At 33.3% G+C, this 57671-nt stretch carries 48 protein-coding genes (1 of these 48 running past the window's edge); 26 read left to right on the forward strand and 22 right to left on the reverse strand.

Annotation, left to right across the window (positions count from 1 at the left end):
- Nucleotides 1-1138: 1138 nt before the first annotated feature.
- The 12 genes from Q0845_RS24820 to Q0845_RS24875 form a co-directional block, all read right to left on the reverse strand.
- Nucleotides 1139-1969 (reverse strand): carcinine hydrolase/isopenicillin-N N-acyltransferase family protein, encoded by an 831-nt coding sequence (locus Q0845_RS24820; RefSeq protein WP_298519742.1) that lies wholly within the window; start codon nucleotides 1967-1969, stop codon nucleotides 1139-1141.
- 88 nt (nucleotides 1970-2057) lie between these two features.
- Nucleotides 2058-2792, reverse strand: a complete 735-nt coding sequence (locus tag Q0845_RS24825; RefSeq protein ID WP_298519745.1) for a nitroreductase family protein — start codon at nucleotides 2790-2792, stop codon at nucleotides 2058-2060.
- Nucleotides 2793-2902: 110 nt separating this feature from the next.
- Nucleotides 2903-3175 carry a hypothetical protein gene (locus Q0845_RS24830; protein ID WP_298519748.1) on the reverse strand — a complete coding sequence of 91 codons (273 nt, stop codon included), beginning with the start codon at nucleotides 3173-3175 and terminating at the stop codon, nucleotides 2903-2905.
- 506 nt (nucleotides 3176-3681) lie between these two features.
- Nucleotides 3682-3864, reverse strand: coding sequence for a hypothetical protein (locus Q0845_RS24835; protein ID WP_298519750.1), 183 nt, complete (start codon nucleotides 3862-3864; stop codon nucleotides 3682-3684).
- Nucleotides 3865-3981: 117 nt separating this feature from the next.
- Nucleotides 3982-5748, reverse strand: coding sequence for an AraC family transcriptional regulator (locus Q0845_RS24840; RefSeq protein WP_298519753.1), 1767 nt, complete (start codon nucleotides 5746-5748; stop codon nucleotides 3982-3984).
- A gap of 204 nt (nucleotides 5749-5952) precedes the next feature.
- On the reverse strand, nucleotides 5953-6255 hold the full coding sequence (locus Q0845_RS24845) for a hypothetical protein (RefSeq protein ID WP_298519755.1): 303 nt from the start codon (nucleotides 6253-6255) through the stop codon (nucleotides 5953-5955).
- Between the two features lie 134 nt (nucleotides 6256-6389).
- Nucleotides 6390-6572 carry a hypothetical protein gene (locus Q0845_RS24850; protein WP_298519760.1) on the reverse strand — a complete coding sequence of 61 codons (183 nt, stop codon included), beginning with the start codon at nucleotides 6570-6572 and terminating at the stop codon, nucleotides 6390-6392.
- Between the two features lie 132 nt (nucleotides 6573-6704).
- Entirely contained in the window at nucleotides 6705-8375 is a 1671-nt protein-coding gene (locus Q0845_RS24855; protein ID WP_298519763.1) for a tetratricopeptide repeat protein, read from the reverse strand.
- 43 nt (nucleotides 8376-8418) lie between these two features.
- Nucleotides 8419-9798 (reverse strand): aldehyde dehydrogenase, encoded by a 1380-nt coding sequence (locus Q0845_RS24860; RefSeq protein WP_298519766.1) that lies wholly within the window; start codon nucleotides 9796-9798, stop codon nucleotides 8419-8421.
- A 65-nt stretch (nucleotides 9799-9863) separates the two neighbouring features.
- Nucleotides 9864-12197 carry a penicillin acylase family protein gene (locus Q0845_RS24865; protein ID WP_298519769.1) on the reverse strand — a complete coding sequence of 778 codons (2334 nt, stop codon included), beginning with the start codon at nucleotides 12195-12197 and terminating at the stop codon, nucleotides 9864-9866.
- A gap of 275 nt (nucleotides 12198-12472) precedes the next feature.
- The gene (locus Q0845_RS24870; RefSeq protein ID WP_298519772.1) at nucleotides 12473-12994 is read right to left on the reverse strand and encodes a hypothetical protein; all 522 of its coding nucleotides are present in this window, start codon (nucleotides 12992-12994) and stop codon (nucleotides 12473-12475) included.
- Nucleotides 12995-13376: 382 nt separating this feature from the next.
- Complete coding sequence (locus Q0845_RS24875; protein WP_298519775.1) at nucleotides 13377-13616, reverse strand: hypothetical protein; 240 nt, start codon at nucleotides 13614-13616, stop codon at nucleotides 13377-13379.
- Nucleotides 13617-13811: 195 nt separating this feature from the next.
- On the opposite strand from Q0845_RS24875, the gene Q0845_RS24880 reads away from it, so the two are divergent.
- The 5 genes from Q0845_RS24880 (at nucleotide 13812) to Q0845_RS24900 (ending at nucleotide 17556) form a co-directional block, all read left to right on the forward strand.
- Nucleotides 13812-14471 carry a hypothetical protein gene (locus Q0845_RS24880; protein ID WP_298519777.1) on the forward strand — a complete coding sequence of 220 codons (660 nt, stop codon included), beginning with the start codon at nucleotides 13812-13814 and terminating at the stop codon, nucleotides 14469-14471.
- A gap of 18 nt (nucleotides 14472-14489) precedes the next feature.
- Nucleotides 14490-15137, forward strand: coding sequence for a hypothetical protein (locus tag Q0845_RS24885; protein WP_298519780.1), 648 nt, complete (start codon nucleotides 14490-14492; stop codon nucleotides 15135-15137).
- Complete coding sequence (locus Q0845_RS24890) at nucleotides 15116-15904, forward strand: ATP-binding protein (RefSeq protein ID WP_298519783.1); 789 nt, start codon at nucleotides 15116-15118, stop codon at nucleotides 15902-15904. The genes Q0845_RS24885 and Q0845_RS24890 overlap by 22 nt, the downstream gene beginning before the upstream one ends.
- Before the next feature lie 19 nt (nucleotides 15905-15923).
- Nucleotides 15924-16595 carry a response regulator transcription factor gene (locus tag Q0845_RS24895; protein WP_298519786.1) on the forward strand — a complete coding sequence of 224 codons (672 nt, stop codon included), beginning with the start codon at nucleotides 15924-15926 and terminating at the stop codon, nucleotides 16593-16595.
- 268 nt (nucleotides 16596-16863) lie between these two features.
- The gene (locus Q0845_RS24900) at nucleotides 16864-17556 is read left to right on the forward strand and encodes a hypothetical protein (RefSeq protein WP_298519789.1); all 693 of its coding nucleotides are present in this window, start codon (nucleotides 16864-16866) and stop codon (nucleotides 17554-17556) included.
- Nucleotides 17557-17631: 75 nt separating this feature from the next.
- Here Q0845_RS24900 and Q0845_RS24905 read toward each other — a convergent pair whose 3' ends face one another.
- Together Q0845_RS24905 and Q0845_RS24910 are read right to left on the reverse strand one after the other, a co-directional pair.
- Nucleotides 17632-18021, reverse strand: a complete 390-nt coding sequence (locus tag Q0845_RS24905; protein ID WP_298519792.1) for a RidA family protein — start codon at nucleotides 18019-18021, stop codon at nucleotides 17632-17634.
- 197 nt (nucleotides 18022-18218) lie between these two features.
- Entirely contained in the window at nucleotides 18219-20894 is a 2676-nt protein-coding gene (locus tag Q0845_RS24910) for a putative LPS assembly protein LptD (protein ID WP_298519795.1), read from the reverse strand.
- A 333-nt stretch (nucleotides 20895-21227) separates the two neighbouring features.
- On the opposite strand from Q0845_RS24910, the gene Q0845_RS24915 reads away from it, so the two are divergent.
- The 6 genes from Q0845_RS24915 (at nucleotide 21228) to Q0845_RS24940 (ending at nucleotide 28206) form a co-directional block, all read left to right on the forward strand.
- On the forward strand, nucleotides 21228-22313 hold the full coding sequence (locus Q0845_RS24915) for an N-acetylmuramoyl-L-alanine amidase (RefSeq protein ID WP_298519798.1): 1086 nt from the start codon (nucleotides 21228-21230) through the stop codon (nucleotides 22311-22313).
- Nucleotides 22314-22379: 66 nt separating this feature from the next.
- Complete coding sequence (locus Q0845_RS24920; RefSeq protein WP_298519801.1) at nucleotides 22380-23342, forward strand: MlaD family protein; 963 nt, start codon at nucleotides 22380-22382, stop codon at nucleotides 23340-23342.
- 27 nt (nucleotides 23343-23369) lie between these two features.
- On the forward strand, nucleotides 23370-24683 hold the full coding sequence (locus Q0845_RS24925; protein ID WP_298519804.1) for a 4Fe-4S dicluster domain-containing protein: 1314 nt from the start codon (nucleotides 23370-23372) through the stop codon (nucleotides 24681-24683).
- Between the two features lie 32 nt (nucleotides 24684-24715).
- Nucleotides 24716-25495 carry a (Fe-S)-binding protein gene (locus Q0845_RS24930; RefSeq protein ID WP_298519807.1) on the forward strand — a complete coding sequence of 260 codons (780 nt, stop codon included), beginning with the start codon at nucleotides 24716-24718 and terminating at the stop codon, nucleotides 25493-25495.
- Between the two features lie 86 nt (nucleotides 25496-25581).
- Nucleotides 25582-26067, forward strand: a complete 486-nt coding sequence (locus Q0845_RS24935) for an ABC transporter ATPase (RefSeq protein WP_298519810.1) — start codon at nucleotides 25582-25584, stop codon at nucleotides 26065-26067.
- Nucleotides 26068-26604: 537 nt separating this feature from the next.
- Nucleotides 26605-28206 carry a sensor histidine kinase gene (locus Q0845_RS24940; protein ID WP_298519813.1) on the forward strand — a complete coding sequence of 534 codons (1602 nt, stop codon included), beginning with the start codon at nucleotides 26605-26607 and terminating at the stop codon, nucleotides 28204-28206.
- A 13-nt stretch (nucleotides 28207-28219) separates the two neighbouring features.
- Here Q0845_RS24940 and Q0845_RS24945 read toward each other — a convergent pair whose 3' ends face one another.
- From Q0845_RS24945 to Q0845_RS24955, 3 genes are all read right to left on the reverse strand, one after another.
- Entirely contained in the window at nucleotides 28220-29392 is a 1173-nt protein-coding gene (locus Q0845_RS24945) for a lanthionine synthetase LanC family protein (RefSeq protein ID WP_298519816.1), read from the reverse strand.
- Nucleotides 29393-29464: 72 nt separating this feature from the next.
- Nucleotides 29465-30229: a nucleotidyltransferase domain-containing protein gene (locus tag Q0845_RS24950; protein ID WP_298519819.1), complete on the reverse strand. Its 765-nt coding sequence runs from the start codon at nucleotides 30227-30229 to the stop codon at nucleotides 29465-29467.
- A gap of 66 nt (nucleotides 30230-30295) precedes the next feature.
- A complete protein-coding gene (locus Q0845_RS24955) occupies nucleotides 30296-30550 on the reverse strand; it encodes a hypothetical protein (RefSeq protein ID WP_298519823.1) in 255 nt (84 codons plus the stop codon).
- A gap of 338 nt (nucleotides 30551-30888) precedes the next feature.
- Here Q0845_RS24955 and Q0845_RS24960 point away from each other — a divergent pair, with 338 nt between their 5' ends.
- Together Q0845_RS24960 and bshA are read left to right on the forward strand one after the other, a co-directional pair.
- Nucleotides 30889-33804, forward strand: coding sequence for a glycoside hydrolase family 3 N-terminal domain-containing protein (locus tag Q0845_RS24960; RefSeq protein ID WP_298519826.1), 2916 nt, complete (start codon nucleotides 30889-30891; stop codon nucleotides 33802-33804).
- Between the two features lie 11 nt (nucleotides 33805-33815).
- Nucleotides 33816-34943 carry an N-acetyl-alpha-D-glucosaminyl L-malate synthase BshA gene (gene bshA, locus Q0845_RS24965; RefSeq protein ID WP_298519829.1) on the forward strand — a complete coding sequence of 376 codons (1128 nt, stop codon included), beginning with the start codon at nucleotides 33816-33818 and terminating at the stop codon, nucleotides 34941-34943.
- Nucleotides 34944-35012: 69 nt separating this feature from the next.
- Here the strand turns inward: bshA and Q0845_RS24970 are convergent, their stop codons facing one another.
- Together Q0845_RS24970 and Q0845_RS24975 are read right to left on the reverse strand one after the other, a co-directional pair.
- Nucleotides 35013-35315, reverse strand: coding sequence for a hypothetical protein (locus tag Q0845_RS24970; protein ID WP_298519832.1), 303 nt, complete (start codon nucleotides 35313-35315; stop codon nucleotides 35013-35015).
- 169 nt (nucleotides 35316-35484) lie between these two features.
- On the reverse strand, nucleotides 35485-36564 hold the full coding sequence (locus Q0845_RS24975) for a caspase family protein (protein WP_298519835.1): 1080 nt from the start codon (nucleotides 36562-36564) through the stop codon (nucleotides 35485-35487).
- 121 nt (nucleotides 36565-36685) lie between these two features.
- Here Q0845_RS24975 and Q0845_RS24980 point away from each other — a divergent pair, with 121 nt between their 5' ends.
- Complete coding sequence (locus Q0845_RS24980) at nucleotides 36686-37378, forward strand: hypothetical protein (protein WP_298519838.1); 693 nt, start codon at nucleotides 36686-36688, stop codon at nucleotides 37376-37378.
- The gene (locus tag Q0845_RS24985) at nucleotides 37378-39249 is read left to right on the forward strand and encodes a sensor histidine kinase (RefSeq protein WP_298519842.1); all 1872 of its coding nucleotides are present in this window, start codon (nucleotides 37378-37380) and stop codon (nucleotides 39247-39249) included. The genes Q0845_RS24980 and Q0845_RS24985 overlap by 1 nt, the downstream gene beginning before the upstream one ends.
- A 217-nt stretch (nucleotides 39250-39466) precedes the next feature.
- Here the strand turns inward: Q0845_RS24985 and msrB are convergent, their stop codons facing one another.
- A complete protein-coding gene (gene msrB, locus Q0845_RS24990; RefSeq protein ID WP_298519845.1) occupies nucleotides 39467-39910 on the reverse strand; it encodes a peptide-methionine (R)-S-oxide reductase MsrB in 444 nt (147 codons plus the stop codon).
- A 488-nt stretch (nucleotides 39911-40398) separates the two neighbouring features.
- Here msrB and Q0845_RS24995 point away from each other — a divergent pair, with 488 nt between their 5' ends.
- Nucleotides 40399-41103 carry a Bax inhibitor-1 family protein gene (locus Q0845_RS24995; RefSeq protein WP_298519847.1) on the forward strand — a complete coding sequence of 235 codons (705 nt, stop codon included), beginning with the start codon at nucleotides 40399-40401 and terminating at the stop codon, nucleotides 41101-41103.
- A 161-nt stretch (nucleotides 41104-41264) separates the two neighbouring features.
- On the opposite strand, the gene Q0845_RS25000 is transcribed toward Q0845_RS24995, so the two are convergent.
- Complete coding sequence (locus Q0845_RS25000; protein WP_298519850.1) at nucleotides 41265-42650, reverse strand: hypothetical protein; 1386 nt, start codon at nucleotides 42648-42650, stop codon at nucleotides 41265-41267.
- 1076 nt (nucleotides 42651-43726) lie between these two features.
- On the opposite strand from Q0845_RS25000, the gene Q0845_RS25005 reads away from it, so the two are divergent.
- The 10 genes from Q0845_RS25005 to Q0845_RS25050 all read left to right on the forward strand — a co-directional run bounded on the left by Q0845_RS25005 (nucleotide 43727) and on the right by Q0845_RS25050 (nucleotide 56903).
- Nucleotides 43727-44113 carry an HU family DNA-binding protein gene (locus Q0845_RS25005; protein ID WP_298519853.1) on the forward strand — a complete coding sequence of 129 codons (387 nt, stop codon included), beginning with the start codon at nucleotides 43727-43729 and terminating at the stop codon, nucleotides 44111-44113.
- A gap of 331 nt (nucleotides 44114-44444) precedes the next feature.
- On the forward strand, nucleotides 44445-47678 hold the full coding sequence (gene hsdR, locus Q0845_RS25010) for a type I restriction-modification system endonuclease (protein ID WP_298519856.1): 3234 nt from the start codon (nucleotides 44445-44447) through the stop codon (nucleotides 47676-47678).
- A gap of 5 nt (nucleotides 47679-47683) precedes the next feature.
- Nucleotides 47684-48307: a hypothetical protein gene (locus Q0845_RS25015; RefSeq protein ID WP_298519859.1), complete on the forward strand. Its 624-nt coding sequence runs from the start codon at nucleotides 47684-47686 to the stop codon at nucleotides 48305-48307.
- A 5-nt stretch (nucleotides 48308-48312) separates the two neighbouring features.
- Nucleotides 48313-49770 (forward strand): N-6 DNA methylase, encoded by a 1458-nt coding sequence (locus Q0845_RS25020; protein WP_298519861.1) that lies wholly within the window; start codon nucleotides 48313-48315, stop codon nucleotides 49768-49770.
- The gene (locus tag Q0845_RS25025) at nucleotides 49770-51017 is read left to right on the forward strand and encodes a restriction endonuclease subunit S (RefSeq protein ID WP_298519864.1); all 1248 of its coding nucleotides are present in this window, start codon (nucleotides 49770-49772) and stop codon (nucleotides 51015-51017) included. Before Q0845_RS25020 ends, Q0845_RS25025 begins: the two co-directional genes overlap by 1 nt.
- Before the next feature lie 17 nt (nucleotides 51018-51034).
- Nucleotides 51035-53770: an N-6 DNA methylase gene (locus tag Q0845_RS25030; RefSeq protein WP_298519867.1), complete on the forward strand. Its 2736-nt coding sequence runs from the start codon at nucleotides 51035-51037 to the stop codon at nucleotides 53768-53770.
- On the forward strand, nucleotides 53763-54698 hold the full coding sequence (locus Q0845_RS25035) for an RNA-binding domain-containing protein (RefSeq protein ID WP_298519870.1): 936 nt from the start codon (nucleotides 53763-53765) through the stop codon (nucleotides 54696-54698). Before Q0845_RS25030 ends, Q0845_RS25035 begins: the two co-directional genes overlap by 8 nt.
- Nucleotides 54699-54760: 62 nt before the next feature.
- Nucleotides 54761-55897 (forward strand): phospholipase D family protein, encoded by a 1137-nt coding sequence (locus Q0845_RS25040; protein WP_298519873.1) that lies wholly within the window; start codon nucleotides 54761-54763, stop codon nucleotides 55895-55897.
- Nucleotides 55894-56739 (forward strand): GIY-YIG nuclease family protein, encoded by an 846-nt coding sequence (locus tag Q0845_RS25045; RefSeq protein ID WP_298519876.1) that lies wholly within the window; start codon nucleotides 55894-55896, stop codon nucleotides 56737-56739. The genes Q0845_RS25040 and Q0845_RS25045 overlap by 4 nt, the downstream gene beginning before the upstream one ends.
- A gap of 2 nt (nucleotides 56740-56741) precedes the next feature.
- The gene (locus tag Q0845_RS25050; RefSeq protein ID WP_298519879.1) at nucleotides 56742-56903 is read left to right on the forward strand and encodes a hypothetical protein; all 162 of its coding nucleotides are present in this window, start codon (nucleotides 56742-56744) and stop codon (nucleotides 56901-56903) included.
- Nucleotides 56904-57012: 109 nt separating this feature from the next.
- On the opposite strand, the gene Q0845_RS25055 is transcribed toward Q0845_RS25050, so the two are convergent.
- A protein-coding gene (locus Q0845_RS25055) for a T9SS type A sorting domain-containing protein (RefSeq protein WP_298519882.1) crosses the window boundary here: on the reverse strand, nucleotides 57013-57671 show its 3' end. 2896 nt of this gene lie beyond the right edge of the window; the window shows 659 of its 3555 coding nt (coding positions 2897-3555); the start codon falls outside the window, past its right edge; its stop codon occupies nucleotides 57013-57015.

Genomic DNA, 57671 nt, shown 5'->3' on the forward strand with positions numbered 1-57671 from the left:
TTTTATTAGTAATGACAATTGAATTTTAATCCTGAATCCTGAATTTACTGTGAAAGGAACTAATTCGTGATAATTATTAAGACAAAGTAAAACAACAGAAAAACCATTCGTGTATTCGTGACAATTTTTTATTAGTAATGACAATTGAATTTTAATCCTGAATCCTGAATTTACTGTGAAAGGAACTAATTCGTGATAATTATCAAGACAAAGTAAAACAACAGAAAAACCATTCGTGTATTCGTGACAATTTTTTATTAGTAATAAGAATTGAATTTTAATCCTGAATCCTGAATTTACTATGAAACGAACCAATTCATGATAACTAATAAGACAAAGTAAAATAACAGAAAAACGATTCGTGTATTCGTGACAATTTTTTATTCAGTAATGACAATTGAATTTTAATGCTGAATATTGAATTTACTATAAAACGAACTAATTCGTGAAAATCATTAAGACAAAGTAAAACAACAGAAAAACCATTCGTGTATTCGTGACAATTTTTTATTCAGTAATGACAATCGAATTTTAATCCTGAATATTGAATTTACTATGAAACGAACTAATTCGTGACAATCATTAAGACAAAGAAAAATAACAGAAAAACCATTTGTGTATTCGTGACAATTTTTTATTAGTAATAAGAATTGAATTTTAATCCTGAATATTGAATTTACTGTGAAAGGAACTAATTCGTGATAATTATCAAGACAAAGTAAAACAACAGAAAAACCATTCGTGTATTCGTGACAATTTTTATTAGTAATGACAATCGAATTTTAATCCTGAATCCTGAATCCTGAATTTACTATGAAACGAACTAATTCGTGAAAATCATTAAGACAAAGTAAAATAACAGAAAAACCATTCGTGTATTCGTGACAATTTTTATTAGTAATGACAATTGAATTTTAAATGCTGAATTGCTTTGTTCTTAGAAACTATCTTACTTTATCGAGAAGTACTATTGAGTTGTTAGACTCGCTGACGCTTTTAGATTGTTAGACATGCTCACTGTTAGCAGTTTAAGTGCAGAAAAGTTTCAAATGTCAATTCGAGCGCAGTCGAGAATACTTTGATTTCAGAATGGATTCTAATCGTACAATCCATATTCACACAAAACAACTAACGAAGTTTACTTTTTATCTTTTAACTTGATTTTCTGTCGTTTAGACTTTGCGAATTCTTTCGTTAAATCTAATTTGATGATGTTCTCATTACTTAATTTATAAGACAATACAAACTCGTTGTCAGTGATGTTGATAAACGTTGCATACAGTGTACCAACCATTTTTCCATTAGAAGCTTTCGCTGCAGGCTGAACCGCACGACCTATAGTGTTTCCAACTTTTAAAAGATTGATGTTTTCGCTGCTTTTTTCCATTTCAACAATACTGTTTTCAATGCTTTTATGACGACGACACGGATAATTTCCAGCTTCAGGTTTTGCCAGTAAATAATTGGTCATGATGAGTTTATTATCTTGAATCCAATTGAGTTTCTTTTCTCCATTAATCCACTCTACAACAACCGCTTTTCCAGTTTTATCACCAAACATGATATGACTTCTATCCAAAGCGATCTTCTCTTTTTCTAAAAAAGCAATGGCTTCTTCAACGGTTGCACATTTGGCCAAAATTTTATCTCCTAAATTGTTTTTAGGATTGGTATATCCTTTTATTTTTTGCTGTTCAGGCGTTACTGCGCCATCAAAGAACAATCCTTTTTCATTAATACCGCCTTGTGCAAAGTTGTCCCAACCATACCACAAACGAGCAAATTTTTTCTTCGTTTTGGGTTCAATCTGAATGTATGCTTTTACATCCAAAAAGTAATCTTCGCTATTTATAGCATAGACTTTTCCAGTTTTAACGTCCACATAATACAATACAGAACAGGCGAGAGTTGTATTGGGAATGATCAAACCTAACAAGAAGGTAAGTATAAGAAGTTTTGCTTTTTTCATTTTTTGATTGATTAATTATGAACGCTGTATTACAATATTTACAAGCTAAAATTCGCCAATCTAAAATGGATTCTGTACTAAATGAATGTTAAACTTTGGTATAAGTAGTTTCAAAAGGAACTCTAAATCGCGGACCATAAATTCCGTTTTCACTGCGAACGCCACAACCAATCACCATATTGATTTCAGTCCCGCGAGGAAGTTTTAGAATTTTTTTGACACGCAAAGTATCACTTCCTTCCATAGGACAAGTATCATAGCCAATTCCTGCCATACTAATCATAAAATTCTGAGCTGCCAAACCTGCACTTTTGTGTGCGACAATGCGTAAATCGCTCAAACGAACTTGTCTGTAAATTGGTCGAAACAATCCGATACAATTAAAAATAGCATATTTCAACCAACCATAAATTCCTAAGAAATCAGGATAAATTGTTGGAATAAGTTTCTTGTAGTAGTTAATAGCAAATTTTTCTCTTCGGGAATATTCTTTTGGAGGTTTATTGCCAAATAGCTTTTCATAAAATCCAACATTAGCCTTAGCTCGTTGCCTCCACAAATCTTTTCGTGTGACTACCACAACCAATTGTTTGGCAGTTTTTGCTGCGTTTTGTCCCAAGCAAGCAGCTGTCAATTGTTTCAAAACCGCCGGATCAGTCACATGATAAAACTCCCATAATTGTAAATTACTGCTTGTAGGCGCTAACACAGCGTTTTTAATGCAGTTTTTTACTTTTTCGGAATCAATTTCAATGTCTTTGTCAAAAACACGGACAGAGCGTCTGTATTCAATAGCTTCGGTTACTGTTTTTTCTGAGGTCATATACAAACTTACGTATCTTATACGAACAAAAAAAAGGGAATACAATGCTGTATTCCCTTTTTCAGTTTAACCTAAATATAATATTCATGAAAAGAATTTAATCTTAAATACTATCTTGGATTGCTGGTTCCACAGTCAGTTGGAATACAACTAAATCCACACGTGATGTTTGTTGGGTTTGGCGGTGGTGGCGGATTTGTTCCTGTCGTTGGATTAGGCGGACAGAAAAAAGTTTCATCTTCTGGTGGTTCCGTAGCGCTCACACATGGTGGTGCAAATGTATAGCAATCATACGTTCCTGTTCCTCCTGATAGGTTTGCAGCTTCTAAGGAAGAAACCGTTCTTTTTCTTAATGTCAATCCTGAGATTTTCTTTTTTTTCATAAGTAATGTTTAAAATGTTAATGTAATGTGCCTGTTTTTTTTTGTGTTAGGCTTTTTCACATAATGCTCGATTTGAGAACAATATTACAAGTGTTTTTTATGGAAAAAAAGGAAGAGAAACCTAAATTAAACGAATTGGGACTTCAATTTTTTAACGTTAAAATTGAAATTCAATATAAAAGGAGAGTTTTCTTGAATCACCTTTAAATAAAAGGATAGAAACGTTTTGTTAGAAAATAAATTACCCTAAATTAAAGAAAAAGGGCTTGTGCATAAAACAGCAAGTTTTTAAAATAGTAGAAGTGATGTCTAATTTCATTTTGGCGCACAAAAAAACCAGAGAAATTAACTTCTCTGGTTCTAAAAGAATTCGAATTTAGCTTAAATGAACTTAACAATTTGTATCTGCACTTCTTTGATCACTAAAATCGACAGTGGTTCTTGAAGATGTACAGGTATCTAAATCGCAAGTTTCTGTTTCTTTTCATAAATTATACTTTTTATGATTAACAAAAATTATCATTGCTATTAAGATCTACAGTTGTTCTTGAAGTTGTACATGTATCTGTTTCTTCTGGACAATCATCGCTATATCCAGGGTTCTTTGTTGGATTACCACCTAAAAGAGAACTTAGTTTTGAAACAGAAATTTTGTTTAATCGTAATTGTTTGCTTGTGATTTTTTTCATAATGTATTTTTTAAAATGATAGTATATTCATGGCAGTCTAGCCAATACCCAAACATACCGTAGATTCTACGTTTTTCATAGGAAATGCGCCCTAATCTAAACAAAATAGGGTAGTAGTTAGGCTTCTTCTTGGTTGAGTTTCTTGATATAATACGAAGGATACAACGAAGTTTGCTTTTTGAAATGTTTTGTAAAAGAATCGGCACTTTTATAGCCAACTTCTTCCGAAATAGACTTGATAGAATATGCTCTAAAAAGGCTATCAGACTTCAACCGTTTTAAAGTATATTGAATGCGAAGATTATTGATATAGTCGGTAAAACTAATTTCTTTTTCCTCGTTGATGATTTTTGATAAATACGTAGCGTTGGTTTTTACTTTTTTGGCAACGAAACGCAAACTGCAATTCGAATCCAAATACAATTCCTGAGCTTCAAACTTTTTCAAACCTTTTAAAATTGCTTGCGCTTTTTCGTCTGTGATGCTTACTGTTTTCTTTGCAGAAGTGCTATCGTCGCTAATTATTTCAGGAGTGCTCTTTGCTTCTAATGCAGAAACTTTTTCAATCAATTTTTTATAAGCAAGCTCTTTTTGTTGATCCTTTTTTCTGTAAAGAATATAAGAAATGAGTCCAATAACACATAAAAGTCCCAAAATATAGTATAAGTATTCAACTTGCGTTTCTGCGGCTACTTTCCGATTACTTTGACGTTCTATAAAAGCGGTTCGTTCTTCTCTGTCTAGCAATTCGTATATAGAAGCATTGATGCGATATATTTTTTTGTTGCTTTCTAGTTCTAATTTGGAATATTCTTCCCAATATAAATCTCTATTTTTTTCATCGCCTAATTTTTCGTAGCAACGCACCAAGAGTTCTTTAAAATACAGGTGTTCGTATGGTGTATAATAGCTTTCTTCACTTTTTTGAGCACGATTAGCTTCTCGTTTGGAATTTTCTTCCCGAATAATTTCGTACGCTTTGTTTATAGTCTGAATCGAAGCTTGGTAATCTTTTAAAGCAAAATGACATTGCGCCATATAATAGAATACTTCAATATTCAATTTTTGTTCGCTCTGTATGACTGAAATTAATTTCCTAGCTTTTTCAAATTTCTCTAATGCTTTTGGAATGTCACCTTTGTAATATTCATAAATACCATCGTAGGTATAAAAATAGCAGGCAGAATCTTTATCGTCAATCTTTTTGCTCTCTTTCAATCCGAGATCGATATACACACGAGCAGAATCTAATGCTTCCATTTTTAAGAAAATATCACTCATGGCAATGATGATACTTACTCTCGAATTTTTACTTACTTGTGTGCTGTCATTCGATATTTTATAATAATTTCGGTAGGCTTTTAAAGCTTCATGATATTGTTTATTGTTGATTTTTAATTTTGCTAAACTCGTCTCGGCAATTAAAATTCCTTTTGTATCCTTGTATTTTTTGGCAATGATCAACATGGTCTCGTAATCTTCTAAAGCAGCTTCGTATTGACCATATGCTTCATAGGTATTTCCGCGGACGGCATATAATTTTCGAAGAATACTGTCTTGATCTGTGTTAGCGAGTGCAATTCCTTTATTGATTTGCGAAATGGTCTGCGTATATTCTCCATTAAGAAAGGCAATATGTCCAAAATAGAAGAAACTTTCTATTACATCGATTTGATTTTGTTGCTCAGTAGCTCTTTTGTATAAGGTTTCAGTATATACAGTTGCATTCGTAAGATTTCGATACCTCGCTATTTTTGCTAGTTTTTTGAGTTCCGGATTTGTTTTGTCTGCTAAACTATCAGGAATTTGAAAATTTTCTTCTTGTGCAAAAAGCGAACAACATGAAAAAAGGATACAATACAAAAATGGCAGGACTTGTTTCATTTACTAGCAATATCAATTTTAATAAAAGCAAAAAATACTAAAAATACCTAAGAAAAAACTGTAGCGCCTTGTTTTTATTTCATGATTTTCATAACGAATTGAAAAATAAGATGTTTTGAACTAAAACTGATGTGACTGTATTCTAATATATAAAAGGGAATGTAAACACATTCCCTTCTCATACAATAATAGTATTGAATTAAATTATCGAGTGGTTACGGTTGTGTCACCACCACAGTTAGTATTTAAACTTCCTGGAGGGCAAGTTGCACATGTATTTCCACAAGTATTGTTGGTTGGACAAGCATTTGACGGAGTTGGTCCAGTGCCTGTACCTGTGCCATTACAACCGAATCTAGAACATTGCTCTATACTATCAGGCGGTTCAGTATTGCTGATGCATGGAGGCGCCCATGTATAATAAGTACCACCTTTTACAGTATTAGAATCAAAAGAAGAAATCGTATTCTTCTTCAGTGCCAATTTGGTTACTTTCTTTTTTTTCATAATTTAAATACATTGATATGATGCCTACTTTTATGGTTGTCGGCTTTCCCATTTCTAGATCGATCTGAGAACAATATTAGCATAGTTTCAATGAGAAAAAAAAGAGATGTACCCTAAATTAGACAAAACTAGACTTACAGTTTGCAGCCACAAGAAGCTTCTGTTGCTAACAGTGTTGGACATCCATCTGTACAACCGTGATTTGCTCCTGTAAGATCGGTCAATGTTCCGCCTTTAATTTGAAAAGTATCGGCCGAATTAATTTTTGCGATATTGATTTTGCACACGGATAATTTCTTTTGAGTTTGTCTTTTCATGATTCGTTATTTAGTAATTATTAATTATTTAAAACCTTATATCATAAGGACTATAAATATATTTAAACAAACACAAGTGTATGCAATTTTATAAAAATGAGTAGCCTAAACTAGACAAATTAGGGTAGTAACTTATGCTTTCTTATTGAGGGTTTTAATATAATAAGAAGGATATAATTTGGTATGTTTTTTAAAATGCTTAGTGAAAGAATCAGTGCTTTTATAACCAACTTCTTCCGAAATGGATTTGATAGAATACGCTCTAAATTTAAGATCGTTGTTTAAGCGTTTTAAAGTATAGGTAATTCGTAAGTAATTGATATAGTCAATAAACTTTTTCTCTTTATGCGTATGTATAATTTTGGTTAAATACGTAGCATTTGTTTTTACTTTCTTTGCCACAAAGCGTAAGTTGCAATTCGGATCTAAATAAAATTCCTGTTCTTCAAACTTTTCCAGACGCGCTAATATCTCAGACGTTTTTTTGTTATTAATGATTACTTCTTTTTTATGACTTGACTTTTCTTCAGTTCTTTTTAATTTGTCACGTTCTAAAGCAAGCATTTTTTCATTGAGAGTATTAAAAATCGCTTTTCTTTTTTTAGCTCTATATAATAAAAAACTACTGCTTATGATGAAAATGATACATAACGCAATGGTAAATTGTTTGAGTCTATAATATTGAAACTTATTGGCATCATTACGGTCTTTTTCTTTCTTTATTTGAGCAGTATAGATAAGATCATTGACACTATTCTTTTCTTTTTGCGATGTAGATTGCCTTTCTTTAAAAGCTTTTCGGTACAATTCATACGATGCATCATCGTCAATTTTATGGTAATTATCTGCCAAAAGTTCTAAAATAGAAGTGTATTCATACGGTATAAAGTCTAGTTTTGATTGCGCTTCATTATCCTTTATAATCTGTAAAGCTTGCTGTAAAATATCTATAGAATCCTCATAACGTTCTAAGAGGTAATAACAATTTCCAATATAAAAATACACTTCAATCAATCTTTTTTCATTGTGAATGAGCTCTTTAGCATCGTTCAGGTTTTTTAAAGATGTATGGTAGTCTTGTTTTAAAAAATAGGCAATTCCAATATCGATATAATAATAACTTGCATGAAATATATTTTTTTCTGCTAATGCTTCTTGAAGTCCTTTATTGCTATATACCAATGCAGAATCAGGTTGATTTAGTTTTAAATAACTTCCACCAATTCCCATATACAGTTTTCTTTCAGGAGAGATCGTATTTGCTTTCTTATAATCGGCTAAAGCTTCTTCAAAACGACCTGTTTTTCGTTTCATCTTCCCTAAATTTCGAGTCGATGTAGCAATTAAATAAGGGTTTTTGGATTGTTCTGCTAAGGAATTTGCAGCTAAAAAATAGGTGGTAGCTTCTGGGTCTTTTCCTATTTCTTCTAAAGCAGTTGCAAGTAATGTAAGTGATTGAAATTCTTGAGCAAAAAAGATTGGATCCTTTTTAAAATAGTTGATGCATAGTTTTGCATATCGTATGGTAGTTTCATAATCGCCGACAACTTTTGCATTCAGTGCAGTATGTAAATATGCATAGTGTTTTACAACTTCATTATCAGTATTGATAGCAAGTTGTAATAATGTTTTAGTATATATAATTGCATGCTCAATATTTTGATTGCGCGTCTCAATACTCCGTGAAATTAATTCCTTAGCAGTTTTTTGTTTCAAGCTATCAGGAATCTCAAAATAATTATCTTGAGCATTCACTAGATTTATAATGCATAGAAAAGAAAGGCAAGAGAATATTTTTTTCATGAAAGTATATTAAAAAAGCTGTCTATGATGAAGACAAAAAATACTAAAAATACTTTAAAAAGATCTTTAATATTTTCAACTTTCCTTTATACGGAGCATATCGTACAGGAATATCCAACCACGTTTTTTTGTTAGTGATCGATTTTTTATGTGAAAAAGTATCAAAACTTCCTTTGCCATGATACGCGCCCATTCCGCTATGGCCAACGCCACCAAAAGGCATTCTGTGGTTTACGAAGTGCGTAACCGTATCATTGATAGCGCCGCCACCAAAGGAATAACGGTTAATGATACGTTTGGCAAATTTTTTATCATTCGAAAAAACATATAAAGCCAATGGTTTTTCATAATGAGAAATGATGGTATTGATGTCTTCTAATGAAGAATAGACTTGAATCGGTAGAATTGGTCCAAAAATTTCATCCAGCATCACGTTGCTATCCAAAGCAGGTTCGTCCAAAATTGTTGGTTCAATGTATAAATCATCTTTATGTACAATTCCGCCATGAAGCACCTTTTGATCTTCCAACATCGCAGTCAAACGCTGAAAGTTCTTTTGATTAATGATACGCGGATAATCTGGAGATTCTTCTGGGTTTTTACCATAAGCAGCTTCAATTTCTGCAATCAATACTTTTACAAAGTCAAACTTTGCTTGTGCTTGTACGATCAAATAATCGGGAGCAATACAGGTTTGTCCTGCATTCAAAAATTTTCCCCAAACAATACGTTTTGCGGTCAATTTAAAGTCAGAATGAATATCTACAATACACGGGTTTTTTCCGCCAAGTTCCAACGTCACAGGTGTTAAATGTGGAGCAGCAGCTTGGGCTACAATTTTTCCAACATTGACACTTCCTGTAAAGAAAATATAATCCCAACGCAATGCTAATAATTCTTGCGAAACAGGAACGCCGCCTTGTACAACCTTCACATGATTTTCATCAAAAACGGCTGAAACAATCTCTTCTAAAATTCGAGAAGTATTTGGTGTTAATTCCGAAGGTTTTAAAACGACCGTATTTCCTGCCGCAACAGCACCAATTAAAGGCGCTAATGCTAGTTGATACGGATAATTCCAAGGTGCAATAATCAAGGTAGTTCCGTAGGGTTCAGAATAAATACGATCTTTGGAAGGAAAATTTAATAAAGCTGGCCAAACACGTTTTGGTCGTGCCCAAGATTTCAGCTTTTTAATCGTTAATTTTAATTCAGAAATTATAATTCCCGTCTCCGAAAGCACAGATTCAAACTTAGGTTTCTTAAAATCAGCATACAAGGCATCACAAATATCATTTTCACGTTTAGTGACTTCTTTTAAAAGCTTTTTTAGGGCTTTCTTACGATAGGCAATATCTTGTGTTTGTCTAGTTTTAAAAAAGTTTTTTTGTGCTTGCACAATTTCGGGACAGTTGTATTCCATAAGCTTTTGGTAATTGATATTGCTAAAATATCAAAAAAATACTCTTCTTCGAATTCTTACCTTTTTTAGTTTAGAATTAAGGTGTTTTCTGAGTTCTTTTTAATCTCTTCGGTATTGAGTAACATCTTTCTGAATTTCCCTTGAATGTACATTTCCGCTTGATCGTCGTAAAATTGACTGAATGGATTTCCAGATTGTCCGGTTGGCAAAATACTCATGCTGTTTTCAATATCTGAAAAATCAATCACGCGTCGGGTAGAAGGACCAAAGTACACTTCATACGTGCCAGCTTCGTTGTAATGAAAGCCTAAATTGTTGATCACTTCTTGTGTTCCGGGAACTTCGTACGGACCTACATTAAAATACGATCGTAGCATTTCTACTTTTCCAATTGGATGTGGATGTTCTACGGTATGTACTTTGTTCCAAGTCCATGTATTGACATCATCGCCAAATTGCGCTTCTAAATGCACAACAGCTTCTTTAAACGATTTTAGCAAAATATCTTTTCGCGTTTCTTTTTCAGTAGTGGAAACATCATCGTACCAAATAGATTCTTTAAAAAGTAATGGAGAAGTAAAACGTTTTGAAATATGCGTCTTCATCAACATTTCAAAGCTTTCTTTCGCTAATTCATCCGCAAAAGTGTTTTTATAATAGTGATAGATGAATCGATGGTACATCGTAGGCGCAATATCTGTCAATTGATTATCGCCATTCCAGTTTTTGAGTACGTTTATCACTTCTTTATCTTTCGAAGAAAATTCAGCATCAGCAATCACTTTTAGTACTTCCTGAATGGTCTCTACATGTACTTTTGACGTGACATCAAGTGTCATTTTCATGACATCTTCTTTTGTCCATTTATCGTTCGCTTCAATCAACTCTACAATACGTTTTCCTCTGTTTTCAGGTAAATAATAGCCTGGATATAAGCTTCCGTTAATACTATCAGGTTGATTGTTGGCAGAATACACATAATTCCACGGCGGATTGGTGGCACTTGGGTTTTCGGAAGCATCCATAAAACGAATAGGTTCGTCATTTCCAGAAATACCATCTAAAATCAATTTCGAATTCACATGTGCAGGGCGTTCAATTAATTGTCCAACTGCATACCAACCAATATTGTCTTCGGCGTCACCATACATTAAATTCAATCCTGGCGCGTGAATTTTGCTAACGGCTTGTTCAAATTCTTTTTGATTTGTAGCATGTGACATCGTATAGCAAGCATCTAACAATTGATTTGGTCGTTGCGTATAGACCCAAGACATGGCAACAGTTTGTTCAAAGTCAATTCCGTCAGCAATTCCATTTAGTACAGGACCATGTTTTGTGCGTTTTACAGTAACCGTCACATCGTCCGCATCTTTTACTTTGATGGTTTTGGTGACTTCATCTAAAATTGCATTTTCATCTTCCCAATAAAAATCAATATCATCATTTTCAAACATGGTCATTCCGTAGGCAATTTTTCGGTTGTGACCTAATAGTGGAAATGCAACTCCAGCCAAATGATATCCATATATTTCATACGTTGGTGTATGTACATGTGCTTCATACCATACTGAAGGCTGTGCAAATCCAATATGCGGATCATTGGCAAAAAGTACTTTTCCTGAAGCCGTTTTTTGTGGTGCTAATACCCAACTATTACTGCCAATAAATTGTGGAATTGGCAACGGTTGTAATGCTTTATCAACTGCGGTAATCATGGTGTTTTTGACTTTTGCAGTGTCTTTCGCAGGATAATTTTGTATGAGTGTTGTATTAGGATCTATATGCAAACCTAAATCGGCTAAATAGTCGTTTCCTAATTTTTGCTGAATGCTCGTCAGTAAAGGATCGGTTTTATGAGCCATGGCAAAACTAAACGCCATATAGCCAAAAATGTTATGAATGTCTTTTACTGTAAATTCTGTTTTGTCAATTCCTGTTAAGTAGAATTCAATCGGTGTAGCGCCTTGTTCTACAAATTGATTGATTCCGTTAATATATGCTTGTGCTAATTGATAACTTTTCGTGTTTTTATCTAAAGCTTGTACCGTTGCTTCAGAAGCTTCATTGATGCCAGTAGCAGCAAAAAAACGATCTGTATCTACAGTAGTTTCTCCAAACACTTCCGATAATCTTGCGGGTGCAATTCTGCGCATCAATTCCATTTGCCACAAACGATCTTGCGCATGTACAAAGCCTAAAGCTGTAAACGCATCTGCTTCATTTTGAGCATAAATGTGTGGAATTCCGTAAGTGTCATAATGAACGGTAACTTCTTCTTTTAGGTTGTCTATATCAAAACTTCCATCATAGGTTGGAAGTAAGGTTCTATAGAAAATGTATCCTACGATAAGAATAACAAGCAATACAATTCCGATGATTTTCGCAGCTTTTTTCACTGGTTAAAGTTTTGTTTAAAACTACGAAAAAATGTTAAGAGTAGGTTTTTTATTCTACGATTGACAGTTTATGAGCTACTAATAACCCAAGAGCAAGATTTTTGTGAAAAACATGATGGTATTCCGTTCTTAATTCCATGTGATTTAGAATTTTCAAGTGTACAATGTTTCGGTTATGATAACTGCAATTACATAAATATAATTTCTAAGAAAATTACTTTTTCACAAGATGAATCCATAGTTCTTTTCTTCAAAATAGATGCGATTTTTTATGTTTAAAATACAATCAATTGCTGTGCATAATCGCCAAATGAATTTCCTTCATACGTTTTTCCATCTTCTGTAGTTGCGGTAAACCAAAGTGCGAAGTCGAATTTTTGCTCGTCCCAAATCCAACTTGGTAAGTCTTTGCAAGAATCCCAAATATTTCCTTCGGCTTCTACTACTGCAAAAAAGCTGGTTGTTCCAGAAACTTCTATTGGCATTTGTGGAAATACCGTTTTAAACGGAATAGATATAGGATCAATTCTAATATCTGGTTCATCTTCATACACATGCCAATCTTCTTGATCAACAGAACATGTAGGTTTTAAATTAATCACTTTTCCGTTTCCTTGTATGGTAACTTTCACGAGTAAGAAAATGTCATCAAGTTGTTCATTGCTAAACGTTTCGTAAGGTTTGATATAGGTTTTAATATCATTGATATCATCGTCGGAAAGAATTCCTTTCAATTGCGTGGTAATCTCTTCAATATCTTTTTGAGTAATAGGAGAGAACTTGGTGCTTACTTTCATGTGGTACTAAATGTTTTGTCTAAAACTACTATTTTTTTATGTTGTTTGTTTTATAAATCAAATAGAACTTCTTTATAAATTGAAGATAGCTTCTCTTTTAAACTTTGAATGTACCTGTTAGTTTTGGATCACTATTAATCTTAAAATTATGTAATCATGAAAAAAAGAAATTTAAACAGTCTAAAATTGAATAAGAATTATGTAGCTAATCTGGAAGACACGAATGCTGTAAAAGGTGGAACAATTAGGTTTACTAAAGGTGGTTGTGTAAGTATAAAGATAAGTTGTATTACACAAACAGAGCATCCTACATGCCGTAATTGTGAGTAGTATATTAATAAAAATCCCAACTGAGAAGTTGGGATTTTCACTGTAATTATATCTAAAATGTTAGGTTTCCATCGGTTTGCATTACTAATTTTGGTTTTTTGAAACCGTATTTCATAGAACACCATACAAAAGCTCCTTGCTTGCCATTTACATATTTGTACACACAAAGATTTCCATCTTCTTTTTGCATTCTCAACATGTATTGATTGTTTACAGATACTAAAATTTCATTCGCTTTTAAAGTCTCACCAGCTTTCAATGTATTTTTTGTTTTTGTAGCAGCGGCTACCATTTTTCCAGTTGGTATACGCTATATTTTAAACTTTTTTAGTCATAAAATAAAATATAGAAACTAGGTCTTTCTGTCTGGTTTTAAAAAATGCATAGTTCTATATATCTGTTTTATAGTGAGTAACGAAATTTAAGTAGGAATTTATTTTATATTCGAATCAGAATTAATCTAAATAACTAACTTTAAAGGACTATCATGAAAAACAATTATTTAAAATCAATCGGACTTATTTTATTCTTAGGGATGCTATCACTTTTTATTTATAGCTTTTCACCAGATGATTCATTAGAAAGTAATACTTGTGAAACTCCAAAATTAATATCAATTGAAAGGGCTGAACAAGAAGTTGCGGCTTATCAAATGTGGTTGCATTTTTTGCCAGATAGTTTTCAAATTGATGAAACCAATAGAAAAATTCGTTATGTTGATAAAACCATAGATAAAGATACTTGGGATCTTGTGATGCCATATTTCAGGATGTATTACGGCTATGATCTTTCTGGTAGTAAACCATTTGTTCCTGGACTATATAAATCCTTTTACATAAGTAGAGATAAAATAAACAAGGCACTCGATAGTACGAATAATGCTAATGGGATTAATGTGTATATGGCAGTAAGAAATTTTCAAGAAGAAAATAAGCGTAATAAGATTGAAGCACATGTAGTTATATTGCCTAGTAAAAAAGAATGTGAATGCATAGATGGAAAGGAGGTTAATTGTACTCTTACAGATCGCTTGATAGAAAAGGAAGGTGTTAAGTGTGCTCTAGATTTAACAGATCCATGCCCAAAACTATGTGATGAAAGTTCAAGATTATTTAACCCAAAATTAAAGCCTTTACATAGAAAATGAAAAAAGATAATTTATTAAATGGATCATCAAATTGTAATTTCCTATATCAATAAAATCCCACTTTTAATAGCACTCTTGCTAGTAGCTAGAAATTACCTTCGGTTTTCTGTAGAATTGAAGGTAATTTCTTGGTATGTGTTTTTATCAGTGATTGTTCAGTTTAGTTCTCAGTATCTGGCTTCTCAAAAAATAAACAATATGTATTTGCTACACATTTTTGTGCCAACAAGTTTTGTGTGTCTTTCTATGTTTTATCAAAAAACATATGCAAGCTTCTTAAATCGTAAGATTATATGGTGGATTGTGAGTTTGTTTGTGGTATATAGTGTATTCAATTCAATGTATTGGGAAGATATTAAAACATTTAATTCGTACGCACTTTCGGTAGAAAGTGTATTGTTAATTATTTATTCTTTATCACTTTTTGCACTGCTACTCAATGAGGAAGTCAGAAACGAAAAAAGAGAACTGCTGTCTAGTTTGCGATGGATTAATTCTGGAATCTTAATCTATTATGCTTCGGGATTGTTGATTTTTTACTTTGGAGATTTTCTAACACGTTTTTCATTTGAAAAATTTCAAATTAGCTGGCTATTTCATTCGTTTATTTACATTGTTCAATTCACCTGTATAAGTATTGGTTTATGGAAATATCAGAAGAAATAGATTTTATAGGGATTCTACTACCGTTAGTGGGCATCGTTTTTTTGATCGCATTAGGCGTGATTTTTATGTATCAACAATTCCAAAAAAATATCATTCGACAACAATTAGAACGCGAAGCATTAAAAAATAAATACCAAAAAGAACTATTGCAAACTGCAATCCGTGTGCAAGAAGAAGAACGCAAACGAATTGCAAGCGATTTACATGACGAGTTGGCTGCGGCATTATCTATTGGATATATGCAACTCACACAAATAGAAGATCAAAAAGAATTTGATGCAAAACGAATTGGACAAATACGAGAACTGTTACAAACCACATTGACAGCTACACGACGCATTAGTCATGAATTAATGCCTTTACATTTAGCTGAATTGGGTTTGGAAAAAGCATTAGTTCACCTTTTAGGAAAAGTAGCAACTACACAGAAAATAGAAACAAATTTAGCTGTAAGCGAGCATTGTAGTGAATTATCTTGGATATTGGAAGTGGCTTTATATCGCATATATTCAGAACTGATTAATAATACGCTAAAACATGCACAAGCAGCAACTATAGATATTAGTATTTTATGCAAATCAGATCAGCTTTTTTGTCAGTTTACAGATGATGGGATAGGACTTCCAGAAAAACTTCTTCACAAAGGAATTGGTTTACAAAGTATAGAAAATAGAGTAAAATCGTTTGAAGGGAAATTTGAATATGGAAATAATAAAGAAGGTGGTTTTTACTGTAAAATCATACTTCCTATAGAAAATAATATATAACACTAAAACATACACTACCATGAATACAACAATAAAACTAGGAATCGTAGAAGATCAAGCACTATTTACACAAGGAATAAAAGCAATAATAAGTGCTTGGGATGAAATGGAATTTGTTTTTGAATCGCCCGACGGTTTTTCAATATTAGAACGCTTAGAGAAAAGTGCTCAAATCCCTGATGTAATGCTTGTAGACTTGACATTGCCTAATAAAGGAAATGAAGAATTCAGTGGTTGGCATGTTGTTCATGTTTTAAAAGAAAAGTATCCAGAAATGAAAATTTTGATACTTTCAGCGCATGATGACAAGTATTTAATAGCGAAACTTATTGAAGCTGGCGCAAATGGGTATTTGGTAAAAGACAGTTCCTCTCAAGAGGTATATGATGCTATTATAGCTGTATATGAAAGAGGATCTTATATCAATGAACGCTCGCTACATGCAATTCAAACAAAACTAAGCGGTAAAATGAAAACGCCGAAAAAACATGAAGCGTTAACACGCCGAGAAATAGAAGTATTGCAACTCATTTGCCAGCAAAAAACCGCAGAAGAAATAGGAAATGAACTCTTTATTAGTACCAAAACGGTCAACGGACATCGCAATAACTTACTTCAAAAAACAGGCGCACGAAATATTAGCGGATTGGTTATGTATGCTATTAAGCACAATATTGTAGAAGCTATATAGTTTTTAGTATTATTATTCACTCAATATGATATGTAAAGCAGGTCTTTTGACCTGCTTTTTTTATGAAATAGTCTTTTTGGACTGAATGTAGAAACCCATCTTTCTGGGCTTAAAATGCTCAGGTGTTCTTCGCAATTTTACACTATCGATAGCTAAAGATAGTGAAGCAGTTCTCACTTAAAAAAACGGTCTTTTTATCAAGACAAATGGTAGAGGCGGAATCTGAAAAGCCTTATGAGTAGGAACAATCAATTTAAAAATAGAAATTATGAGTGATTTTAAAACTACAGTAACATTATCACAAGATAGTGTGAGAATTATGAAAGAACAGGGATACAGTTTATATGGATTTAAAGCAGTTAAAGCTAGTGCAAGTGGCGGAGCACCAACAGTATGGTTCAGACTTCAAAAAATGAACTTAGCAACTAATAATGTAATTAGTTGGGTAGAAAGTTATCAAGGGTATGCTTCAACAAGTCAAATATTACCAAACCTAAAAATTGATTCTAGTAATACAGTTAATACAAGTTTGGGGAATAAAATTGAAATTGAAAAGGGAAGCGGGAACTTAATAGATACAACGGTAGGCATTGAAGGATCAGTAAGTTTTATAAATAATAATTCTATGCAGTATACAGTTGGATTAAACCAAAAGGTTAATGGAGAAAGAAATCCTTTATGTGCTTTTCCAATTCTTGGTACAGGTTCTGCTCGTGTTATTACACCGATTACAAAGATCGCATTGATCTTCTCTACAAGAGAAATCTCGACTAGTACTGTAATTACAAAAGCTATGTCTCAAGGCGCATTTATTGATTTGACGGGGAAAGGTAATAATGAAAGAACTCTTCACTTTGATGTAAATGATGGATGGAGTGCTTTAGGAAATCCAGGATGGTTGAAAACATTTCATGCTTTTTGTGATTTACGTAGTTTGTTAATTACAACTACTGATTCATAAAAAAACATGAAGTAATGACAAAAAGAAGTTGTTCAAAATAAAATTTGATTACTTCTTTTTGTCTAATAATATATTCTAAGCGTCCACTACTGCAATCATAGAAATCTCAACATTGACATATAATGGTAAGTTTCCAACTTCTACCGTTTCACGAGCGGGTGCGGTTTCATCATTAAAATATTGACCGTATACAGGATTAATCTTTGAAAAATCGTTCATATTCTTAATGAAAATAGACGTTTTTACTACATTTTCAAAAGTCATATTTGCCGCAGCCAATACTGCTTTCATATTTTCCATGACCTGCGTAGTTTCTTCTTCAATAGAACCTTTTACAAGTTCGCCCGTTTTTAGATCAATAGCAATTTGACCAGAAGTATATAAAGTACCGTTAATTAATATTGCTTGATTGTACGGACCAATAGGAGCAGGTGCATTTGGTGTTTTTATGATTTGTTTTGCCATTTTTTAGACTATTAGATAAGTTAGATTGTTAGACATCTTAGCATCTGTCTTGAATATTGATATGAATTTTGCTATAAATATAAAATTTAAGTTTCTAAAAGTAAATGTAACAGATAGGTTTTTATTCAAGAATTCAAAATGAGTATAACAACAAGAAAGTCTAAAGGTCTAAGTTAGTCTAAAAATCTAAGAGAAGTCTACAGACGTCTATCCGGTTCACTTCGTTGTTCCCACTTCACATCACGTAAGATGGATGCTTTAATTCCAATAAAGAAATACCAAGAAGCACGCGAACTAAACGGAACCCAGTTAAAGTTGATTCGCCAACTCTTTAAATCACGTTCAAAACGCATTTGTGTAAAGGTAAATCCTTTGTTTTTAAAATCGTAACCCGAAGAAACTCCAACTTTCCATTGCGGCGTCAGTTCTACGTTACCAGAAAACATCAATGAGTTATTGGAAATTTCATCCTGTCGATTGCTGTTGAGATATGTAACTGTGTAGGCGACTCGTAAATCCCAAGGAATCTTGGCTCGATAGGCTTCTACATCTTCTTTTTCTTCGTCATCATCGTCGTCGTCTCCAAAAGTCTGTCGATCACTAAAATCTTGTGCACGTCCAAACAAGTCATCATCACGTCCACCACTACGCGTATTATCCACTCCAGAATCGCCCTTTCCTTCTAAGCTTTTGCTTGAAAACGAATAATTAAAGTTCAAATTGGCACTTGTCAATCGGAATAAGCTTCCGCCATTGTCAATATTGAATTTATCGATACGAGTTCCTTGATTGTCAATTGCATACGGATCTAAATTAGCACCAAAGTTAACATTCAATTTATTGTTGAATAACTGTGTGCTACCAGAAACTCGAACAGGCGACCAAGCTAAGGAATCTGCAGCAATATTATAGCTGGTAGAAAAGTTCAAACTGTTCAATAGCATGACCTTTTTGGCTTCTGTTTGTGTGGAATCTTTTGGTCTAATTTTCGCTTCTACCGTATTGGCAAGGTTGATTCCAATGGCACTAGAAAAAGTTCTACTTGGCGATCCAAAAAGTCCATCTTCAAAACGTGTATATTCTTGCACCGTATTATTATCAGCATCAATAATATATTCGTCGTAATATTGATTGAATGCAGGATTGTAACTATAACTAATAGAAGGTCGTAAGGTATGGCGAATGGCCTGAATTTTTCGATCCTTTCCACGATCAAATGTACCGTAAAGGGTAGTACCAACACTGGCACTAAAATTATACGTTCTAAAAGAATCAAATCCGTTGATAGTATCTTTTACAGAAGCAATTTGTTCGCCTGTAACTTGATCTATAGTAGCATCTGAACGGTCTGAAGTCTGTAAAGTCCATACTTCATCATAATTTCCACCCAAACTCACACTAATATAATTGAATACCTTAAAGTTTGTATTCACAGGAATGCTGTGTCGGACACCAACTTTAGCATCGTTAAACATTTCTTTGGTAAAGAATACGGAATCAGTAGTATTGATTCTGTTTTCTCCACGTAAATTATATTGGAAGTTGATATTTTTTAAAATTCCTTTCTTAGCACCTTCTTTTGGAGCAAACGGATAGATACGTTCTACACTAGCTTGTAATGTTGGTAATGTAAGATTGATACTTTCCGTATTGGTATTTTGAGAATGTGTCGCCGTTAAGGAAACATTCACCGATGGATATGACGGAAATGTCTTTGAATAGGAAACCGATGAATTCAAAGTGTTATTCAAGAAATTTGGTGTGTTTAACTGGTTGATAGAAGCCTGATAAAACGAACTACTACCTAAGTTTACCGACGCAGAGAATCTTGAATTTGGATTGGCTTTTGCATCTTGATTGTGTGACCATCGAATATTATAAATATTTGACTTGCTATAATCTGGAAAACCACGCTGACTGTTAATCACGGCTTCAAATCGCATGCTTAAATTTCCGCGGAAGCGATATCGAAGAGCATAATTTGATTCAACCCGAAAGGCATAACTTCCATTCGTATAATAATCACCCAAGAGTGCCAAATCAAAATAATCACTGACGGCAAAGTAATATCCACCATTTTGGAAGAAATAACCACGACTGCTGTTTTCTCCAAAGGTTGGAAAAATAAATCCAGAAGCTCTATCGTCTGTCAGCGGAAAATAGGCAAAAGGAAATCCAATTGGAGTTGGTACATCGGCGATATACATATTGGTAACACCAGAAACAATCTTTTTATTCGGAACGAGTTTAATTTTTCGCGCCAAGAAATAATATTCAGGATTGTCAATATCTTTCGAAGTAGTAAACTTGGCATTTTTGATAAAAATTACGGAGTCATTCTCCTTCTTAGTCAACTCTCCAAAAATTTGTGTCCCATTTTGTTCTGTTCTCGAATTCCAAATCAATGCTTTTTCGGTATCAAAATTGAAACGAATAGAATCGGGTTCAACAACATTATCTGCTTGCTTAAAATATGGAGATTGTGAATATACGCCGGCAGTATCTTTTAAACGTCCAGCATACACTTCATTCTTTTCATAATTTAAAATGATAATTCCAGATTTTAGCTCTGTATCTTGATAGTAAATTTCTGCTTCATCGTATAAAAGAATTTCTTTTTTACGTTGACTAATTTTTACATAATCCTTTGATTTATACTTAACTTGATCGAGTAGTGCAGGTTGTTTTGCAGGTAAAGAGTCATTCTTAATAGAATCGTTTTTAACGGTATCTCTTACTTTACGCGTCCCAATTTTAAGGGCGTCATTCACATTTACTTTTACGGTATCGGTTTCCTGTTCCTTTCCTTTTTCAGGTTTAAAAGGAAGCTTCTTTCTCTCAGGGAGTTCTTGTGAAAAAGCAAAGAAACTCATCAATAATAATATGAGCTGTATACCTATATAAAATCTCTTTGTCTGCAATGGTCTAATCCAATATTCTTTATAATACACAAAAGAAAGGTTTCTTTTATGAATAATCAACTAACTTTTATATTTTCGTTTATCATACGAAAGCCGTAAAAGTATGGCTCAATATTTGAAGTGCCAAACCTAGTCGTGTATTTTTATCATACATTTATGATATTTTAATTATAATTAACACAATAAGGAAAGCACTTAACGCATTATTATCATAGTAAACGAATATAAATCAAATTTATGCATAGATATTTTTTAATATTCATTCTTTTTTTGTCATCAACTTTTATGGTTGTAGCAAATGAAAATGTAGAAGAGGAACCAACGAAGAAACGAAAAGAGTTTGTAGTAATGATTGATCCAGGACATGGCGGACGCGATACAGGAACGCCAGGAACGAAACGTTACAAAACTACAGAAAAAGATATCGCTTTGGATGTATCACTTGCTTTGGGAAAAAAGTTAGCAAAAATTCCAAATGTAAAAGTGATTTACACACGTACCAAAGATACGTATCCAACATTGAGTCAGCGAGCCGTACTGACCAATAGGAAAAAAGCCGATTTATTTATTTCCATTCACTGTAATGCACAACCTGGAAAAAAAGGAACTGCTTATGGTTCTGAAACCTTTGTACTTGGTTTGAGTAAGAATAAAGCAAATTTAGAAGTCGCCAAACGTGAAAACTCCGTAATCTTTCTGGAAGATAATTATGAAGAAGTATACGAAGGCTTCAATCCAAATTCTCCAGAATCTTTAATTAGTTTAATTATTCTGCAAGAAGAATACTTAGATCAAAGTATTGAAATTGCTTCCTACATTCAAAAAGAATTCAAAGTAACGGCAAAACGTAAAGATAGAGGTGTAAAACAAGCAGGTTTTTGGGTACTTTCAAAAACATATATGCCAAGCGTTTTAGTGGAGTTAGGTTTTTTGACACATAAAAAAGAAGAAGATTTCTTAAACTCTAAAAAGGGAAAGAAAATCATGACGCAATCTTTATATAATGCGGTGAAAAAATATATTGAACTACATTCAAAAACTAGCTTTACGGATGATCCAGTAGTTATTGATGATGAACCAATTGTCGTAGAAGAAGATGCGCCTTCAAGAGTAATTAAAGGTGTAACTTTTAAAGTACAATTGTCTGCGAGTTCAAAAAAAATAGCGACAAAGTCATATAATTTTAAAGGACTCGATGATATTTCTAGAGAAAAATCGGGAGGAATTTACCGTTATTTTTACGGAAAAACATCTGATTATGAGGCAATAAAGCGCATGAAGGCATTTGCCAAAAAGAAAGGATACAAAGATTGTTACGTAGTAGCTTTCAAAAAAGGAAAAAAAGTACCTTTACGTGATGTATTGAACTAATACTAAATTAGACGTATTCTTAGCAAAAAAATAGCTAATTTTGTGAAGTTCACAAATTCCCAAAAATTGAAAATATCTAGAGAAATTAAAACAGCACTACTAGCAATTACCGCGCTAGTACTATTATACTTCGGAATTAGTTACTTAATGTCAAAATCTGTGTTTTCTGACGACAGAATGTTTTATGCAGAATATAGCGATGTTGGCGGTTTAGTTCCAGCAACAAAAGTAATGATCAATGGATATCAAGTCGGTAAAGTACAAGACATTAAATTACAACCTTCAGGAAAATCAATAGTAACCTTAGCGTTAGACAACGATTTCCAGTTTTCAAAGAACAGCACAGTTCAATTACAGGAAAATGGTTTTATCGGTGGAAAATCTTTAGCAATCATGTTAAAGCATGATGGTGCGGCGATGGCAGTTTCGGGTGATACACTCAAAACAGAAATACGTTTAGGAATGGTTGATGCTTTTAAAAACCAACTAACACCATTACAAGCTAAAATGGAGAATATGATGGTGAATGCAGATTCTTTGTTAACGGCAGTCAATAAAATTTTGGATGCAGAATCAAGAAAGAATATCAAAAACACGATCAAAGAATTAAATGCGACTGCGGCAAACTTCAAAAAAGCATCCGGAACGTTTAATAGTATTCTTGAAACCAATAAGCAAAAGTTAGACAGTGCATTAACCAATGTAAATACGATTACCACCAACTTCTCTAAAATATCAGATTCGCTAGCTAAAATTGAATTCAACAAAACGGTGAAAAAGTTAGAAACTACAGTGCAAGGATTTAACGATATCGTTGCTGGTATTGAAAAAGGAGAAGGTTCTGTAGGGAAGCTTTTAAAAGACGATGAATTATATAACAATCTAACTGGCATGTCTTCACAAATGGAGCAATTGCTTGAAGACATGAAGTTGAATCCGAAACGATACGTACATTTCTCATTGTTTGGAAAACGTCCAAAACAATACACGAAACCGAAAGAAGAAGATAACGAAGAAAAGAAAAACTAAGCATAACCCATAAAAGATTTACTACCCATGCAGTACATTCCTAATATTCTATTTGCCATACTCTTAGTGGCGGGTATAGGCTATTTTGTTAAAAATGTTAGAAAACTTACTAGAAATATAAAGCTAGGAAAAGATATTGATCGAACCGATAATAAATCTGAGCGCTGGAAAAATATGGCGATGATTGCGTTAGGGCAATCAAAAATGGTACGCCGACCAATTGCAGGATTCTTACATATTATAGTCTATCTAGGATTTATCATTATAAATATAGAAGTACTCGAAATCGTTATTGACGGACTTACAGGAGAACACCGAATCTTTACAAAAGTATTGCCAGACAGTGTGTATGGTTTCCTTATTGGAAGTTTTGAAATACTAGCCGTAGCTGTTTTAGTAGCTGTAATTGTATTTTGGATTCGTAGAAACATCATCAAGCTAAAACGATTTTTAAGTTCAGAAATGAAAGGTTGGCCAAAAAGTGATGGAAATATCATTCTGTACTTTGAAGTGGTTTTAATGACCTTATTTTTGGTGATGAATGCTTCCGATCTTCACTTTCAACATGCAGGACACGGAAACGTAATCAGTCAATACATAGCACCTTTATTTGAAGGCGCTCCAGAAACAGCACATATTGTAGAAAGAGCTACGTGGTGGATTCACATTACAGGAATTTTAATATTCTTAAACTACCTATACTATTCAAAGCACTTACATATCCTATTGGCTTTCCCAAATACGTGGTATGCAAACTTAAATCCTAAAGGACAATTTACAAACGATCCTAATGTTACCAAAGAAGTAAAACTAATGATGGACCCAAATGCTGATCCGTTTGCCGCTCCAGCGGAAGGAGAAGACGAAGGCGAACCAGAAAAGTTTGGAGCTTCTGATGTAATGGATTTAAACTGGGTTCAATTAATGAACTCATACACCTGTACCGAATGTGGTCGTTGTACGAGTGAATGTCCAGCGAACTTGACAGGAAAAAAATTGTCTCCTCGTAAAATTATGATGGATACAAGAGATCGTTTGGAAGAAGTTGGTAAAAACATAGATGCTAACAAAGGAAAGTTTGTCGATGATGGCAAATCTTTACTAAACGATTATATCACTACAGAAGAATTGTGGGCATGTACTTCTTGTAATGCTTGTGTAGAAGCGTGTCCTGTAAACATTGATCCGTTGTCAATCATCATAGAAATGCGTCGTTACTTAGTTATGGAACAAAGTGCAGCGCCAATGGAATTGAACAATATGATGAGTAATATTGAAAACAATGGAGCGCCGTGGCCATACAATCAAATGGATAGGCTCAACTGGGCAAACGAAGACTAAAACAATACAAAATCTACAAAAAAAATAAAGACATGAAAGTACCAACAATGGAACAACTTATGGCAGAAGGTAAACAACCTGAAATATTATTTTGGGTAGGTTCTGCTGGAAGTTATGATGATAGAGCCAAAAAGATTACCAAAGCTTTTGTAAAGATTTTAAATAAAGCAAATGTAGATTTTGCGGTTTTAGGACCTGAAGAAAGCTGTACTGGAGATGTAGCAAAGCGCGCAGGAAATGAATTCTTATTTCAAATGCAAGCGATGATGAATATTGAAGTGCTTAATGCGTATGAAGTAAAACGCATTGTTACTTGCGATCCACATTCTTATAACTGTCTAAAAAATGAATATCCTTCTTTGGGAGGAAACTACGAAGTAGTACATCATACACAATTCATAAAAGAACTTATAGATAGCGGACGTATCGAAAGTGTAGGAGATGCTTATAAAGGAAAGCGTATTACATTTCATGATCCATGTTACTTAGGAAGAGCGAATAAAGTATACGATGCACCTCGTGAAGTATTAAACATTTTAAATGCAAACTTAGTAGAAATGAAACGCCACAAAGCAACAGCACTTTGTTGTGGAGCAGGAGGCGCACAAATGTTTAAAGAACCTGAAAAAGGAGATAAAGACATCAATGTATTACGTACGGAAGATGCTTTAAAAACAAATCCGGAAATTATTGCTACAGGTTGTCCATATTGTAATACTATGATGACCGATGGAATTAAAAGTAAAGAAAAAGAAGATAGTATTATTGTGCAAGATATAGCTGAGCTTATTGCAAATGCACAAAATTTATAATATCTCTCAAAAATAGTTAGAAGTACAATTAGGACTTTGTATGATCAATTCGTACCTATAATAGAACTCGTTATAAACTAAAAAACATGCTTGTAGAATTTGATAAAATTTCAGATACAGCCAGAGTTTGGATTTACCAAGCCAATCGATCATTTAGTGAAGTAGAGCTAGAGGAAATCAAAGCAAAACTTTCCACCTTTATTACGGAATGGACAGCACACGGAAGCGATTTAGAAGCTTCTTTTGAAATCAAATACAAACGTTTCATTATACTTGCAGTCGATCAAGACAAACAAATGGCAACAGGCTGTTCAATAGATGCGTCGGTACATTTTATTCAACAACTCGAAAAAGAATACAATGTTGATTTAATGGACAAAATGAATGTATCCTACAAACAAGGACAATACGTAGCTTATAAAGACTTAAAAGCGTTTCGTAAAATGGCAAAAGACAAAGCCGTTACAGGAAATACAATCGTGTTTAACAATCTGGTAGCTACCAAAGCTGAATTCTTAGAAAATTGGGAAGTTCCTGCTCGCGAAAGTTGGCATGGACGCTTTTTAAGCTAAAGCAGAACTATCATATAATATACAAAAGGTGCGTTTTTTAACGTGCCTTTCTTTTTTTGTAATAAAAAGATTATCAGTTGTTTGTAAAATATCTTCAAAAATATAACTGTCTATAATTTCTAGGGAAACACATACTTAATTTTAGGATACTCATAGTATGGCTAAACCATAAAATGCTGATTTTCAAATAGTTTATCTTTATGGGGAAAGAAATTTAAACAGAAAGTTAACTTTAGGGGAAATATAGTTTCTAACTTCACTATGGAAAATATAAAAGCCTTGTCCACAAAATTAGTAAAAGGTTTAGATGAATTTTATTTTACTTCAATATGTTTATAAGGAAGAAATTCCGAAGTATTTATTCAGTTAGTTGAATAAAAGTAGAAAGCCTTGTTTATAACGAACAGGGCTTTTTTTATCACCAAAAAGTGGGAATGAGAAAATTAGTATCAATAGTTTGAAAAAAACATAGAACTCTTTGTGAAACTCTTATATTTGTTTTTTATACTTACATTTTCCCTAAATAATTGTTTTTAAGTGTATAAGAATTTAAAATATTACCTAGGAATACTTGTTATTTCAACTATTTGCGGCGTTTTATTGCATGGCTTTTTGCTAAACTATGAAACTTTTGAGCAACAACAACACCATGCAAAGCTTGATAAAGCACATACAAATGCTATTATAAGCGCAAAAGCTGGAATAGAAGTGTATGCCTCGTTAGTTTCTTCATTAAAAAGTTATACCAAAAACAGCAAAGAATTCCCTACGGAGGTAGAATTGCAAAGATATCTGAACGATTTTTTAAAGGAAACTAAATTTAACGATTCTGTATTGGTCAACTTTATTGATACAAGTCATGTATTCAAATATGTAGTAACTCCCAAAAAAATAGATCCGAACAACCTAAAAGGACGTTCTGTAAAATCGATCAAATCTCAAGAAAGAGTAGACGAACTAAATGCGCTTATGAAAAGCAATACCATTCATCTATTCACGCCTATAAATTTACGAGAAGGTTGGGCAGGTTTTCCATTTAACTTTTCTGCGCGAAATCATCAAGATGAAGTAATAGGCTATATCACGCCGATATTGAATGTAAAATACTTATTAGATTATTTTTATGAAGGCAATGACAATGATACCTATGTGCATAAGTTTTTAGTGAATGATTCTTTAGATTTAACTCGCGAAGCCTTTTATAACGGATCAGAAATTTTCAATACCAACCGAGATAACGAATACTATAAAAAATTCAATGTAAAAGAAGAAGCATTCTTATATACGACCATTCAACTATTTGGATTAAAGCTAAAAGTTGGAAGTGCTTATAAAAATCCACCTATAATAAGTAAAAATATACGCTACATAGCCTATGCATGCTTTGCAGCAATGGTGTTTTTGATCTTCATAATACTGAATCAGTTCTTAAAAAATAAATCGTTAAATAACAATCTGCAAGATGCAAATGCAATCGTAGTTTCAAAAAACCAAGAACTAGAAAACAATCTCACCAATATTCAAACCTTAATCAAAGAAATACATCACAGAGTAAAGAACAACATGCAAATGATTTCGGGGATTCTAACCTTGCAAGAAGACGAATATGAAGATGAAAACATTATAAATGCACTTCGCGATAGTCAAAACAGAATCAATTCCATGTCGTTAGTGCATCAAAAACTATATGGAACACATACACTAAAAGATGTATCTACAAAAGAATATGTGACACAACTTATTGATTTTATTGAAGATACGGTAAGTCACCAATCTTTTGATCTTTCCAAAGAAATACACATAGACAATACACTTCTTTTTGACGGTGATACAACAGCAAATTTAGGATTAATTATCAATGAATTAACCACAAATTCATTCAAGTACGCTTTTGGGAAAAACAAGGAAAACAGTCTTTCAATCTCCATTACCAAAGAAGGCAATTACTATAAACTGGTATACAGTGATAGTGGTAGTGGACTGTCTGATGATTTTAATTTTGAAGCTACAACGTCTTTAGGAATGCAATTAATACAAGTGCTTACCGATCAATTGAGTGGTAAATTAAGCTACACAAGAGTTCCTAAAAATGCTTTTGAAATCTATTTTAAGCAGTTGGAAGTAAGTTTTACAACATAACAAACTGATTGCATCATGACATTAGTATCATGCGATCCCAATCCATATCAGCATTCGGCAATTTACTAAGCAAGGAAAGTCCCAAACCTGCATAACCTGTCAAAAAACCTGTCAAATCCTTTCGTGCATAACTTCCTGATCTCGTCAAATTCATTCTAATTTGTGGTGAACCTTTATCTAGTTGTTCCAAGGTTTTACGATACCAATAGTTGGCAGCAAACTTACAATCATCTATCTGTGTGGTAGTGTACAAACGTTGAAAAATATGTGCAGCACCACAAGTTCCATGACACAACCAAATATCGTTCATCATTGTGCTGTTCAAGTCTTTTCTATGTGTTGTATTAATCAGCATTTGTGTGACTTTATGTTGTAACTCATCATCTTTCAGAATTATGCTAGAATTGTATAAAACTGTCAAAATTCCTAAATCGCCATAACACCAAGCCAATCTGCAATTTCTATTTTCTTTGATGCCTCCTCCAATTCGGTCTGGAAAAAAACGACCTTCTGAAACAAAGTCTTTTTCATGTTCAAAGGTAAAATCAATAATGAATTTTAAAATAGTGGTACATTTTTCTGGATGAATTTGTTTGGCTATCAACTGATTTAAAATTGCAGCAAAACCAAACATTCCATGCGAAACTCCCAAATTAATACTGGGAAACTTATGACGAACATCTTTCTGTTTAAAGAATATTATAGGATCTTCTAAAGAGAAAATCTGCTTATATACATCATCAATAAATTGATACAGTAATGCATGGTCTGTACTTTTTTTACTGATTAGATACTGTAAAATTCCACAATAACCTATTAAATATTCATAATTGTAGTATGAGAGTTCTTTTTGAGCCGCTGCCATAAACTGCGAATCAAACTCAGGAGTGTCAAACGGATTTTCAATCTCAATAAATCGTTGAATATAACTAAAAAACCATCCCAAACCTGCCAATCCTGAGGAGTATGTATATCTTTCGGGCATACTTTTCTCTAAGGCATCATACAAAAGTTCTAAATAGAGTACAGCACTTTCATAATGACGTTCTTCTTGGGTTGCTTCGTGTAAATGAAAATAAAAAATAACAATACTAGGTAAGCCGCCATTAATCGTTACAAGTTCATTGCGATGCGATTTTATAAGGAAATCAATACTCTGTAAATGTTGATGAATTTTTTCTTCCATAGGTATAAAAGAGGCGATGTTGAAAATTAAACTTTTGTCGAGATAACTTGGTTTCATATAGAATTAAGAATACTATTCACTAGTAATTTCGAAGGCTTCAAAATCAATCTGCAATTTTTCTTTGATATAGCCAAACAGTTGTTGTACGGTGTTCTTTTGAGCACCTCTAGAAGTTTGGGTTATTCCTTGTTGAAAACTATTTATAAAAGCGGTATCTGGAAACTTAGGAATCATATACTTTTCTCTAAAGTTTGCATCATGCACATAACGTTCCATCTTAAAGAAAGGATACTGAAAAATACATTCTATATGTAACAGTTTTGCATACAAAATCAAAGCTTTTTCCAAAAACACATAAAATTCTTTTTGTGTATAAACTCCCAAACAATCTTGAAGCAAAGCATCTTTATATTTCCATAAAGTATATGCTTCCAATTGTAAGCTAACCAACGACTGCGGTATAAAAGGCAACTGCATTACCAAGTTTGCTTCTGCTTGCAAATGCTTCATTTCTCCTGTAGTATCATATAAAATAATTCCTTGCGAAAGCATACGTGCCTGAAATTTGGAATAGGAGCGTAGCTGTGAATAAAAATAGTCATACGCTTCTATCACTGAATATGCGGAATATGAAATATAAAAACCGTCACAAACTTCAACACCTTTATAATGCTTTTTTGAATGTGCATTCAAAATAATTTTAATGTCAATATCAGAAGTGTCTGAAAACTCTCCTGTAGCGTAACTGCCTACCAAGAATACACCTATAATCTCGGTATTTTCTTTTAGTGTTGACACATAGGATTCTAGGATAGATGTAATATTTGCAGGAATCATATTTTTAAGTATAAAACAAGACGCAATCAGAAATTACGTCTTGAATTTGGTTACAAATCATGCTATTTATGAACAAGGTCCCCACATGTCTCTATCCCCTGTGTGGCAATGTTCATTTCCACTACAATGACATTCAGAATACCAACAAGTTCCATCACAAGATGGTTCTACGGTGTCAGGAATACAATTGATTTCACAGGTTTCACATTGTGTGTTGTTGTCATTACCACCCACAATTTGTCGTCTAACATTTTTTGGTATTGTTAATGACGCAACTGATTTTTTGTTCAACATAAGTGAACGAGAAAACTTTTTTTTCATGGTACTTTTTTTAATGTTAATAATAGAACAAAGCAATTCATTAAAAACGGAATAAAAAACACATGCTTCCCGAAATTGAAGGATTTGGGTTACTCTAAAAAGATGAGTTATCTCAATGTATAATTGCAAAAAAGAAGTAAAAGCGATGATTCATAAAAGATGTTTTATGTTTTCGGAATTAACAGCCATACAAATAATGTTTTGTGAAAGTATTGTTAAATTTTAACATCGCTTTTTTGTGTGCGAGAAAGTCTGTACATTTAATCTATTATGTGAAAGAAGTACAAATGGCATCTTTTTTGTCATAGTTGTACTGTCAATGTTAGTGAATATACCCTATGAATAAATACAGCACGATACTACTAATAATAGTATTCATCTTTATAACTGGCGCACAACAATCGCCTTCCATCAATACAAAACAATTCAAAGCTCAAGAAAAATGGGTAGACAGTGTGTATACCAATATGACGCAAAAAGAACGTTTTGGTCAATTATTAACCATTCCTGTGTATTCCAATAAAAGTCTTGCTGACGATAATAGAGTCAAACTGCTCATGATGAAACATAAAATCGGCGGCGTTTTATTCATGGGCGGAAATCCAACACATCAAGTAGAGTTGACCAATCAGTTTCAAAAACTCTCCAAAGTTCCGCTACTCATTTCTATGGATGCTGAATGGGATTTTGGTAAAAAACTCGATTCCGCACATACAAATCCGTATAACTTATTACTAGGTGCCGTTGAAGATGACAAACTTATAGAACAAATAGGAAAGCGTGTAGGAGCGCATAGCAAACGTTTGGGCGTACATGTTGTTTTTGCACCTGTGCCAGTGGTTCAAACCGAAAACAATCGTACAATTATAGGAAATCGTTCTTATGGAGAAAATATCACACAGGTTAACAACAAAGTAGCAGCTTTTACCAAAGGCATCCAAAGCCAAGGAGTTATTGCTTGTGCAAAATATTTTCCAAGTGTAAGCAACAGTCTCGAAAATTTACAAGATCAATTGCCAGAGTTAATCCTTTCACTAGAAGAATTAGATAGCATACAATTGCCATCATTCAAAACCTTAATCAAAAATAAGATAGGTGCCATACAAACGGGACATATACAAGTGCCAAGTGTAACCTCTGTAGCAAGTTCTCCAGCGTCTTTATCGTATAATGTAGTGACTAAAAAACTCAAAAATGATTTAGGCTTTAAAGGATTAACCTTTTCAGAACCGCTCAATGACAAGCTATTGCGAAAAGGAAAAGAAGTTGGCGAAGTAGAATTGGCAGCTTTTATAGCGGGAAATGATGTATTACTGTTGCCAGAAGATGTGCCTGCTGTCCTCACAAAATTTGAAAAGGCCATGCAACTTGGCATGATCAAAGAAGCACGTGTTTCTCGTGCAGTAAAAAATATACTACGCACCAAATACAAGTTAGGTTTGGCTACGTTTGAACCGCTACAGGAAACGGCTGTAGTAGATGCTGTGCACAATATCAAAGACGATCTTTTGCATCACAAAGCAGTCAAGCAAGGAATTACGGCGGTAAAAGTTGATAATGCTATCCTTCCAATTAGAGATTTAACGCAACAAAAAATTGCCTACATCAAAATGGGCGATGCAGACGAGCGTGTATTTGTCAACACACTTCGTAAATATGCTGCTGTAGATGTGATCAAAGAAGAAAACTTAGCCACCTTAATTGAAAAATTATTAGGGTATTCCACGGTAATTGTCGGATTGCACACATCGGATGCAAGTCCAACGGAAGCGTATAATTTTACCGACAAAGAAATCGTTTGGTTGCAGCAACTAGCACGAACCAACAAAGTAATTCTCAATGTATTTGCAAGTCCGCACAGTCTGTCAAAAATAAAAAGCTTCACCAATATTGAAAACATCATTGTATCGTATCAAAACAGTACAATTTCTCAGGAAGTTTCAGCACAGATCATCTTTGGTGCTCAAAAAGCACAGGGAAAGTTACCTGTAAGCATAGGAGAAGAATTTCCGCTAGGAACAGGATTCGAAACCAAAACATTGGGACGTTTAGGGTACGATCTGCCAGAAACGGTTGGTGTCAACTCTAAAAAACTCCAACGTATCGATTCGCTTGCAGCATTGGTAGTTTCTGAAAAAATGGCGCCAGGTGTGCAATTGCTCATCGCCCGTAAGGGAAAAATCATTTACAACAAAAACTTTGGTTATCACACCTATCAAAAAAAGAAAAAAGTAACCGATCACGATTTATACGATGTGGCTTCCATGACAAAAATCTTAGCAACCTTGCCATTAATCATGCAATTGGAAGAAAACAAACAGCTTTCATTAAGTTCTAGACTAGGAAGTTTATTGCCAAAATTCAAAGGAACGAATAAAGAGAAGCTCAAAGTGGTCGAAATATTATCGCATTACGCACGCTTAAAACCATGGATTCCTTTCTATGTAAATACCTTAGATACGGTAACAAAGAAACCTGATGAAAAGTGGTATAGCGATAAAAAATCAAAAGCATACTCCATCAAAGTGGCAAAAGACTTATACATGAAGCCGGTATATAAAGATTCCATGATGCAGCGAATCATTGATAGCGATTTGCTAAAAAGAAAGCGATACCGATATAGCGATTTGCCATTTTATATCCTAAAAGACTATGTAGAAGCCACCTACAAAGCCAACTTAAACACGTTGACACAACAATACTTTTACAAATCTTTAGGTGCGCACAGAACTACGTACAATCCGTTAGAAAAATTTTCAAAAACGGTGATAGTTCCTTCTGAAAAAGACGACTATTACAGAAATCAAATATTGCAAGGATACGTGCATGACATGGGCGCAGCGATGCAAGGTGGAATAGGAGGACACGCCGGATTGTTTAGTACGGCAAATGATGTAGCCAAAATGATGCAAATGTATATGCAAGGCGGAAGTTACGGAGGTGTACAATATTTGAATGCGGCTACCATTGACAAGTTCAACAACTGCTACTACTGTCATAAAGACAATAGACGTGGTGTAGGATTTGACAAACCGCAATTGGGAGATGCAGGACCTACGTGTGGATGTGTTTCTATGAAGAGTTTTGGACATTCCGGATTCACAGGAACCTACACATGGGCAGATCCAGAGGAAGAAATCGTATATGTATTTCTATCCAACAGAACCTATCCGACAATGACCAACAGAAAACTAATAAAAACTGATATACGAACCAAAATTCAAAAGCTTATTTACGAAGCAATTGAAGAGTAAACTAACTAGATTTGAAAATAGCAATAGTATGTTATCCAACATTTGGAGGTAGTGGCGTAGTAGCGACTGAGTTAGGTATTGCCTTAGCCAACAGAGGACACGAAATACATTTTATTACATACAAACAGCCTGTTCGTTTGGCTTTATTAAGCGAAAACATTCACTTTCACGAAGTAAATGTACCCGAATATCCATTATTTCATTACCAACCGTATGAATTGGCCTTATCGAGTAAATTGGTAGACATGGTCAAATTGCATCATATTGATTTGTTACATGTACACTATGCCATTCCGCACGCTTATGCAGGATACATGGCTAAAAAGATGTTGGCAGAAGAAGGCATTACCATTCCGATGGTAACTACTTTGCACGGAACAGACATTACCTTAGTGGGAAGTCATCCATTTTACAAGCCAGCAGTAACATTCAGCATCAACAAATCGGATGTAGTGACTTCCGTTTCAGAAAGCTTAAAGCAAGATACCTTACGTTTGTTTGACATTAAAGGTGAAATTGATGTGGTGCCTAACTTTATCGATGTTTCTAAATACGATCATACTTTTACCGATTGCCAACGTTCGATGATGGCAACAGAAGATGAAAAAATTGTGACACACATTAGTAACTTCCGTAAGGTAAAGCGTATTGATGATGTAGTGAAGATATTCTATGAAATCCAAAAAGAAATTCCTGCCAAACTGATGATGGTTGGGGAAGGACCCGAAAGAGAACCTGCAGAACAACTGTGTGAAGAATTAGGAATTTCAAACAAAGTCATCTTCTTAGGCAACAGTAATGAAATTGATAAAATATTATGTTTCTCAGACTTATTCCTATTGCCATCAGAAACGGAAAGTTTCGGATTGGCGGCTTTAGAAGCTATGATTTCGGGAGTTCCTGTTATATCAAGTAATACAGGAGGAATTCCGGAAGTCAATGTAGATGGTGTTTCAGGATACTTAAGCAATGTTGGTGATATAAAAGACATGTCGCGCAACGCACTCAAAATCTTACAAGACGACCAAGAGCTCGAAAAATTCAAAGCAGCTGCCAAAGAACAAGCCTTGCAATTTGATATCAATAAAATTGTACCTGTGTATGAATTTATATATCAAAAGGCTTTTGAAATGGCTTAGTTAGACGCGCTTTACTTTTAGATTTTTAGACCGCTTTCGCTGTTAGATTGTTAGAATCGGCTTTGCCTTTTAGAATTTTGGACTGCTTTGCTTTTGGCTCGCTTTGCTTTTTGATCGCTTTGCTTTTTGATTGCTTTGCTTTTTGATCGCTTTGCTTTTTGATCGCTTTGCTTTTTGATCGCTTTGCTTTTTGATCGCTTTGCTTTTGGATCGCTTTGCTTTTGGATCGCTTTGCTTTTTGATCGCTTTGCTTTTTGATCGCTTTGCTTTTGGATTGCTTCGCTTTTGGATCGCTTTGCGTGCTTGATACCAGACTGTCATTCCTGCGGAGGCAGGAATCCAAATGTTTTTATTTAGATCAATAAAATTCACAAATAACCTTTGAAAGCAATTGTCAAATTAAAAAAGATTATTTCAACTGCACTCAATAGAATTATCAAGAAGTACTTTGAACATATAATTATACTAAGTGTATATAATATTAAAAACCTCAATCTTTATTTTAGCGATTGAGGTTATGTTTTTAATGTGTGTGACTTTTTTAGGTAAATAATTTACGTTTCCAATCATTATTACCAGAGTCGTACTCCATACGTTGCTTTTTTATATCTTTATTAGTTTCATTGTTCTTAATTGATTTATTTACCTGTTTTTTAAGTTTTTTATATGATATTTCAAGATTCGCTAAAATTGCTTTTGTAGCATAATAACTAAAAACTCCATAGTGTCCTGCTGCATAACCTCCATTCTTTTTAAAATGCCTTTCATGAGCTTTTTGAGAAACTCTCTTTTCAGCAGCTATTAAAGTTATATTCTCATAATGATTTACTGTTAGAGGGGGTGTTGAAGGAGCTATAATTTCATCGGGAATATTCGTATCTACTTGACCTCGAGAAGCCATTTCTGTTTTAGGCTCTTCTTTATAAATCATCATTTTTCCAGCATAAGTGAATAGCTTACTTTTATAACCATACGCTTCTATACAAGTTTTGATTTCTTGTGAAATTTCTTCTGTTTTTTCTTTACTCTTCAATAGTTTCGATGGAATGAGGATGCTTTCTGGAACCCTAGACAAATCTCTATTAATAATGTCTGCATTAACAGATACCAGTAAATTTCGAGAATGATTTCGCTGTTTAAATTCTAAGGTTGCCCTACCATCAACAATGGACGCTTGTATAGTATCTTTTTGCAAATCTAAACTAATATATTCTGCAAAGCCTCTTGAATAACAAGAATCTATAATGATAATAAGTTTTGCTTCTTTTTTTAAATTCTCAAGCTCTGCTAAAACTTGAAACTCAAAGATGCTGTTATTGTCTTTAAATAGTAAACCTTCAATTTCTACTCCTACATCATTCAAGCGTATGTTAACAGCATGACCAGAAAAGAAAATGATTCCAGTATCTCCGTCTTTTAGTTCAGTGATAAACTTTTTTAATAAATCGAACGCATCATCCCTTTCCATATCATGATGTATTTCTATAGAATCATCTGTACCAAGCATTAATTCGCTCAATGCATTTTTCCATATTTTGGTATCATTTATACAACCTCTTAATTGAGGTTTCACTGGATTGTCAAAATTTTGTACTGAAAATAGTAGTGCTTTTTTACTCATAATATTGTTTTTAAGTAAAACTACTTTTTCTATTTTTTGAATTAAATACCTAATAATAGGTATTATGTGATGCTTTAGATAAAGATAGATTTGTGTTATTACTAATTTTAAAACTCACAAGATGAACAAATTAAAAATTTCAGGCACAGTTTCTTTTCAAGAAGCATGTCAAGATCGGTGGCAAACAGTGTATTCCAGTTCTTTGTACGGAACCATGTTTACAATATTAGGTAAATTCAAATATGACAAAGAGAAAAAAACGCTTACCATTTGTAAACTACGTCTAGTAAACTACAAAGGCATGATAGATTTGGGAATGGAGAATGTTGAATATCAATTTGATAGAAAATGGGCTGAAGTATCTGAGAAGAATAGTACAGGAGGACTTGATGAAAAATTAATTCGTGTAATCTCAATAAATGTGCAAGTACGTGGACTTATACCTAATGTTGAGAAGACTCTTGAAGGAGAATATGTTCTAACTGATTGCGATTTAAAAAATGATGTGTATCTTGAGATAGATAGATTTTTACTCGAATTAAATGATGGAGGCGGACATAAAGAAAAAGGTGTTTTTGATACAGAGTTTTATTATAGAGATGGAGATCGTACACCTGAAGCTTTTGATACAGACTATAGACAAGCTGTAGGTTTGAACCCTACTGTAGAAGCAAGATGTGTAACGGAGCGTATAGAAGGAGAAGAAGTTAATAGAATAGAAAGAAGCAACATTATTGAAACACAAAATGAGAGTATAGCAGACAGATCCCCAGGAGCCGTATGCCCAAAAGGATACAGTAAAATTATATTTTAATGCATAAAACCCTATTATTTCTTGTATTGTTAGGTTTTGTAAACCTAGCAAAAGGTCAAGACGAAAAAATATTGGAGACATACGTCGATGAAATTCTAAACTTAGAATACAAGTCGGCGTATGCTTTTGCGTCAAATATTAGCGATTCCTTGCTAAGAAAAGAGTTAAAAACATTAGCGAATTTACATTATTATGCAGGGCAGGAGAATAATCGTCAAGAATATACCATAAAAATTCAGAAAGAGTCTACCATTCAATACTGTATGGCTTTACTAAATGATGGATTTGATAAACTATACCATAACCCAAATAAAGTAGATAATTTTCGTTCTTTTTATGATGCTTATATCATTGCTAAAGAATTGCAAATAGTTCCTCTTCAAAAAATGTGTTTGCATGGGATTTTAGAATTTTATCATTTTCAATATTCTTTGACACATGAACAATATAAAGACTATTTAGATGATTTTGGCAAGCTAGCACAATCAGATATCGAAAAATGTAGGTATTTATGGTATCAAATATATTTCACTTTTGAGGATGTAAAACAAGACAGACGAATAGATCATACGTTGATAATTGATTTTGATAATGTTGTTGATAAACTTCCCAAGAACCATAAATTTCTACCTGAATATCATTCTTTAAAGGCTATCTATTTTAAAATAGAAAAGCTGTATGAGAAATCAAGGGAGAATCATATAAAGGTTATTAAGAATGTAGAGAAATTACCTCATAATAAATATTTATTCTTTAGAAGCTATATTAATTTGGCGGCGATTGCGACACATAATAAGAATTATTTGCAAGGTTTAGAATATATAGAAAAAGCTAAGGCTTATATTGATTATTCTGACACCTTAAAAAGTGATGCACAAATAAAAAGATATAGCTCAAGTCTTTATGCCAGTATAGGAGAATTTGAAAAAGCCTATAATAACTTGAAATCATCTGTAGAAATATTAGATAGTACTCGACATTATGATAATAATTTAAAAAATGCTACTCTTAATATAGAACTGAATACTGCTGAAAAAGAAAAAGAGATTTTTTTAAAATCAAAAGAAATAAAGGATAAGATAATTGCCATAATTATTTTGGTTGCATTAGTTATTCTAGGAAGTATCATCGTCTTATTATACTATCGTAACACTAAACGAAAACAACGCATCATCGCGCAGCAATTAGAGATAGAAGGGCAAAAGCTTGAAAAGGTTGAAAAAGAACAAGAACTCGCCGCTATTGATGCTATGATTTTGGGACAAGAAAAAGAACGTGAAGCCATTGCAAGTGATTTACACGACAATGTCTGCGCTTTACTCTCTGCTGCAAAAATGCAATTTGAACACCTTACAGAACGCGTAGAAAGTAAAGAACGACAAAAAGTAGAGGAGCTATTTGATAAAACTAAAAATCTATTAGACAATGCCTATGATGAAGTCCACTCAATGGCATACCAAAAAAATAGTGGAATTATGGCAAAAAAAGCCTTATTGCCAGCTATTGAAAATCTTATAAAAAACAACAATGGAATCAATGGTATCAATATTGAACTGCAACACTTCGGATTGGATCAACGCTTAGAAAGTTCTAAAGAAATCTTTATTTTCAGAATCATACAAGAGTTAATCGCTAATATTGTCAAACATGCCAAAGCCACAGAAGCAAACATTTCTATAACACTGCATAAAACTACAATATCTATCATTGTAGAAGACAACGGAGTTGGTATTTCTGAAGAAGTATTGCTAAAAAACAAAGGACTAGGCATCAGAAATATCAAAAAGCGCATTCAATCCATTAATGGAACTATTGATTTTGATAGCTATACCAACAAAGGCACATCTGTAGTGATCGAAATTCCTAAGTAAGTTCAAAAGTACCAAGACAAAGCATTTCAAAATAGTTCAATATAAACATGTCTAAAAGCAACGCACGTCTAAAAATCTAAGAGGCGAAGCCAATACTAATAATCTAAAAGCACAGCGCGTCTAAAAGTAAAACATGTCTAAAAGCAAAGCACATCTAAAAATCTAAAAAGCAACGCAAGTCTAAGAAGTCTAACAATCTAAGAAATCTAACACCAGTCTAATCCTCTAAAACAAGCGACTCCGAATTAATACAAAAACGTAAACCGCTAGGTTCTGGACCATCAGGAAAAACATGACCCAAATGCGCATCGCAGGTACTACAAGTAACTTCTACGCGAACCATACCATGCGAACTATCTCTAATATAATCGATCACATTATCTTTTATAGGTTCTGTAAAACTTGGCCAGCCGCTACTAGAAGTAAACTTCAAATTAGAATCAAACAAAGGAGTTCCACAACATACACAATTATACACACCAGGATCGTAACGACTACAATGTTCGCCAGAAAAAGGACGTTCGGTACCTTTTAGGCGTGTAATGCGGTATTGTTCGGGAGTTAACTGTGCTATCCATTCCGCTTCCGTTTTCTCCACACGCGTATCGGGTTTCTTATTTCCGCGTGTAGCGTGATGAATGATGTCTTTCCAAGTAAGCATATTTCTTTTTCTTTTCTACAAAGATACGGATTTATTGGATGTTGGGTCTTGGGTCTTGGGTTGTAACAAATTCTAAAAAAACATACCAATAACGCAAGTGACGTAAAGATGCGTCATTTGCTTTTCAGTGAAAAACTTTATAAGCGTCAAAGTTTGAAAGCTAATAGAAAGTATTTTTACAAGAGTTAAAAAGGCAAAGCCGAGTCTAAACAAAGCAAATCTAAAATACTAACAGGCGTAGCCAATACTAACATCCCAAAAGCGCAGCGCGTCTAAAAGTAAAACGTGTCTAAAAGCAAAGCACGTCTAAAAGTAAAACGCGTCTAAAAGCAAAGCACGTCTAAAAATCTAAGAGGCAAAGCCGATACTAACAATCTAAAAGCACAGCGCCTCTACCAAAAACAATTAACAAGGATTTAAATACAAACCCATTGCAGAGTTAAAAACAAAATAGTACATTTGATAGAAATAAATAAAAACCGAAATACATGGAACAATACAGACCAGCACTACCTGTAAGTGCCCTAGCCGAAGACAAAAAAGTAGCCTTTTACAAAAAAACATATACCTATTTAGCCTTTTCAGTACTACTATTCGTAGTTGTTGAATATCTATTTTTACAAGTAGATTTTATTGTAGATATAGGAATGAGTATGATTCAAGGATGGACTTGGTTAATCGTCTTAGGAGGATTTATGTTCGTTACCAATTATGCAGAGCGAATGGCAATGAGAAGTAAAGATAAAACCATGCATCATGCAGCATTGTTCTTATATGTAATTGCAGAAGCATTCATCTTTGTACCGCTTATTTTTATAGCAACGCAAGTTGGTGCTATGGAAGGAACCAACGTATTAACACAAGCGGCTATTGTAACTTTAGCTTTATTCACAGGGTTATCTGCAGTGGTATTAATGACGAAAAAAGATTTCTCTTTCTTACGTTCTATTCTAACCATTGGAAGTTTTATCGCATTAGGACTCATCGTAGCAGGAACATTTTTTGGAGGTTTCCAATTAGGATTATGGTTTAGTGTAGGAATGGTTGCTTTAGCAGCAGGTTCTATCTTATACCAAACTTCAAACATGGTTCATAAATACGAAGAAGAGCAATATGTAGCGGCTTCATTAGGATTATTTGCTTCGTTAATGTTACTATTCTGGTACATTATTAGCATCTTCTTAAGTGAATAGTAAAAACATATTCTATACAATATAACAAACCGCTTTGCAGCAATGTGAGGCGGTTTTTTTGTACACTGAACATTTCGGCATGACTCAATGTAAACTTGCCAGTGTGTTACATTGAGCGTAGTCGAAGTGTACACTAAACACTCCACTACAGCTCAGTATGTTTAACAAGGATTATACACCAAATCAAGACTCAAATAGGTACTGCTTTTTTGCAGTCGATGTTCAGAATACACATCACCATTAGAATGATCATAACGTCCCCAAATCTTTGTCTTTATTTTAATCTTTGTATTGGCATGTGTTGATTGCGCCGTTCCTTCTTTATGTGTTTTTTGTACACAATTATTATCTCTAAACTTCCCAGAAACATACACTTTTAAATACGGTTTATGGCTACGTCTATTAGCACGCACCCATGAAGAACCATCCTTTTTATAAGCATCAGATCTACCTTCAATTCTGTTAGCACCAAAAAATCCATTTGATACAGTCAATTGACCAACTAATAACCATTCGCTATTACTTGCAGAGTCTGTCACGGTACCATTGGCATCACTACATGCGTCGGCTACAATGACCGTTATTGGATCGGACATCACTTGATAATCACCATTTAGGTCATAAAACCCAATAGTAACGGTTGCAGTATAAGTTCCCATGCTTGTATATGTATGCCAAATAAGTTGACCGCTATACGTGCTATAATTGCTAACAGTAGGAGTAGAGCCGTCTCCCCAATCAATAGTGATATTCGCAAATTCATAGGTATATTCTAAAGAACTTGTAGTATTGTCTTCTTCATCCAATATATTTTCTATCAAGGTCATTCCAAGTGCTTTTTCATACACATCGCAGTTTTTATTTTCTAATATTGGGGTAGAATCATACGATAAGTTCATATCTACCTGTAAATGCATCTTAGTTCCCATCTCCATAGTATCTGAAATAATTCTGATTTCTTGATATTCCCCCGTAAGTAATACAGCGGGAATTGTATTAGTTCCTTTAGGTAAATTTTTAATATCATCAATAATATCTTGTCGGTTCTTAGGAACCTCAATCACAATGTCTTTTGAGTGATATATATATACCTTATTCCCAATACCCAATTCATGATCGCTATTAAAATACGATTGCTCCATGCCTCTAATAACAGTACTTTCCAAAATGTTCAAAATTTCTTGCTTTGAATATCCTCTACGATCCCAATCATATTGCTGATTGTATCGTTTTCTAAAAGATGTAAAGCCTCCAAACTGAGCTTCAAACTGATCCAGAATAGCATCCACTGTAGTATTCGCTTGGCTGTTGATAGCCTCTTCTTGTTTCGAATGGATCATCTCGTTCAAAAACTCATAATACTGATCAATATGTGAACGATCGTTAAAAAACAAAATCCCGTTCTCTACAGAGGGCATCTGTGCGTTTGCTGATTGATTTTTTAAGGCAACTGCTGCATTGTCTTCTCGTTGTACCTCGTCATCGTGGGTACAAGAAGCAAATAATACAAGCATGATAGCAACTAGGTTTACTTTTAAATTTTTCATGATTTTTTAAATTAATTAGTCCTTACTCTAGGTTTTTTAAATTGACTTTTCAGGTTTCCGCCAATAGATTCATCTATAGCTATGGGTAGCAATAATGAAAACATTACCCACTTTTTTCGTGTATATTTTCTCATCTTGAAAATCAGTAGCCTAAGAAACGTCACTGCGAGGAGTTAGCGAGGTGGCAGTCTGTTTATAATAAACGGAATTATCATTAGAAGAAACAGATTGCTTCACTACGTTCGCAATGACGCATCATACAATTTAAAAATGATATATCAGAAACGTCACTGCGAGGAAGTATGACGTGGCAGTCTGTTTGTAGAATAACGTAATTGTTCTTTGAAGTCACAGATTGCTTCACTGCGTTCGCAATGACGAATCATAGAATTTTCAAAATGACATTTCAGAAACGTCACTGCGAGGAAGTATGACGCGGCAGTCTGTTTATCGTAGAACGTTTTGTTATTTGAAATCACAGATTACTTCACTACGTTCGCAATGACGAATCAAAGTTTTCAAATGAATACTTCGGTAAACTCAGCATAAACAAATCAACAAATAGACAAATAAGAAGTTTACATGTTTATAAGTTTAAGAGTTTAGTCTTTGAAACAAAGAATAGCGTATCATATTATGAACAACCAAATTCGAGTAAATCTCACAAGAGTGCTCAAAAAAACATTCGTGAATTCGTGACAAAAACTAATGAAATGTAAAGGCAATGGGTTTTGGGAATTAGGGATTAGTGCTATTTCAAACGAAACACAATTTAAAAAAGATACAAATCAACAAATAAGAAGTTTACATGTTTATAAGTTTAAGAGTTTAGTCTTTGAAATAAAGAATAGTTTATCATATTACCAACACCCAACACCCAACACCCAACACCCAACACCCAACACCCAACACCCAACACCCAAATTCCCTTAACATAAAATTAAACCTCCAAATCTTACATTTCCACCCAAAATTTAACGCTTATTTTAAAAATACGACGCTTACAAAGTTATTTAGGATTTTTAAAGAGGTAGTTATACATTTCTGCTATTATTAACATTAAAACCATATAAATTATGTCGGTAAAATTTAAAGTAATTCAAAAGAAAAACCCGCAAGATTTAGCAGCAGCTCCAAAGAGTTATGCACTTGCGGTAAGTGACGGAACGGTAGACATTGATAGACTATCTGTATTGGTAGGAGACGGTTCAACCGTACGCCAAAATGATATCTATGCAGTGATTATTGGCTTGGTCAATGTTATCCAAGGTGAATTAAGCGAGGGTAGAAGCGTTAACTTAGGAAAACTAGGAACCTTTTCCATTGGTATTAGCAGCAATCCTTCTGATACTCCTGAAGAAGTAGGAGCAAGCAACATAAAAAGTGCCAAAGTCAACTATCGTCCAGGGAAGGAACTAAAGGATATGCTTAAAATATTATCCTATACCAAAGTCACTTCGTAAGGGGTTTTAGGTTAATTGCTTAAATGGTTGAAAATGAGTGGTTAGTAGGTTTTTAAAACTTGCTAACCAACTCGCTAAAAAAAGCAGCGGAGGTTTTACCAAAAACCTCCGCTGCTTTTGATTAAAACCTCCTGTGGTTTTGAGTAAAACCTAAGGAGGTTTTTTTGGAATATGGTTTTCGTAAAGTGTGTAATTAATAAAGAAAAATAAATTTAATAAGTAAAACCTATATTTTATGATGACTAAATTATTAATATGTACGATTTTTATGATGATTAGCAGAGTTTTCCTAACTTTAACAAATAGTAGTATAATTGATACGATTTAATACATGACGAAAAATGTTTCTCCTTTTTCATTTCTGAATGATGAATATAAAACACTTTTAAAAACAATTACATTGGCTGAAAAGCTTATATATATTGACCCTAGCTCATCATTAATAAAATCACGTTTATTTACAGATACACTAATAAAACTTATTTACGAATTTGAAGCGTTGACAGATTTTGATGTAAGTCACATTGAAAGAATTAAGAAATTAAAATATAATGGATTGCTACCAGATGTAATCAATGACTTATTACATACAATTCGAAAATCGAGAAACAATGTTACTCACAAAGGAGAAAGTTCTTTTCGAGAAGCACATTTTATATTAAAAAAGTGTTTTTTATTAGCAAAATGGTTTTATGAAACATACGAGAATACGTATTTAGGAAATATAAACTATATACTTCCTGAAAAAGAACAAAATATAAAAGTAACTTCTTTAGAGTCACAACTTGAAAAGTTGCAAAATGAAGTTAAAGATTACAAAACAAAAATAGCAGCATTACATTGCTCTCCTAAAGTAAAGAAAGAGAGAGTAGCACGAGCTGTAAGAAATGCAAAGAACTTTCACTTAAATGAAAAAGAAACTAGAATTTTATTTATTGATTCACAATTACGTAAAGCAGGTTGGGAAGTAGATACAGAACAACTTAATTATAAAACACATAAAACATTACCAAAGAAAGGTAAGAATATGGCAATAGCAGAATGGTATTGTGATGGTAAATGGGCAGACTATGCCTTATTCATAGGTACTAGTTTGTATGGAATAGTTGAAGCCAAAAAATATGCAACAGATATATCTGCCGATTTGCGCCAATCTGTTATGTATGCAACTAAAGTAAAAGAAAGCGAACAATGTAAATTGTTAGGAGATTGGGATAAATATCGTGTGCCTTTTATATTTTCTTCTAATGGACGTCCTTACTTAGAACAAATTAAAACAAAAAGTGGTATATGGTTTTTAGATGTTAGAAGCAGAACCAATATAGCTAAGGCTTTACAAGGTTGGATATCTCCAAAAGGGTTAGAAGAATTATATGATAGAGACATTACGAAAGCTAATGAAACACTAAATCTTGATGATTACGAATATTTACAACAAACTAATGGGCTTGGACTCCGTTATTATCAAATAGAAGCAATTAAGGCGATTGAAGATAAAGTAATTCATCAAATAAACGAATCCAAAGCATTGCTTGTGATGGCAACAGGAACAGGAAAGACAAGAACTGTAATTGGTTTGGCATATCGCTTTATAAAATCTAATAGATTTAAACGTATTTTATTTTTAACGGATAGAAATTTATTGGCGTCTCAGGCGTTAGGTAATTTTAATGATAATCGAATAGAATCTTTACTGTCATTCGGTGATGTATATAAATTTGAAAATACCAACATTATTTTTCCTGATGATGAAACACGACTACATTTTGCTACGGTACAAAGCATGGTAAAGCGAATTTTTCATAATGAAGAACATGTGCTTACTGTGGATACGTATGATTGCATTATTGTTGATGAAGCACATAGAGGTTATACCTTAGATAGAGAATTAGATGAAGAAGAGCTTACTTTTAAAAATGAACAGGAATATCAAAGCCAATACCGTAAAGTAATTGATTATTTCAATGCATACTGTATAGGACTTACTGCAACACCAGCTTTGCATACAAGTGAAATATTTGGAGCACCTACATATCAATACTCATACAGACAAGCAGTTATAGATGGATATTTAGTAGATCATGAACCTCCATACAATATCAAAACAAAGTTAAGCGAAGAGGGAATTATATGGCAAGAAGGAGAAAAGCCTAAAATATACAACCCTGATACAAATACAATTGAAGAGTTAGCTGTGCTAGAAGATGAATTAAAAATAGAAATAGAACAATTCAATAAATTAGTCATTACGAAGTCTTTTAATAAAACGGTAGCAAAGTATTTGGTAGATGAAATAAATCCTTACGGAGATGAAAAAACATTAATTTTTGCGACTAGAGACGATCATGCTGATATGATTGTTAGAGCATTAACAGAAGCTTATAATGCTATAGGTGTTGAGATACAACAGGGAATGATTGAAAAAATTACAGGAAAAGCGCATAATCCCAAAGAACTGACAACCTTATATAAAAATGAACAATTTCCCAATATTGCTGTTACTGTTGATTTATTAACTACAGGCATTGATGTTCCAAGAATTACAAATTTGGTATTCTTACGAAGAGTCCGTTCTCGTATATTATTTGAGCAGATGTTAGGTAGAGCTACACGATTGTGCGATGAAATTGGAAAAGAAGTTTTTAGAATATATGATGCCGTTCGCGTATATGAAGCGTTGAGCGATTACACACAAATGAAAACAGTAGCAAACCCTAAAGCTACATTCACACAATTATCTGAAGAATTTTCTAGAATTAAAGAAGAGGCTCGATTCATACAACAAGTACAGCAAATAATTGTAAAACTGCAACGTAAAAGGCATACGCTAGATGTAGAAGAATTAGAGAATTTTGAATACTATACAGAAGGACAAGCTCTAGACGACTTTATAATTTATTTAAAAAGTATAACAGCTTATGAGTTGCCAAACACAATTCCTAACTACCAAAAATTGTGGAATTTCTTAGATAAATTGAAAGCTAAGCCAAAAAAACGATTACTTAGTGAGCATACAGATGAATTACTAGGAGTTACTAGAGGATATGGAAAAGCTGAAGCCCCAGAAGATTATATTGAAAGTTTTAAAAAATTTATACTTGAAAATAGAAACAAAATAGCAGCTTTAAAAATAATTTGTACTAAACCAAAATCTTTAAACCGCGAAGCCTTAAAAGAATTACGATTGCTGTTAAGCGAAGAAGGTTTTTCTGCCACACAACTCAATACGGCATGGAAAAATGCTAAAAATGAAGACATTGCGGCTGACATTATTTCATATATACGTACTATGGCATTAGATGTGACATTGATAAATCATCAAGAACGTGTCAGAAATGCCATTCAGAAAATAAAGGCAAACCATTCTTTTAACAAGATTCAATTGGATTGGTTGCATCGTTTTCAGTTACAATTAGAAAAAGAATACATACTACAAAAAGAAGACCTTAATAAAGAACCTTTTAAGAGCGATGGCGGATATGTTCGATTAAATAAAATATTTAAAAACCAACTGGATGTAATTATTGAGGAACTCAATACTAATTTATATTCGGACATAGCTTAAAATTTATGAGTAATAACAAAAAAAAGATTGAACAACAATCTAGCGAAGGTGGAGGAGGTGGATTTTTCACCTTTTTATTAGGAATGATTGCCGCAGGAGGAACAGCATTAGCTGTATCTGAAAGAGGAAAGAGAAAAGTAGCTGTAGCAAAAAATAAGAAACTGCAACAGCAAAACAAAGAATTAGGTAAAAATAATTTAAAACTGATCTCAGAAAATATTAAAAGAGAAAAGGGCATTACAGAAGAAGTAAAAGAACAATTAAAGAATCTTCAAAAAAACTTTGCAACCCTAAGTCCGCCTGTCGCAAAAGAGTTAGATGCGGTAGTGGTACTTTTAGAAAACAATCAAGAATCTACTGCTATTGGAAAGCTTACGAAGGTAATTGAAAACTTATTAGCAGAAAAACTAATAAAAGAAGGCGAAATAAAAAAGAAGCCAACGTTGTTTAAAATGTTAGAGAAAGCCTTCAATCTCAACTGGATAAATAAACATGAATATGGTTTTGCCAATCATTTGAAAGAGTACAGAAACAAAGAAGCGCACGAATTGTCAGTAGAAATACCAAAGAATAAAAAAATCGTCTTATTTTTAACGGCTATTGACTTAATTCACACCCTAGAAAAATAACCTATATGAGCGCACAGGAAATTGCGAACAAACTTTGGAACCTATGTAATGTATTACGAGATGATGGAGTAACTTATCATCAATACTTAAACGAACTTACGTACATATTATTTCTAAAACTATCAGAAGTTAAAGACTTTGAAAAGCACATTCCTGAAGAATACCGTTGGCGAAGCTTTGTAGAAGATACCAATAATTTAGCTGCTTTTGAACGATACAAAAACTTTTTGGTAAACATAAGCAGTACGTCTACAAGCAATGCTATTCAAGAAATATATACCAATGCTGCTACAAGTTTACGAAAACCCGTCAATTTCAATACGCTTGTTCAATCTATTGATGATTTAGATTGGTACGAAGAGCAAGACCGCGATGTAATGGGCGATATTTACGAAAGTTTGCTTGAAAAAAATGCAGGAGAAAAGAAAAGTGGTGCAGGACAATATTTTACACCACGACCGCTAATTAATGTTGCCATAGAACTCATGGCTCCAAAATTAGGAGAACGTTGGAATGATCCAGCCTGTGGAACTTTTGGTTTTATGATTGCTTGTAATGATTACCTCAGAAGTAAACACAACGAGTATTATGCACTCAGCAAAAAAGATAGGGAATTTCAACTGCAAGAAGCTTTTAGTGGTGTAGAGTTAGTGCAAGATGCACACCGATTGGCATTAATGAACGCACGTTTGCACGGACTCGAAAGTACTATATATTATGGTGACACCTTGTCAGATTTCGGAAAACAACTCAAAGGCTATGACGGCGTACTCGCAAACCCGCCGTTTGGAACCAAAAAAGGAGGAGAAAAACCCAACAGAGACGATCTTACTTATCTAAGTAGTAACAAACAATTGAATTTTTTACAACATATATATCGTAGTCTTAAAACAGATGGAAGGGCTAGAGCAGCGGTAGTATTGCCAGATAATGTATTGTTTGAAGATGGCGATGGACAAAAAATTCGTAAAGATTTAATGAACAAATGCGACTTGCATACTATACTCCGTTTGCCTACAGGAATCTTTTACGCTGCGGGTGTAAAAACGAATGTCCTCTTTTTTACAAGAGGTAAAACAGAAACTAAAAACACAAAGCAAGTCTGGTTTTATGACATGCGCACCAATATGCCAAGCTTTGGAAAACGTACGCCTTTTACGCGCAAAGCCTTTCATGGTTTTATTAAAGCCTATACAGGAGGGATTACAGAAGAAACTTTAACAGCATACGATGGAAGCATTGACCATAAAAAACGGGCTACGATACAAGATGAACGTTGGCAATGTATCTCCAGAGCTGATATAAGGGCAAAAAATGATTCTTTGGACATTGGTTTGATTGCTGATGAAAGTATTACCAAAGCAGAAGACATAGGCGAACCTATTGATATTGCAAAGGAAGCGTTAGCCGAAATAAAAGCCATTACCAAAGAATTGAATAAGATTATAAAAGCATTAGGGTAATGGAAGAAAGATTGCCTAAGAATTGGATAAGTATTCCAATATTTAAAATAGCTAGAACTTCTTCAGGAGGGACACCAAGAACTACAGTAAGTGAATATTGGAATGGGAAAATTCCTTGGATAAACTCAGGAAAATTGAAAGATACTGAAATACATAGCCCGTCAAAGTTTATTACAGAATTAGGGTTAAAAAAAAGTTCTGCAAAATTATTCCCAATAAGTACAGTCGTTATTGCTTTAACTGGAGCTACTACAGGTAAAGTAGGATTATTAGAAATTGAAACATCAACTAATCAATCTGTGACGGGAATTTTTCCTAATAAAAATTATAATAGTAAGTTTTTGTTTTATCAACTAATAAGTTTAAGAAGCATTATTTTAAAACAAGCTTTAGGTACAGCTCAACCACATATCAATAAAAAAATTGTAGATGAAACAATTATTTCTTTTCCTCCATTACCAGAACAGCAACGTATTGTACAAAAGTTAGACAAGTTGTTTGGAGAGCTAGATACTATTAAGAAAAGATATAACAATTTAACTACGATAAAGAATACTTTTATAACCAGTTGTTTAATTAATTCAGAGACAAAGAAATTTTATAATAGACAAACAATAGGGAAATATTTGGAAGACAGTACGGAACGCATAGGTGATGATTGGGCTAAATATAGAAAGATAGGAGTTTCTGCTAAAAAAGGAATTATAGACTTAAGTGTAGGACAAAAGAAAACTTTTGAAAAATATAAAATAGTGCGTCCTGGAGATTTTATCTATAACACGATGAGAGTCAATATTGGCTCAATAGCAATATATAAAGGAGAAGAAATCGCGATAACAAGTCCAGATTATGTAGTTTTTAGAGTGAAATCACATCTTTCACCTGAGTTATTGTTAGGATTTTTAAAATCAGAGCAAGGAATTTTAGAAATTGGAGCTAATACCAAAGGTAGCGTTCGCGCACGATTGTATTTTAAAAGTTTATCACAAGTCAGAATGCCTGTGGGAAATGCTGAAGTTTATGAAAAAGCAGAGTTATTTTTAAAATCTTTTAATAAAGGCTTAAAAAGGTTAGAATATCTTATAAATTCCAAAATACCCAAATTAGAACAAGCCATTTTAGCCAAAGCCTTTAAAGGCGAATTGGTACCACAATTACCAACGGATGGTGATGCGAGAGACTTATTAAAAGAAATAGAAGCACTACAGGAAAAATTAGCTCAAAAGAAAAAAACAAAAAAGAAGTAAAATCTTATCTTAGTAGCATGAACCTTATTTTTGAATTATTAAAAAATGCGTTTTTATTAAAAGATATTTACACTACCGAAGAGTTATATAATGATTTATTGGTTGATAAACTATTTAAGATGTCACTTCCAGAGTTTGTTATCTTCCTAGATAAAAAGGAAAGTATATACTCATCACACAATGGCTTGGTGTTTTTAAGGGATAATAAAAAACTACAAGATATATTTTCTGCTACGTGGCACTTAACAAATGTATTACGCGGGGTACATTCGGTAGCAGAAACACGTTTCATAGTTAATGCATTACTATTTTACAAACGCGGATTTGATTTAGATAAAATTGCATCTGAAGATTCATATGGAATAGATTCAAAAAGAGATGAATTTTTAAATAACCCTTTAGGCGTTTTGATGGATTTTGGAGATGCAAAATATTGGCTTCATATTCTAAGTGCCAATGATAAATATTTGTCTTTCGAAATATTTCAAGAATTAACCAATCACTTGCATCGTTTTTCAAATGATCAATTAAAGCAAATCATTAACATATTACATTCTATTGATACGACTTCTATAGATACGAATACATTTAGTCTCATATTTGAAAACTTATATACTCATGATGTAAAAAGAGATAAGTTACTTATAGGAACGCCAAAAAATGTAGTGACACTTATGACAGAGATCTTACAAGCGAACAATGGCAAAGTATATGATCCTGTTTGTGGACGTGGTACATTTTTAAACGAAATATACCGAGAAATAGGAAATGAAAACTTATATGCAACGGAATTGCATTATAAAACAGCTTTGTTTGCATACATGTCACAATTGGTTACAGGTATTACCCAACCAAATATTCAAGTAACAAATTGTTTTGATACACTAGAAGATGGAAACACTTTTGATTACATCATTGCAGATTTACCTATTTTAGGAGTAGTAAACTCCGATGAGTTATTTACATTAGAACGCCATTGGAATATAAAGTTTCCAAAAACTAAAAGTTTTTCAGCGTTAATATTATTTATCATTTCAAAGCTCAAAGATAAAGGGCGCGCCATATTTACAGTATCGGATAGTTTTTTATTCAAAGGTGGCGTTGAAAAGAAAATCAGAACTCAACTTATTCAAGATGATTATATAGAAGGTGTTATTAGTATTCCAAATGAAGCTTTGAAACCTTTTACAAATGGAAAAGCATCTATCATTATTATAAATAAGGCGAAACCATCTGCACTGATCAAAAAAATAAAGTTTTTAGAAATAAATTCTTTACCGTTTAATGTGCTTTCCTTTGCCAAAGAATACCAAACAACAACAACATTAGAAACAGAGAATGTAAAAATAATTGGTACGGACGATGTATTAAAAACAACTTCACTTGAACCATCTACATATACAAGTAATTTTTATGAGATTAAAAAAATGCTTGATAATGGTGAAGGTGTATACTTACATGATATAGTAACGATGCGTTCGGGGCAAAATATAAAAAATGATGATGTAACGCCGTATGCAAATGTTCCTTTGGTTAAGATAGAAAACTTAGAACGTGATATTTTAGATATATTTTTATCCAAAGAAAACATAAAAGAATTTGTCTCATATGATAACTTTGAAGTAAGAAGAAAAATCGTTGATACAGTCTGTATCTTAGTTGGAAAAGTTGGAGACTATTTAAAACCTACCATATTCAAACCTACGACACAAATCCCATATATATTACCACATTCCAACGTCATCATTTTAGAGTTATCAAGTAACATTGTTACAATAGAATATTTGTATTATCAATTATACAGAGACTTTGTAATAAACCAGATAGAAAACAATCGCACACGTTCTGTAATTCCGTTCATTTCGCAAACACGTTTAGGTGAAGTCGTAATTCCGATGGTTAGTCTGGAGTTTCAGGAAGAATTCATCAAGACTCAAAAAAGTGAGATCATTGCTTCTGAAGAGCGTCGTGTTGCGGAGCGTTTTGAAAAAATTGGGTATAAGAGGAAAATACAAGAAAGTGAAACAAACATTATTGCGACACTCACGCATCAATTAAAACATAGTTTAACCAATGTACGCACGCTGATAACGAAAATAAATCATATCACTAAAAACAATTCACTAGAAAATTATACTGAATATAGTGATGTAAACTTAAATACACCAATTATTGAAGGCTTAGAAGCGCCAGAAAATAAAACTTTAGAAGAAACTTTAGTACTAGCCCAGCGAGAAGCGGACTTTTTAAATACAATTCTTGAAAATGTACAAAAGGCAGTCACACTAGAATTAACAGCGGAAGATTTTACCATTGTCTCGATACGATCCTTATTTGATAACTTATTAAGTGGCAGTGAAAACTATAAAATGAAGTTAAAGGGAGAAGATTTTGATATAGAAGTATCTGAGTCTCACATGAGAGAATTACTAAAAGGGTTACTAAACAATGCCGTAAAACATAGTTTTTGTTATGAAACTGATAAAGAGCATACTGTTTCTTTTACTGTAAAAAAAGATAGAGGATTGGCTATCATTCGTTACAGAAATAATGGGTTGCCTTTCAATATATCTCAAAAAGATTTTGTGACGATACTTTCAAAGTCACGTAAAAGTAATGGAAGCGGAATTGGCGGGTATTACATTGATAAAATTATAAAAGCGCACAAAGGCGAATTATTTATAGGGGAAGACTATAAATCAGGTGTTTTTATGCGGATAGAACTACCATTAAATCAACATAAAGATGAGTAACGTATTACTTTTAATAGATGATAAAGAAACATTCAAAGAAACTTTTAAAATAACAGCACAACGTAAAGGGTATCAACTTGCTTGGGGCAAAAGTTATGATGAACTAGTAGAAAAATTAGAAAAATTTCACGAACATATTTGCACAGTAGTTTTAGACGTAAAATGTTTAATGAGCAATGATCAACCTATTGAACACGAAAACTTTATAGGAAGCGCTTTAATTCATCTAAGCACAAATTATGCGCACATACCAAGAGTTGTTTTAACAGGTGATGAAACGGCTTTAGCCAAAGTAAAAGATATTTTCAGTACTTCTAATGAGGATATCTACTCTAAATCAGTAGAAGATATTGAGCGTATGTTCACAAAAATTGAAGAACATAAAACAAATTTTCCAATTAGACAGTATGGTAAAGCGCAACTTAGAGTTTTAGATGTTATTAAAAAAGGAGAAGGAAAAAGAATAGAATTCAAATCAACGCTTCGATTTGATATCAAAGGAAATGAAAAAGCCGATTGGCTTATTTTTGAGACTTTTAAAAATATAGCAGCATTCTTAAACTCTGAAGGAGGTACCATACTTATAGGAGTAGCAGATGATAGAGAAATCCTTGGCTTGGAAGCCTATGATTATTCATTATTAAAAGAAGGTGATAAACAGGACTTGTTTCAGTTACAATTAGATAATTTAATACGCACACATTTTGGAGACGCAGTGCATCGAATATTAAGTGTTGCCATAGTAAAAATTGAAGGGAAAAGTATCTGTGAAATCAGAATTAAAGAAAAATATACAGCACCAATATTCATAACAAAAAAAGAAGAAAATAAGCCTAAGCGTAAAGCTTTTTATATTCGTAGATTATCCAGTGCTATAGAATTAAAAGATGATGAAATGGAAGTTTATATAAAAGCACATTGGTCATGATGAGGATTCCCGTAAAAGTAACTTTATGATGTATTGTATTTTAGTTTTTAAAGATTCATTTTATGCGTATAATTAAAGATAACAGGTTAACTTATTTTCTTAATGAGCTAAGTGGAACTAAAGAAGTCCGAATCATTTCTCCTTTTATAACAAATATAATGGTTGATCATTTGTTAAATAACTTTAAAGGTTCTTTAATAAAAGTAATTACGCGTTATAATTTGAATGATTTTAAAAGTGGAGTTTCTAGTTTATCTGCCCTTGAAAAATTATTGAATGCTGGAGCTGAGATAAAAAGTGTAAAAGATTTACATAGTAAACTCTATCTATTTGATAAAAAAAGTGCTTTTGTTACATCTGCAAACTTTACTAATGGTGGTTTTTTTAGAAATAAAGAGTTTGGAGTTTTAGTAACAGAATCTGAATCAGTTGAAGAATCTTTATTTTACTTCAAAGAACTGTGGGGTATTGATGCTTCTTTATTAAATATGGAATGCATAATTGAATGGAGAAAAATTATCAAGCTTTCGAGAACCACACAAAAAGAAATTGAAAAGCTCCCTGATGTAGGTGCTTCTTATTCAGATTCAATTCTTGGAGGAAGAAGATATTTTATTAAATTTTTTGGTAAAGCTGATAACCGTTTAGGATTAGAGAGAAAAGTTTTAAACGAACTCTATGGAGGTTGTAGTCATTTTGCCTTATCATTTTCTAAAAATAAAAGAGATGCTCGTCCAAGAAGATATAGAGAAGGAGATATTGTATTTATGGCAAGAATGACTAAAGATCCAGATGATTACGCTATTTATGGAAGGGCTATAACATATGCTCATAATGATAAAAGAGATGTGGCAAATACTGAAGATATAAAACATATTCCATGGTTAAAGGATTGGTCTATATTAGTTAGAGTAAAAGAACCAATGTTTATAAATTCTACTTTTGAGGAATGTCCAAAACTAAATGATTTAGTAAGAGAATTAAAATACTTGAGTTTTGAAAGCACAGAACAAAATTTTAAAAAAGGATCAGGTAATATAAACCCAAAAAGTTCACTAATGCAAAAGGGAGATGTAATGCTTAGTAGTACTGGGGCTCAGTGGCTGGAATTAACTTTTAAAAAAGCAATAGAAAAGACAGGAACTGTAGATCAGCAAATAATAAACTCATTTTATCAAGGAAGTAAAATAACCGAATGATACAAAACCGACCACAAACCATACAAATATTTTTACCAACAGGTTCGCCTACAGGAGTAAAAGAAGCTGAGTTAACAAACAGACTATTAAAAGCACTTTACTTTCCAAGAACAGCTTTGGAAAGTGCATCTAAAAGAGAAATAGCCAAACATACAGGCGTTTACTTTTTATTTGGACAAGATGAAAACGGTGCCGATATGGTATATATTGGAGAAGGAGAAGATTGCTGGGATCGTATCAAAAGTCATCACCGAAACAAAGATTTTTGGACAGAAGGCATTATCATAGCTACCAAAGGAGATGTATATACAAAGACAGAGGCAAAGTTTTTAGAACATATATGTTTAAAAGTGGCTAAGGAAGCAGGACGTTATGTAACAGATAATGAAACAGGTTCAAAGAAGCCATCGATACCAGAAACCAGAATGTATGATCTGGAAGATAACTTTGAAACTATTAAGATATTGGTAGGAGCTTTAGGTTTTCAATTGTTTAAGAATGAAGAAAAAGAAACCGTAAAGAAAGAATATTTCTATTGTAAAGGAAAAGATGCTAATGCAACGGCAATTATAACTGATGAAGGGATTTGGGTATTAGCAGAGTCAATAGCAAATTTAAAAGAAACTAAAACCGCTGGAAATTGGATAACGGGGATGCGCCAAAAATTAGTAGATAAAGGGGATTTAGTTAAAAACGATAATGTTCTAAAATTTACTAAAAAGGTATTATTCAAATCATTTAGTGCGGCGGCTGGCACTGTATTAGGAAGAAGAGCCAATGGTTGGAAAGAGTGGAAAGATAAAGATGGTAAAACTTTAGATGAATTGAAAAGACAGAGTTAACAATGCCCAAAAAAGGAAAACAAAAAAATACCAAAAACAAAGCCAAGCATACCAAGCTGATGCAACGCAAACTCAACAAAGAGCGCGCTGACAAAGAAGCTACGAAAGCACGACTTAAAGCGATTGTACAAAAAGCCAATGAATCAAAAAAGATTGATGATTAACGATTTTTGATAGAAAAAGTATTTTCAAATAAACGAATAAACGAATAAACGAATAAACGAAAAGCAACGCGACCAATAACTGCCACACTGAGCTTGCCGAAGTGCTAAACTACTTCTTAATAAATTTCATTGTTTCAGTTGCCGTATCGGTTTTAATTTCCAAAAAGTAAAATCCACTAGACAAATCCTTTACATCCAATTCATAGGTTGGTTTGTAGGGATTGAGCAGTTTTTGTACAAGCAACCTACCATTCAAATCATATACCAAAATTGTATTGATGTTCTTTTGGGAGCTGATCGTTAACGTACTACTTGCAGGATTAGGATAAATGGATACTTTATTGGCTTCAAACACATCAATAGATAAACGATCTACAATTTCTGTCATAGCAGTATTGGTAATAATTGGCGGATTAAAGTCAAAATAAATAGCAGCCGTTCCATTGATAATGTCTCCTAAGACTACATCGCTTTTTGGTTTTATCTTAAAGGTAATATAGCCATGCGAATTCGGTTCGTCTGTAGTACTATCTGGTAAATGTATACCATCAAAAATGAACTCTATATTGTTACCATTAGTAATTTCTACACGTCCGGAATGGCTTAGGCTTTGCAATTGCATGGTATCCCAGTCCAATTTGTCATCTAGTATATGTTCAACTCTAATGTTTATAGCACTTGCAGTTCCTGTGTTTTGAAAGCGGATAATATAATGGAGGTATTTGTCAATGTCTTCAATTAAAACTTCATCACCTTCAAGTACACGAA

It is taken from the genome of uncultured Kordia sp., from assembly GCF_947489565.1.
Classification (GTDB): domain Bacteria; phylum Bacteroidota; class Bacteroidia; order Flavobacteriales; family Flavobacteriaceae; genus Kordia.

Coding starts and splice junctions, on each gene's coding strand:
- Q0845_RS24820 (WP_298519742.1), bottom strand. CDS start 1,969: ATGAAAAAAGCAAAACTTCTTATACTTACCTTCTTGTTAGGTTTGATC.
- Q0845_RS24825 (WP_298519745.1), bottom strand. CDS start 2,792: ATGACCTCAGAAAAAACAGTAACCGAAGCTATTGAATACAGACGCTCT.
- Q0845_RS24830 (WP_298519748.1), bottom strand. CDS start 3,175: ATGAAAAAAAAGAAAATCTCAGGATTGACATTAAGAAAAAGAACGGTT.
- Q0845_RS24835 (WP_298519750.1), bottom strand. CDS start 3,864: ATGAAAAAAATCACAAGCAAACAATTACGATTAAACAAAATTTCTGTT.
- Q0845_RS24840 (WP_298519753.1), bottom strand. CDS start 5,748: ATGAAACAAGTCCTGCCATTTTTGTATTGTATCCTTTTTTCATGTTGT.
- Q0845_RS24845 (WP_298519755.1), bottom strand. CDS start 6,255: ATGAAAAAAAAGAAAGTAACCAAATTGGCACTGAAGAAGAATACGATT.
- Q0845_RS24850 (WP_298519760.1), bottom strand. CDS start 6,572: ATGAAAAGACAAACTCAAAAGAAATTATCCGTGTGCAAAATCAATATC.
- Q0845_RS24855 (WP_298519763.1), bottom strand. CDS start 8,375: ATGAAAAAAATATTCTCTTGCCTTTCTTTTCTATGCATTATAAATCTA.
- Q0845_RS24860 (WP_298519766.1), bottom strand. CDS start 9,798: ATGGAATACAACTGTCCCGAAATTGTGCAAGCACAAAAAAACTTTTTT.
- Q0845_RS24870 (WP_298519772.1), bottom strand. CDS start 12,994: ATGAAAGTAAGCACCAAGTTCTCTCCTATTACTCAAAAAGATATTGAA.
- Q0845_RS24875 (WP_298519775.1), bottom strand. CDS start 13,616: ATGGTAGCCGCTGCTACAAAAACAAAAAATACATTGAAAGCTGGTGAG.
- Q0845_RS24880 (WP_298519777.1), top strand. CDS start 13,812: ATGAAAAACAATTATTTAAAATCAATCGGACTTATTTTATTCTTAGGG.
- Q0845_RS24885 (WP_298519780.1), top strand. CDS start 14,490: ATGGATCATCAAATTGTAATTTCCTATATCAATAAAATCCCACTTTTA.
- Q0845_RS24890 (WP_298519783.1), top strand. CDS start 15,116: ATGGAAATATCAGAAGAAATAGATTTTATAGGGATTCTACTACCGTTA.
- Q0845_RS24895 (WP_298519786.1), top strand. CDS start 15,924: ATGAATACAACAATAAAACTAGGAATCGTAGAAGATCAAGCACTATTT.
- Q0845_RS24900 (WP_298519789.1), top strand. CDS start 16,864: ATGAGTGATTTTAAAACTACAGTAACATTATCACAAGATAGTGTGAGA.
- Q0845_RS24905 (WP_298519792.1), bottom strand. CDS start 18,021: ATGGCAAAACAAATCATAAAAACACCAAATGCACCTGCTCCTATTGGT.
- Q0845_RS24910 (WP_298519795.1), bottom strand. CDS start 20,894: ATGAGTTTCTTTGCTTTTTCACAAGAACTCCCTGAGAGAAAGAAGCTT.
- Q0845_RS24915 (WP_298519798.1), top strand. CDS start 21,228: ATGGTTGTAGCAAATGAAAATGTAGAAGAGGAACCAACGAAGAAACGA.
- Q0845_RS24925 (WP_298519804.1), top strand. CDS start 23,370: ATGCAGTACATTCCTAATATTCTATTTGCCATACTCTTAGTGGCGGGT.
- Q0845_RS24930 (WP_298519807.1), top strand. CDS start 24,716: ATGAAAGTACCAACAATGGAACAACTTATGGCAGAAGGTAAACAACCT.
- Q0845_RS24935 (WP_298519810.1), top strand. CDS start 25,582: ATGCTTGTAGAATTTGATAAAATTTCAGATACAGCCAGAGTTTGGATT.
- Q0845_RS24945 (WP_298519816.1), bottom strand. CDS start 29,392: ATGGAAGAAAAAATTCATCAACATTTACAGAGTATTGATTTCCTTATA.
- Q0845_RS24950 (WP_298519819.1), bottom strand. CDS start 30,229: ATGATTCCTGCAAATATTACATCTATCCTAGAATCCTATGTGTCAACA.
- Q0845_RS24955 (WP_298519823.1), bottom strand. CDS start 30,550: ATGAAAAAAAAGTTTTCTCGTTCACTTATGTTGAACAAAAAATCAGTT.
- Q0845_RS24960 (WP_298519826.1), top strand. CDS start 30,889: ATGAATAAATACAGCACGATACTACTAATAATAGTATTCATCTTTATA.
- Q0845_RS24975 (WP_298519835.1), bottom strand. CDS start 36,564: ATGAGTAAAAAAGCACTACTATTTTCAGTACAAAATTTTGACAATCCA.
- Q0845_RS24980 (WP_298519838.1), top strand. CDS start 36,686: ATGAACAAATTAAAAATTTCAGGCACAGTTTCTTTTCAAGAAGCATGT.
- Q0845_RS24985 (WP_298519842.1), top strand. CDS start 37,378: ATGCATAAAACCCTATTATTTCTTGTATTGTTAGGTTTTGTAAACCTA.
- msrB (WP_298519845.1), bottom strand. CDS start 39,910: ATGCTTACTTGGAAAGACATCATTCATCACGCTACACGCGGAAATAAG.
- Q0845_RS24995 (WP_298519847.1), top strand. CDS start 40,399: ATGGAACAATACAGACCAGCACTACCTGTAAGTGCCCTAGCCGAAGAC.
- Q0845_RS25000 (WP_298519850.1), bottom strand. CDS start 42,650: ATGAAAAATTTAAAAGTAAACCTAGTTGCTATCATGCTTGTATTATTT.
- Q0845_RS25005 (WP_298519853.1), top strand. CDS start 43,727: ATGTCGGTAAAATTTAAAGTAATTCAAAAGAAAAACCCGCAAGATTTA.
- hsdR (WP_298519856.1), top strand. CDS start 44,445: ATGACGAAAAATGTTTCTCCTTTTTCATTTCTGAATGATGAATATAAA.
- Q0845_RS25015 (WP_298519859.1), top strand. CDS start 47,684: ATGAGTAATAACAAAAAAAAGATTGAACAACAATCTAGCGAAGGTGGA.
- Q0845_RS25020 (WP_298519861.1), top strand. CDS start 48,313: ATGAGCGCACAGGAAATTGCGAACAAACTTTGGAACCTATGTAATGTA.
- Q0845_RS25025 (WP_298519864.1), top strand. CDS start 49,770: ATGGAAGAAAGATTGCCTAAGAATTGGATAAGTATTCCAATATTTAAA.
- Q0845_RS25030 (WP_298519867.1), top strand. CDS start 51,035: ATGAACCTTATTTTTGAATTATTAAAAAATGCGTTTTTATTAAAAGAT.
- Q0845_RS25035 (WP_298519870.1), top strand. CDS start 53,763: ATGAGTAACGTATTACTTTTAATAGATGATAAAGAAACATTCAAAGAA.
- Q0845_RS25040 (WP_298519873.1), top strand. CDS start 54,761: ATGCGTATAATTAAAGATAACAGGTTAACTTATTTTCTTAATGAGCTA.
- Q0845_RS25045 (WP_298519876.1), top strand. CDS start 55,894: ATGATACAAAACCGACCACAAACCATACAAATATTTTTACCAACAGGT.
- Q0845_RS25050 (WP_298519879.1), top strand. CDS start 56,742: ATGCCCAAAAAAGGAAAACAAAAAAATACCAAAAACAAAGCCAAGCAT.